Annotated in this window: 44 protein-coding genes, 1 tRNA gene and 3 pseudogenes; 16 read left to right on the plus strand and 32 right to left on the minus strand. The window is 37.4% G+C overall.

Annotated elements, in window-relative coordinates; translation table 11 throughout:
- Positions 1–24: 24 nt before the first annotated feature.
- The 7 genes and pseudogenes from lon to DCC35_RS21975 form a co-directional block, all read left to right on the plus strand.
- A pseudogene (lon, locus tag DCC35_RS00005) lies at positions 25–1,998 on the plus strand (endopeptidase La); the annotation flags it as partial.
- Entirely contained in the window at positions 1,964–2,608 is a 645-nt protein-coding gene (locus DCC35_RS00010) for a PorV/PorQ family protein (protein ID WP_137088847.1), read from the plus strand. The pseudogene lon and the gene DCC35_RS00010, both read left to right, overlap by 35 nt.
- 171 nt (positions 2,609–2,779) lie before the next feature.
- Entirely contained in the window at positions 2,780–2,974 is a 195-nt protein-coding gene (locus tag DCC35_RS00015) for a hypothetical protein (protein ID WP_137088848.1), read from the plus strand.
- Positions 2,975–2,981: 7 nt separating this feature from the next.
- Positions 2,982–4,130, plus strand: a complete 1,149-nt coding sequence (gene hslU / locus DCC35_RS00020) for an ATP-dependent protease ATPase subunit HslU (RefSeq protein ID WP_394347715.1) — start codon at positions 2,982–2,984, stop codon at positions 4,128–4,130.
- Between the two features lie 114 nt (positions 4,131–4,244).
- Entirely contained in the window at positions 4,245–4,388 is a 144-nt protein-coding gene (locus DCC35_RS21965; protein ID WP_394347716.1) for a hypothetical protein, read from the plus strand.
- 12 nt (positions 4,389–4,400) lie between these two features.
- Entirely contained in the window at positions 4,401–4,868 is a 468-nt protein-coding gene (locus tag DCC35_RS21970; protein ID WP_137088849.1) for a DUF4421 family protein, read from the plus strand.
- Positions 4,811–5,233, plus strand: coding sequence for a DUF4421 family protein (locus DCC35_RS21975; protein WP_394347749.1), 423 nt, complete (start codon positions 4,811–4,813; stop codon positions 5,231–5,233). The genes DCC35_RS21970 and DCC35_RS21975 overlap by 58 nt, the downstream gene beginning before the upstream one ends.
- Positions 5,234–5,415: 182 nt before the next feature.
- On the opposite strand, the gene DCC35_RS00035 is transcribed toward DCC35_RS21975, so the two are convergent.
- Positions 5,416–5,787 (minus strand): SixA phosphatase family protein, encoded by a 372-nt coding sequence (locus DCC35_RS00035; RefSeq protein ID WP_137088851.1) that lies wholly within the window; start codon positions 5,785–5,787, stop codon positions 5,416–5,418.
- A gap of 316 nt (positions 5,788–6,103) precedes the next feature.
- On the opposite strand from DCC35_RS00035, the gene DCC35_RS00040 reads away from it, so the two are divergent.
- On the plus strand, positions 6,104–6,784 hold the full coding sequence (locus DCC35_RS00040; RefSeq protein ID WP_137088852.1) for a metal-dependent hydrolase: 681 nt from the start codon (positions 6,104–6,106) through the stop codon (positions 6,782–6,784).
- Between the two features lie 34 nt (positions 6,785–6,818).
- On the opposite strand, the gene DCC35_RS21110 is transcribed toward DCC35_RS00040, so the two are convergent.
- The 8 genes from DCC35_RS21110 to carB all read right to left on the minus strand — a co-directional run bounded on the left by DCC35_RS21110 (position 6,819) and on the right by carB (position 16,727).
- Positions 6,819–6,977: a hypothetical protein gene (locus DCC35_RS21110; protein WP_246070101.1), complete on the minus strand. Its 159-nt coding sequence runs from the start codon at positions 6,975–6,977 to the stop codon at positions 6,819–6,821.
- Positions 6,962–8,002 carry a formimidoylglutamase gene (locus DCC35_RS00045; protein ID WP_246070103.1) on the minus strand — a complete coding sequence of 347 codons (1,041 nt, stop codon included), beginning with the start codon at positions 8,000–8,002 and terminating at the stop codon, positions 6,962–6,964. Before DCC35_RS00045 ends, DCC35_RS21110 begins: the two co-directional genes overlap by 16 nt.
- A gap of 81 nt (positions 8,003–8,083) precedes the next feature.
- Positions 8,084–9,391 carry an NADH:ubiquinone reductase (Na(+)-transporting) subunit F gene (gene nqrF, locus DCC35_RS00050; protein WP_137088853.1) on the minus strand — a complete coding sequence of 436 codons (1,308 nt, stop codon included), beginning with the start codon at positions 9,389–9,391 and terminating at the stop codon, positions 8,084–8,086.
- Between the two features lie 137 nt (positions 9,392–9,528).
- A complete protein-coding gene (locus DCC35_RS00055) occupies positions 9,529–10,506 on the minus strand; it encodes a radical SAM protein (protein WP_137088854.1) in 978 nt (325 codons plus the stop codon).
- A gap of 848 nt (positions 10,507–11,354) precedes the next feature.
- Positions 11,355–12,254, minus strand: a complete 900-nt coding sequence (accD, locus tag DCC35_RS00060) for an acetyl-CoA carboxylase, carboxyltransferase subunit beta (RefSeq protein ID WP_137088855.1) — start codon at positions 12,252–12,254, stop codon at positions 11,355–11,357.
- A 160-nt stretch (positions 12,255–12,414) separates the two neighbouring features.
- Positions 12,415–13,473 carry a class I fructose-bisphosphate aldolase gene (locus DCC35_RS00065; protein ID WP_137088856.1) on the minus strand — a complete coding sequence of 353 codons (1,059 nt, stop codon included), beginning with the start codon at positions 13,471–13,473 and terminating at the stop codon, positions 12,415–12,417.
- Positions 13,474–13,635: 162 nt separating this feature from the next.
- Positions 13,636–13,899 (minus strand): DUF4834 family protein, encoded by a 264-nt coding sequence (locus DCC35_RS00070; RefSeq protein ID WP_137088857.1) that lies wholly within the window; start codon positions 13,897–13,899, stop codon positions 13,636–13,638.
- An 11-nt stretch (positions 13,900–13,910) separates the two neighbouring features.
- Positions 13,911–16,727 carry a carbamoyl-phosphate synthase large subunit gene (gene carB, locus DCC35_RS00075; protein ID WP_137088858.1) on the minus strand — a complete coding sequence of 939 codons (2,817 nt, stop codon included), beginning with the start codon at positions 16,725–16,727 and terminating at the stop codon, positions 13,911–13,913.
- A gap of 176 nt (positions 16,728–16,903) precedes the next feature.
- Here carB and DCC35_RS00080 point away from each other — a divergent pair, with 176 nt between their 5' ends.
- Positions 16,904–17,371, plus strand: a complete 468-nt coding sequence (locus tag DCC35_RS00080; RefSeq protein ID WP_137088859.1) for a hypothetical protein — start codon at positions 16,904–16,906, stop codon at positions 17,369–17,371.
- Positions 17,372–17,551: 180 nt separating this feature from the next.
- Positions 17,552–17,965, plus strand: a complete 414-nt coding sequence (locus DCC35_RS00085) for a tellurite resistance TerB family protein (RefSeq protein WP_137088860.1) — start codon at positions 17,552–17,554, stop codon at positions 17,963–17,965.
- Positions 17,966–18,027: 62 nt separating this feature from the next.
- Here the strand turns inward: DCC35_RS00085 and DCC35_RS00090 are convergent.
- The 4 genes and pseudogenes from DCC35_RS00090 to DCC35_RS00105 all read right to left on the minus strand — a co-directional run bounded on the left by DCC35_RS00090 (position 18,028) and on the right by DCC35_RS00105 (position 26,269).
- Positions 18,028–20,267, minus strand: a pseudogene (locus tag DCC35_RS00090) (Tex family protein).
- 204 nt (positions 20,268–20,471) lie between these two features.
- Positions 20,472–21,872 (minus strand): dihydrolipoyl dehydrogenase, encoded by a 1,401-nt coding sequence (lpdA, locus tag DCC35_RS00095; protein WP_137088861.1) that lies wholly within the window; start codon positions 21,870–21,872, stop codon positions 20,472–20,474.
- Positions 21,873–21,902: 30 nt separating this feature from the next.
- Positions 21,903–23,504, minus strand: coding sequence for a 2-oxoglutarate dehydrogenase complex dihydrolipoyllysine-residue succinyltransferase (odhB, locus tag DCC35_RS00100; RefSeq protein ID WP_137088862.1), 1,602 nt, complete (start codon positions 23,502–23,504; stop codon positions 21,903–21,905).
- A 23-nt stretch (positions 23,505–23,527) separates the two neighbouring features.
- Positions 23,528–26,269 carry a 2-oxoglutarate dehydrogenase E1 component gene (locus tag DCC35_RS00105; RefSeq protein ID WP_137088863.1) on the minus strand — a complete coding sequence of 914 codons (2,742 nt, stop codon included), beginning with the start codon at positions 26,267–26,269 and terminating at the stop codon, positions 23,528–23,530.
- Positions 26,270–26,587: 318 nt separating this feature from the next.
- Between DCC35_RS00105 and DCC35_RS00110 the strand changes: the two genes are divergently transcribed.
- From DCC35_RS00110 to DCC35_RS00120, 3 genes are all read left to right on the plus strand, one after another.
- The gene (locus DCC35_RS00110; protein ID WP_137088864.1) at positions 26,588–27,196 is read left to right on the plus strand and encodes a 30S ribosomal protein S16; all 609 of its coding nucleotides are present in this window, start codon (positions 26,588–26,590) and stop codon (positions 27,194–27,196) included.
- Between the two features lie 12 nt (positions 27,197–27,208).
- Entirely contained in the window at positions 27,209–27,736 is a 528-nt protein-coding gene (gene rimM, locus DCC35_RS00115) for a ribosome maturation factor RimM (RefSeq protein ID WP_137088865.1), read from the plus strand.
- A 252-nt stretch (positions 27,737–27,988) separates the two neighbouring features.
- Entirely contained in the window at positions 27,989–29,002 is a 1,014-nt protein-coding gene (locus DCC35_RS00120; RefSeq protein WP_137088866.1) for a DUF4407 domain-containing protein, read from the plus strand.
- Positions 29,003–29,032: 30 nt separating this feature from the next.
- On the opposite strand, the gene DCC35_RS00125 is transcribed toward DCC35_RS00120, so the two are convergent.
- The 5 genes from DCC35_RS00125 to DCC35_RS00145 form a co-directional block, all read right to left on the minus strand.
- Positions 29,033–30,727, minus strand: a complete 1,695-nt coding sequence (locus DCC35_RS00125; RefSeq protein ID WP_137088867.1) for a TolB family protein — start codon at positions 30,725–30,727, stop codon at positions 29,033–29,035.
- 141 nt (positions 30,728–30,868) lie between these two features.
- Positions 30,869–31,624, minus strand: a complete 756-nt coding sequence (locus DCC35_RS00130) for a DUF6503 family protein (RefSeq protein WP_137088868.1) — start codon at positions 31,622–31,624, stop codon at positions 30,869–30,871.
- Positions 31,625–31,662: 38 nt separating this feature from the next.
- Positions 31,663–31,887, minus strand: coding sequence for an NAD(P)/FAD-dependent oxidoreductase (locus tag DCC35_RS00135; RefSeq protein ID WP_137088869.1), 225 nt, complete (start codon positions 31,885–31,887; stop codon positions 31,663–31,665).
- Positions 31,806–32,882 (minus strand): aminoacetone oxidase family FAD-binding enzyme, encoded by a 1,077-nt coding sequence (locus DCC35_RS00140; protein WP_175402664.1) that lies wholly within the window; start codon positions 32,880–32,882, stop codon positions 31,806–31,808. The genes DCC35_RS00135 and DCC35_RS00140 overlap by 82 nt, the downstream gene beginning before the upstream one ends.
- Positions 32,883–32,908: 26 nt before the next feature.
- Positions 32,909–32,983: transfer RNA gene (locus DCC35_RS00145), tRNA-Val, on the minus strand.
- 187 nt (positions 32,984–33,170) lie between these two features.
- Between DCC35_RS00145 and DCC35_RS00150 the strand changes: the two genes are divergently transcribed.
- On the plus strand, positions 33,171–33,629 hold the full coding sequence (locus DCC35_RS00150; protein WP_137088871.1) for a hypothetical protein: 459 nt from the start codon (positions 33,171–33,173) through the stop codon (positions 33,627–33,629).
- Positions 33,630–33,655: 26 nt separating this feature from the next.
- On the opposite strand, the gene DCC35_RS00155 is transcribed toward DCC35_RS00150, so the two are convergent.
- The 10 genes and pseudogenes from DCC35_RS00155 to DCC35_RS00200 all read right to left on the minus strand — a co-directional run bounded on the left by DCC35_RS00155 (position 33,656) and on the right by DCC35_RS00200 (position 44,699).
- Positions 33,656–34,042: a DUF3127 domain-containing protein gene (locus DCC35_RS00155; RefSeq protein ID WP_246070106.1), complete on the minus strand. Its 387-nt coding sequence runs from the start codon at positions 34,040–34,042 to the stop codon at positions 33,656–33,658.
- 148 nt (positions 34,043–34,190) lie between these two features.
- Positions 34,191–35,639 carry a lipase family protein gene (locus tag DCC35_RS00160; RefSeq protein ID WP_137088872.1) on the minus strand — a complete coding sequence of 483 codons (1,449 nt, stop codon included), beginning with the start codon at positions 35,637–35,639 and terminating at the stop codon, positions 34,191–34,193.
- Between the two features lie 172 nt (positions 35,640–35,811).
- Positions 35,812–37,440: a UxaA family hydrolase gene (locus tag DCC35_RS00165; RefSeq protein WP_137088873.1), complete on the minus strand. Its 1,629-nt coding sequence runs from the start codon at positions 37,438–37,440 to the stop codon at positions 35,812–35,814.
- Positions 37,415–38,878 (minus strand): tagaturonate reductase, encoded by a 1,464-nt coding sequence (locus tag DCC35_RS00170; RefSeq protein ID WP_137088874.1) that lies wholly within the window; start codon positions 38,876–38,878, stop codon positions 37,415–37,417. The genes DCC35_RS00165 and DCC35_RS00170 overlap by 26 nt, the downstream gene beginning before the upstream one ends.
- A 12-nt stretch (positions 38,879–38,890) precedes the next feature.
- A pseudogene (locus DCC35_RS00175) lies at positions 38,891–40,179 on the minus strand (TRAP transporter large permease).
- A complete protein-coding gene (locus DCC35_RS00180; RefSeq protein WP_137088875.1) occupies positions 40,169–40,642 on the minus strand; it encodes a TRAP transporter small permease in 474 nt (157 codons plus the stop codon). Before DCC35_RS00180 ends, DCC35_RS00175 begins: the two are co-directional and overlap by 11 nt.
- Positions 40,632–41,621, minus strand: coding sequence for a TRAP transporter substrate-binding protein (locus DCC35_RS00185; RefSeq protein ID WP_246070108.1), 990 nt, complete (start codon positions 41,619–41,621; stop codon positions 40,632–40,634). The genes DCC35_RS00180 and DCC35_RS00185 overlap by 11 nt, the downstream gene beginning before the upstream one ends.
- Complete coding sequence (gene uxaC / locus DCC35_RS00190; RefSeq protein WP_137088876.1) at positions 41,611–43,020, minus strand: glucuronate isomerase; 1,410 nt, start codon at positions 43,018–43,020, stop codon at positions 41,611–41,613. Before uxaC ends, DCC35_RS00185 begins: the two co-directional genes overlap by 11 nt.
- A 6-nt stretch (positions 43,021–43,026) precedes the next feature.
- The gene (locus tag DCC35_RS00195; RefSeq protein WP_137088877.1) at positions 43,027–43,680 is read right to left on the minus strand and encodes a beta/alpha barrel domain-containing protein; all 654 of its coding nucleotides are present in this window, start codon (positions 43,678–43,680) and stop codon (positions 43,027–43,029) included.
- Positions 43,680–44,699 carry a sugar kinase gene (locus DCC35_RS00200; RefSeq protein ID WP_137088878.1) on the minus strand — a complete coding sequence of 340 codons (1,020 nt, stop codon included), beginning with the start codon at positions 44,697–44,699 and terminating at the stop codon, positions 43,680–43,682. Before DCC35_RS00200 ends, DCC35_RS00195 begins: the two co-directional genes overlap by 1 nt.
- Before the next feature lie 136 nt (positions 44,700–44,835).
- Here DCC35_RS00200 and DCC35_RS00205 point away from each other — a divergent pair, with 136 nt between their 5' ends.
- Both DCC35_RS00205 and DCC35_RS00210 read left to right on the plus strand, forming a co-directional pair.
- A complete protein-coding gene (locus DCC35_RS00205) occupies positions 44,836–45,879 on the plus strand; it encodes a LacI family DNA-binding transcriptional regulator (protein ID WP_137088879.1) in 1,044 nt (347 codons plus the stop codon).
- Positions 45,872–50,047, plus strand: a complete 4,176-nt coding sequence (locus DCC35_RS00210) for a hybrid sensor histidine kinase/response regulator transcription factor (protein WP_137088880.1) — start codon at positions 45,872–45,874, stop codon at positions 50,045–50,047. The genes DCC35_RS00205 and DCC35_RS00210 overlap by 8 nt, the downstream gene beginning before the upstream one ends.
- 56 nt (positions 50,048–50,103) lie before the next feature.
- Here DCC35_RS00210 and DCC35_RS00215 read toward each other — a convergent pair whose 3' ends face one another.
- The 4 genes from DCC35_RS00215 to DCC35_RS00230 all read right to left on the minus strand — a co-directional run bounded on the left by DCC35_RS00215 (position 50,104) and on the right by DCC35_RS00230 (position 57,552).
- Positions 50,104–51,333 (minus strand): DUF4861 family protein, encoded by a 1,230-nt coding sequence (locus tag DCC35_RS00215; RefSeq protein ID WP_137088881.1) that lies wholly within the window; start codon positions 51,331–51,333, stop codon positions 50,104–50,106.
- A gap of 84 nt (positions 51,334–51,417) precedes the next feature.
- Complete coding sequence (locus DCC35_RS00220) at positions 51,418–52,674, minus strand: glycoside hydrolase family 88/105 protein (RefSeq protein WP_175402665.1); 1,257 nt, start codon at positions 52,672–52,674, stop codon at positions 51,418–51,420.
- Between the two features lie 121 nt (positions 52,675–52,795).
- Complete coding sequence (locus DCC35_RS00225; protein WP_137088882.1) at positions 52,796–54,424, minus strand: RagB/SusD family nutrient uptake outer membrane protein; 1,629 nt, start codon at positions 54,422–54,424, stop codon at positions 52,796–52,798.
- A gap of 11 nt (positions 54,425–54,435) precedes the next feature.
- Entirely contained in the window at positions 54,436–57,552 is a 3,117-nt protein-coding gene (locus DCC35_RS00230) for a SusC/RagA family TonB-linked outer membrane protein (protein WP_137088883.1), read from the minus strand.
- Between the last annotated feature and the right edge of the window lie 119 nt (positions 57,553–57,671).

A 57,671-nucleotide genomic window follows, 5' to 3' on the forward strand; every position in this document is an offset into this window, starting at 1 on the left:
CACTAATGAAAACCTTATTGCGCTGTACAATCTTTAAAAGATGCAGCTAATAAGATTCTCAAGTTGAACCCGGATATTCCACAGAAGCTCAAGTTGCTCTCGACAATATTGAAAGCACTAAATTTTTGACTCACTTCCTTGCTCTAACATCAATGCAGAGGTCGATGAGAAACAAAAATTACTTGAAATAAACGATGGTTTCAAAAGAGCTTCGCTACTGCTCGAATACATGACCCGCGACATCAAAATGCTTGAGATCAAGCAGGAGATTCAAAAGGTTCATGTGGACATTGATCAGCAGCAGCGGGATTATTACCTCCGTCAGCAGATCAGAATACTACAGGATGAGCTAGGAAATGAAGGCCCTGAGGCAGAGATTGAAGAATTAAGAAAGAGAGGGGAAAAGAAAAAGTGGCCAAAGGATGTCGCAGAACATTTTAACAAAGAACTAGACAAAGTATTAAGACTCATCCCAGGCAGCTGAATATCCGGTTTTAATAAATTACTGTGAACTCATGCTTGAATTACCTTGGAATGAGTACACAGAGATAATTTCGATCTTAAGAGAGCTAAAAAAATTCTTGACAAGGATCATTACGGACTGACCAAAGTAAAAGACAGAATCATAGAATACCTTGCTGTCCTCAAGCTTAAAAAGACATGAAGGCACCAATTCTTTGCCTTTATGGACCTCCGGGGGTTGGTAAAACATCTCTGGGTAAATCTGTTGCCAAGGCACTCAATAGACAATATGTTAGAATGTCTTTAGGAGGTGTTCATGACGAGGCGGAAATCAGAGGCCACCGAAAAACCTATGTCGGTGCTATGCCCGGTAAGGTAATCCAGAATATAAAAAGAGCTGAATCTTCAAATCCGGTTTTCATCCTTGATGAAATTGATAAGCTCGACTCTGGTCATCGGGGGATCCATCCTCGGCACTTCTGGAGGTTCTGGATCCGGAACAAAACAGTACATTCAGCGATAACTTCCTGGAGATAGATTACGATCTTTCGAAAGTGCTTTTTATAGCTACAGCAAATAGTCTGGAGTCTATACCTGCACCATTGAGGGATAGAATGGAGATCATTGAGATCACCGGATATACTCATGAGGAGAAAGTAGAGATCGCTAAAAACACCTTATTCCAAAGCAGCGAAAAGAACACGGACTTAAGGCTAAAGATGCATCTTTAAATAAAGCTGCACTTAATAAACTGATCAATGGTTATACTCGCGAATCAGGAGTAGAGGGCTGGAGCGTAAAATCGGTGCCGTAGTTAGAAATGTAGCCAAGTCCATTGCACTGGAAGGAGTATGAACCAAAAATCACTCCTGAAAAAATCATCGAGGTTCTCGGACCTGAAGTTTACGATCAGGAGCTTTATGAAAACAACAAATACGCCGGGTAGTTACCGGGTTAGCATGGACTCCGGTAGGTGGCGATATTTTATTTATCGAATCCAGCTTAAGCAAAGGTAAAGGAAAACTCACTTTATCAGGTCAATTAGGTGATGTGATGAAAGAATCAGCTGTTACAGCTCTTTCGTACCTAAAGTCTAATGCAGAGCATCTTAAAATTGATCACAGGCTTTTTAATGAATACGATCTTCATGTTCACGTTCCGGCTGGAGCCGTACCTAAAGATGGTCCTTCAGCAGGTATCACTATGCTCACCTCTCTGGCTTCAATTTACACACAGAGAAAAGTAAAAGATAAGCTCGCCATGACCGGTGAGATTACCTTAAGAGGTAAGGTACTTCCGGTTGGCGGAATAAAAGAAAAGATCCTTGCTGCAGGAAGAGCAGTATTAAGGAAATCATCATGTGTTCAAAAAACAAAAAGGATCTTAAAGACATAGAACCTGATTATATCAAGAATATTAAATTTCATTTTGTCGATACAGTTGATGAAGTGATCAAGATCGCTTTACTAAAATAAAGTTGAAGATCCGATGATCTTTTCATTTGATAAAAACCCAAATTCCAAGACGCAAATATGATCCTGAAAAGGCATCTGATACTATCATATTAACATTAATTTCATATACAGGGTTTGGTCAGCAAGTAGACCAAACCCAAATGCTTTTATTCCCTTCTTCAGCCAGGGATACAGGACTTGGTAGCCGAACCTTAACTACTACTGATGATGCAAGTGTATGGTTCAGGAATCCTTCGATGAACAATGACTCATCTCAGATCAGAATGGCTCACCTGACTTACGGTGATTACCTGGCTGACATAAAATATGGAACTCTTGCCTACGGACAGGAGATCAGTAAAGGCATTAAGGTCTGGGGAGGATTTCAGTTTCTGGATTACGGTAGTCTTGAAAGAACGACAAATACAGGAATAACAGATGGAGAATTTTCCTCTTCAGCATTTCGAATTTCTGCCGGAGCATCTCATAAAATCGGACTTTTTTCTCTCGGAATGAATATTAATTATGAGTCGTTCAATTTCGATGGATATTCAGAGGGCATAGCTTATCTTGATATCTCAGGAACATATTTTCATCCTGAAAAAGATCTAACTGCAGCATTGAGCATCCAGCAAATCGGTAAATTGGTAGTGATGCATTTGATAATGATGTCCCACTCAGAATATCAATAGGAACGACATTTAAACCAGAATTCGCTCCCTTTAGGTTCACATTACAAGCGTTTGATTTAAATATTAAAAGGCCGGAGGATTAGACCCGGAAGGTGAAGATTCCAGTCTGGATAAGGTTTCTATCATATAAGTGCCGGTGCTGAAATTCTTTTACATAAAAATTTCAACCTTATGGCAGGATATAATTTTAACAGAAGGCAACAATTAAGAACGGATCAGGGAAACGGAGGCGCTGGTCTTTCGTTAGGGTTTAATATGAACCTTAAAGGATTCATGCTTTCCTACTCGCATGGATTCTTTCATCAGGGAGGTGGTGTAAACTACCTTTCATTACAAAAAGATATTTCATCTATATTCAATAAATAAAATTAAGATGTCAAAAAAAGAAATTGCATTAACACCGAAGCAGATCGTAAAAGAACTGGATAAATATATTATCGGACAGTCAAGTGCTAAGAAAAATGTAGCTATTGCTCTTCGTAACCGATGGAGAAGGATGAATACTAAGTCAGAATTGAAAGAGGAAATAATGCCTAATAATATTCTGATGATCGGATCTACCGGAGTCGGTAAAACTGAGATCGCCCGTAGACTTGCCAAACTTGCCGATGCACCATTTGTAAAAGTTGAAGCCAGTAAGTTTACCGAAGTAGGTTACGTAGGACGCGATGTGGAAAGCATGGTCAGGGATCTTGTTGAACAGGCTATTCACATGGTTAAAGTTCAGAAAAAAGAAGAGGTAAGAGAAAAAGCAGAGGGTATTGTTGAAGAAATCATTTTGGATGCATTAATCCCACCAATAAAAAAGACTCCTGCAAGAACCGGATTTCAGTCTGCTAGTGAGACTAATTCATTTGAAAATGAGACAGCTCCTAAAACTGACGAGGAACTTAATGAAAAGACCAGGGAGCGATTCAGAGAAAAAATCCGAAACGGTGAGCTTGATGACAGAAAAATTGATATTGACATTAAAGCACCAAGCAATCCGGGAATAGGAATGATCGGTGGAGGAATGATCGACGAATCTTCAATGATTAACCTTCAGGATATGCTTTCTGGTATGATGCCAAAGAAATCCAAAAAAAGAAAAGTCACCATTGCAGATGCTAAAAAAATCCTATTGGATGAAGAAGCATCCAAGCTGATCGATTTTGAAGAAGTTAAAGAAGAGGCAGTTCAAAAAACGGAGAACACAGGGATAATATTTATTGATGAGATCGATAAAATTGCTGCATCTTCTAATAAGCAGGGAGCTGACGTTAGCCGTGAAGGAGTTCAGCGAGACCTCTTACCGATAGTAGAGGGAAGTTCGGTGACTACCAAGCATGGAGTGGTAAATACTGACCATATACTATTTATCTCTGCCGGAGCGTTTCATGTTAGCAAGCCCTCAGATCTTATTCCTGAATTACAGGGACGTTTTCCGATCAGGGTTGAACTGGATAATCTGACTGAAAGTGACTTCCTGAAAATATTATTAGAGCCAAAAAATGCTTTAACTAAACAATACGAGCGTTATTGATGCAGAGGAAGTTACTCTAGAGTTTACAGAAGAAGCACTTAAGCAAATTGCAACATAGCTTTTGAAGTGAATGCTGAAGTTGAAAATATCGGTGCGAGGAGACTCCATACAGTGATGAGTAAACTTTTAAATGACTTTTTATATGAAGTTCCGGACGAAATAGGACCAAATGCAAAACTGATCATTACTGATGATATGGTTAGTGAAAAGCTTGCCGGACTAGTTAAAAATAAGGATCTTAGTCGCTATATCTTATAGTAAAAACTATTCATGCGGCATTTATTAGTCGTTTTATTTTTAATTGGATTTTGCGGATACGCACAAGAAGAAACTGATACATTGTCATCAGACCGCTCAGATTATATTGAGCGGTTTGACGACTATTTATATGTAAAAGGTCTGCTTGGAAATCGCTCTCTGAATGTTACTCTTGCAACAGAGGACCAGCAGACCATCCAATATCGCCCCAATGGAAATGGATTGATCGGATTCGGAGGCTATGCCTTTGATTTAGCTTTCGAGGTAACTTTCAGGCTGCCGGAAAGAGAGGATGGAGATAACGCAAGGCTTTATGGCAATACTGACTACAGCGATTTTCAGGTTAATTTGTATGGCACCCAGTTTGGTGTTGATTTTTATTTACAAAATACCAGGGCTTTTACATTTCTAATGCCTCTCAGATCAACCAGAACTGGCAAAACGGTGACCCCCATCCCCAACGTTCAGATCTTTCTGTGAGAAATGTAAGCTTTACAGGATTCTGGATTGAGAATAGCGAAAAATTCTCTTTTAAATCAAGTTTTAACCAGACTGAGAGACAAAAAAAATCTGCGGGATCTTTTCTAATAGGATCTACAATGAGCGACATAAAAGTAGAGGCGGATTCCGCAATAAACACCATTCCTGACAACGATTTTAACCCAACTGTAAGATATTCAGGAGGTAAGTTTACAACTCTGACTGTAATGCCAGGGTATACCCATAATTTCATTTTGAAGCAATTATTTCTCAACACCACACTTGCCGCCGGCATAGGGCTTCAGTGGCAAAAATATCCTTTTGAAGGTAAGCAAGTCAGGAATACTCAGATAGAGCTGCATTAAATGGCCGTCTCTCGTTTGGATACAATGGTGACAAGGTATTTACCGGAACATCAATAGTTTTTTCAAAATGCCAATGCCAATACAAGAAATGTCAATTTAAATGTCAGTGCCTGGAATTTTAAATTGTTTCTGGGATACCGAATTAAAGAATTCGGGATTTTCAAAAAGGATCTAATGCCATTCTAAAGCTGGCGGATCTCTTTTCCTTTATTTTTGGGATAATCAAAAAATTCGAAACGGGCCTTACCAGGTGCTGCTTCTGACCAGTCTCTTATACTTAAAGCAACAACCAGCACCCCGGCTGTCGGTATGTTGTCGATATCCAGTCCCAGGCTATCTGCAACACTATTCAGTCCCGGATTATGACCAACAATCATTAAAACATTTTCCTTTCCATTTTTTCGAATTACCTCCCAGATTGTTGATGTTGAGGCATGATAAAGATCTTTTTCCCATTGTATGTCATTTTTATCAAACTCCATATTCTCACATGCTTTAATTGAGGTGGCTGCTGCCCTTGCTGCTGGGCTTGAAATAACTTGTCTGGGCACCATCCTAAAAGTCTTAATCGTTTTCCCATTTCAGGGCATCATTTTTACCCCTTTTGTTTAAAGGTCTGTCAAAATCATCCATATAAGGGTCTTCCAGGAAGATTTTGCATGTCGCATCAAAATGAGTGTTTTCATACGGAAGTATTTAATACTTAATTTATCAAATAAGTACCGTTTAAATAAGTCCGGATTCAAAATAGTTTCATATAAAATCATTAGATATAACCTGAAAAAGGTCTTTTTTTATTCACCTTGGATATCATAGATTAGGTCTTGGCATTTGATTATATTTAATAGGTAACCAAAAAAATCAATCTACATGAAAATCACATACTACGGTCAATCTTGTTTTATGATGGAAACAGCTGAGAAATCAGTATTATTTGATCCTTTCATCACTCCTAATGAACTTGCTAAAGACATTGATGTGTCATCTATCAATCCTGATTTCATTTTAATAAGTCATGGTCACCAGGACCACATTGCTGATGCAGTTGATATCGCCAAGCGATCAGGAGCAAAGGTGGTTTCCAACTTTGAAATCATATCGTGGCTCGAAGATCAGGGAATTGAAAATGGTCATCCGATGAATCACGGGGGAAACTGGGAATTTGAATTTGGCAAAGTGAAATATGTAAACGCCATTCATTCTTCAGTATTACCGGATGGTACCTATGGTGGAAATCCGGGAGGATTTATTGTCGAATCAGATGGTTACTCAATTTATTTTGCCGGAGATACTGCCCTCCATATGGATATGCAATTGATTCCTCAATTCACCAATCTGGATCTGGCCATCATGCCTATCGGAGATAACTTTACTATGGGAGTAGACGATGCAGTAGTAGCGTCAGATTTTGTGAAATGTGATAAAGTTCTGGGAGTCCACTATGACACATTCCCTTATATTGAAATAGATCACGATGAAGCAGTAAAAAAATTCAAAGAAGCAGGGAAAGAATTAATACTTCTTGATATCGGTTCTTCAATGGATATTTAAATATAAAAACCGGGATTTAAATCCCGGTTTTCTATTATAATCTTTTATTTACAGCCACGATCCATCTATCCGGAATCACTCCTTGCCCGGCTTGTTCGTAATCTTTATAGCTGCATGGGATAACACAGGTTTTGTTTATACCAATGTCCCATTTATTAATCTCCTCATCCTCTTTGGTTAACGGAACCTCCATCCACCAGCGATCTGTAAATTTACTCTTATAAAAACCATTTGGTCCGGTTCTCCCCCAATTGGCACTACAAACTTTAAATAATCATTTGTCTTAAAGTTTTGCTCCTCTTTTCGATTTATCACGCCTTCAATAAAATACCAGATCATCACAGCCGAAACCATTGCACTCTTCATATTTTTATCGTCTTCAGAAGGATCATAACCATAAAATCCGACACTACTTAGTTTTTCATTTAACCCAGCATACCAACAAACCTGGCATGCTTCCTCACCTGTCAGACCAAAAGGCTGAGCATTATTTACACCGGGAAAGTCTGCAGATTTAATTGCTGTCAGATCGAATGACATCATATCCGCTTCCCTGACTATTGGCTCGATCTCTTTAATGTCACTTCTTAAATACCCAAGTCGGAAAGTATCGAAATGCAACTTTTCAAGTGTATTCAATAATGTCTGATCAATCAAATAAGATTGATACCCCAGGAGAGTGAAGTTGAAAAGGTAATTTGGTTCATGAATTACTATATTTTGAATATGACGATGCTCAGAAGCCTGTTCTTTATCTCCGGACATATCTACAGTCCGATCTATCGCACAAACACTTATTAGTTTTTCCAGCCCCTCATAAGATTGATATTGACCATAATCAAGGTCATGACTCCCTCCTATAAAAACAGGAAGAATATTATTTTCTATTAAAACTCTGCCAACTTCACTAAGACGCTGGCTAGTTTCATCATAGGATTGGCCATTTCTAAGATTTCCAAGATCCATAATGCTATATGGGCCAGCTCCCTTTTTCAGGTTATACAGCTTCTTGCGAATTTCATCAGCGGCGGTTGCTATGCTACCAGAATTCTCAGCACCCCGGTTTTCTGTTAGCCCTATTAAGGCTATCGTACAATCATCAGGTAATTCAGCTTTTCCGTTATTAATGGTTAACTGAAAAAAGAATGAACTTCTGTCACTGATGTTTTCGTATAAAGATTCTGATACCGGATCAAAAAATAGACTGAGGTCTGTCATTATGAAACATTTTAATTTAGGCGTAAAATAAAAAAAGGAACTCCATATTTGAAGTTCCTTTAAATTTATTTTTTTGTGAGATTACCCTCCGAAGTCATCAAATCTGATATTTTCCTTCGGTACGCCCAACTCATCCAGCATCTTTAATACTGCTGCGTTCATCAAAGGAGGACCGCAAAGGTAATACTCAATTTCTTCAGGCTCAGGATGATCAGCCAGGTAATTATCATACAATACCTGGTGTATAAACCCTACATAACCATCTCCTTCGCTATCATGAAGATCTTTTTTGATTTTCCAGTTATCTTCTTCCATTGGTTCACTTAAGCCAATATAGAATTTAAAGTTAGGGAAATCATCTTCGATCTTTTCGAAGTGATCGAGATAGAAAAGCTCCCTTTTTGATCTACCTCCGTACCAGTAAGAAACTTTTCTGTCAGTTTTCTCAGTATGGAAGAGATGGAAGATATGAGATCTTAGTGGAGCCATACCAGCACCACCACCAATATAAATCATTTCAGCATCAGACTCATTGATAAAGAACTCACCATATGGTCCTGAAATAGTTACTTTATCACCAGGTACTCTTGAGAAAACATATGAAGAACAAATACCTGGATTCACATCCATCCATTTGTTGTTTTCTCGATCCCAAGGTGGAGTAGCGATACGGATGTTCAACATAATAATGTTTCCTTCCGCCGGGTGGTTAGCCATAGAATAAGCACGGAAAATCGGCTCATCATTTTTCATGACAAGATCCCATAAACCGAATTTATCCCAGTCACCTTTATACACATCGTCTTTGTGTCCAAGCTCAGGGTGAGGTGTAATATCCATATCTTTGAAGTCCACAGTAATTTCCGGAACATCGATCTGAATATATCCACCAGATTTAAAGTCAAGATTTTCTCCTTCTGGAAGCTTAACTTTAAATTCCTTAATAAATGTTGATACATTGTAATTGGAAACAACTTCGCACTCCCACTTCTTAATACCAAAGATTTCTTCAGGAACACGAATATGCATATCTTCCTTCACCTTAACCTGGCAGGAAAGTCTAACATTTTCTTTTTTCTCAGATCGAGAAAGGTGTCCTTCTTCAGTAGGAAGTACGTCTCCGCCACCATCTTCTACTACACATTTACACATGGCACAAGTACCTCCACCACCACATGCAGACGGTAAAAAGATCTTCTGAGATGATAATGTAGATAGAAGAGTTCCACCTGCTGAGGTTACGATCGGATTTTCCTCGTCACCATTTACGTAAATCTTAACATCACCTTGCTGCACTAATTTTGATTGTGCAAAAAGCAAAATCAGCACTAGTGCCGAGATTACTAGGGTAAATGCTACAATTGAAACAATAATTGTCGTTGAAAACATTTATCTGACTATTTTACTGATAATTTTTTCTTTAACTCTATTCAGGCCACAAATATATCATTAATTCTTTATTCCATGTAGTAGATAAATATGATTTTTACTACATAGCCTTATCAATATTCAAAAAGTTTAACTACTCAGGCAAAAAGTTGTTTCCAGGTACCCTTATAAAAGTTATATTTAAAGGTAGATCTGGCTGCTGTCAACCAGTATTTATTAAAGTTAACGGCAAAACTTGGCTGCATATAACAGTTAATTACACACCCTTCACATTCCGGTAATCGACCTTCCATCATCAAAACTTTTTGGATTTCTTCACTTTTATAGAGATCGTAAAGATTATTATCGATTGGCCATTTATCAATTGCAGAATGATAACAGGGACCAACTAATTCATTAAAAGGCGAAATTACAACAGTCGATGATCCCGCTTTACACACCGGATGATCAATATGATTCCCCCCGTTTAAACGTAAATCGAGAAAGGCCTCATTTATATAGATAAGTTTTTCTTTTCCCCAGCTTCTTAAAAATGATAACTGCTCTTTATTAAAAGTGGCACAATTAATATCATTATAATCAAATGCCGGGTTAAGGATCAATACCAACCCATTTGGTAAAGAAATATTATTATAGATCCTTTCAATTTCATTTAAATTTTCGGGAAAAACTGTCATCAATATATCCGGTCGCTCATTATTTTCCTTAGCTATTGAAATTGAATCGAGAATTTTATCGTAACAATTAACTCTTCTTGCCTGGTTATGCTTTTCCTTAGATTCGAAGTCAAGAGAAAAATGCAGCATATCAACTACTCCTTTTAATTCCGTATATTTTTTTGGATAAAGCAGCCCATTGGTAGTAAGAGTAGTTATAAAACCATAATGCTTAGCCAGAGATAGAAGTTCTCCAATCTCCCGATGAAGCAAAGGTTCTCCGCCTGTAAAATCGATTACTCTAACTCCCAGCTTTTTTAACGCTTTAAAATTGGATTCTGCGTCCTCTAATGAAATGTAAGGAGAAGGTTTTTCCCATATATCGCAAAAACTACAAGATGCATTACATCTATAGGTAACATAGTAATTGCATAATACCGGTTTTTTCCTTAGCAACATGAAAGTAAAATTAAAACAGAACCCTATAGGAAATCGGAATATGAAGACAAATTTTATTAACAATAGGGTTAAAACATTACATAATTATTCAGGAAAATTGATTTTAGGATAATAGGACAATATTAGTGTGAAATGATGTTTAAACAAATAAGCTTTCTTGTTTGTAAAATAAATGGTTAAGATTCACGAATTTACTTATCTTAACAATTCATACATTCATCGAAGAAATTTATCATTTCGTCAACCATCATGACAAAAAACTACTGTTTATTCAATTTTTTTGAACAATTGACAATTCAGAATAATCTTCTGAGTAAAAAGTATGCTTACAGAGTATTTTTTTTGAAAAAGTGTTTGGTTTAATAAATTTCTTACATTACTTTAGCAACATAGCAATCAACAATAGATGTGCTGTTTACGAACGGAGACAGTCATCTTTCAACTAAAACCAAACAGGATGTTAGGTTTAAACAAAAATTTTAAGACTAATATCCCTCTTATTTATTACCCACACACTATTTTGGCTCTTGGAACCCGTTTCGGGTAACGAAAAAGCCCCTCGCTCGAGGGGGCTTTTTTACTATTACTGTCTTAACCTACTTAAAACAAATTTGATATCTCAAGGGCTTGAATATCAATTCAAAACAACACTCAACTCGATCAAAATCTGAATTTAATTTGAAGGGAGGCGATCAGATTTATTAAAAAGATGGATCTTAGTGCATTATTTCTTCAGGCTCAATAAATAAAAAAACCGAAGAAGATAATCTCCTTCGGTTGGTAATTTTATATTTATAATTCGTCAATCTAATTTCGTGACGAAGTGTAGTAATAATTTTGCAGAAAAATCAGCTTGCACTTGCTTTCTTTTCTACCTTCTTAGTCTCCTTTTTTTCTTCCTTTTTTTCTTCACCGAGCATCTTGAGTAAAGTAACCAGGCGTCTTTTTAAATTCCTTCTGTCAACAATGAAATCCAAAAATCCATGCTCAAGAACAAACTCAGCACTTTGAAATCCTTTAGGAAGATCCTTTCCGATCGTTTCTCTAATAACCCTCGGGCCTGCAAAACCGATTAATGCACCCGGCTCAGCAATATTAAAATCACCAAGCATAGCAAAAGAAGCAGTAACACCACCAGTTGTAGGGTCAGTCAATAAAGAAATGAATGGAATTCCTGCTTTATCAAGCAAAGCTAATTTCGCTGATGTTTTACCCATTTGCATGAGGGAAAATCCGGCTTCCATCATTCTTGCTCCTCCAGATTTAGAGATCATCAGAAACGGAACCTTATTTTTCAATGAATAATCGATTGCCCGCGAAATCTTTTCACCTACTACCGATCCCATTGAGCCTCCAATAAAATTGAAGTCCATACAAGCAACACAAAGGTCCTGACCATCGATTTTTCCATGAGCTGTTCTTACAGCATCCTTCAAATCAGTCTTTGCCTGTGATTGTTTTATTCTTGATGGATAAGCTTTTGTATCCACGAAATCCAATGGATCCGCAGAAGTCATTTCGGGGTCCAATTCCGTAAATTTATTGTTATCAAAAAGTATTTCGAAATATTCCTCTGAGCCGATCCTGACATGGTATCCATCCTCAGGCGAAACATATGAATTACTTTTCAACTCTCTCATGTGGACAATTTTTCCACTTGGAGTTTTATACCAAATTCCGTCCGGGGCTTCTTTTTTAGCCTCGGTCGGGGTTCTTATTCCTTTATCTTTTCTTGTAAACCAAGCCATAGAGTTTCATTTTTGGGCTGTAAAATTACTATTTTTCAGCTGATCAATAATGCAATATTCGAAAATTCTGCAGAATATAAAAGCCCGGACTTATAAGATTGAAGATAAAAAAAGGCTGTACCACCACAGCACAGCCTCTGTATAACCTAAATAGACATTGTTATGCCAGCTCTATATCCTGAGCCAGATAAACATCTTGAATGTGGTGCAATAATTCAGTGCCTTCCTTCATTGGCCTCTGGAAAGCTTTTCTACCAGATATAAGTCCCATTCCTCCTGCTCTTTTATTAATAACAGCAGTCTTTACTGCCTCTGCAAGATCTGATGCTCCTGATGAAGCTCCCCCACTATTAATTAATCCAATTCTTCCCATGTAGCAATTTGCCACCTGGTATCTGGTAAGGTCAATTGGATGCTCACTACTCAGCTCTGAATAAACCTTATCATGAGTCTTCGCAAAATTTATAGTTTTAAATCCACCATTAGTTTCCGGTAGTTTTTGCTTTATGATATCTGCTTTTATTGTTACTCCCAGGTGATTAGCCTGCCCTGTCAGGTCAGCAGCAACATGATAGTCTGTTCCGTCTTTCTTAAAAGAGCTATTACGTGTGTAGCACCAAAGTATAGTTGCCATTCCTAATTCATGTGCTCTTTCGAATGCAGCAGCTACCTCTTGAATTTGCCTGTTTGATTCTTCACTACCAAAGTAAATAGTAGCTCCTACAGCTTTAGCACCAAGATTCCACGCTTCATCAACTGACCCGTACATCACCTGATCGAATGTATTCGGATAGGTCAGTAACTCGTTATGATTGATCTTCACGATAAATGGAATTTTATGAGCATATTTTCTACTCATTAAAGCTAACCCTCCAAAAGTAGTGGCAACAGCATTACAACCCCCTTCTATGGCTAGTTTGATTATATTTTCCGGATCAAAGTAGATTGGATTAGGTGCAAATGAAGCTCCTGCAGTATGTTCTATTCCCTGGTCAACCGGCAATATTGAAACATAACCAGTTCCGGCTAATCTTCCCGAATTATAAATAGATGCCAGGCTATTCAATACCTGGGCCGATCGATCTGACTGAGCAAAGATCCTGTCAATAAAGTCGGGACCAGGTAAATGCAATGATGATTTGTCTATTGTCTCACATTTATGAGATAATAACTTTTCAGCGTCTGAACCTAACAGGTCCTGTATTTTTTGTAGAGACATGAAGAGTTTGGGTTTTATTGTCTAATGGATGCAAATATATAAAAAAACACTTTTCAAGCCATTTCAAACGTTTGAATTTTTTTAATAATTGAGGGTTATTAAAAAAAAAAAGGCCAATAGCATACACTATTGGCCTTTAAATCCATGTATTTTAAAGTAATTTTACTTTACTTCTTCAAAATCAATGTACTCTCCATGTGCGGAACCAGTACTCTTTCTTTTAGGTTTTTCTTTAACGGGTACATAATCCACATTTAATTCGCCATCTCTTCGCTGACGATTTGCGTTACTGTAACCTCGCTGCTGCTGATTTTTGTATTGAGTTGCAGCCCTTCCTATTAAAACTCTAAAAAGAAATCCAAATAGCTTCGATAAGATATAATATACTACAAAAGCTATCAGTAAAAATTTAAAAACAATTCCCATATTAGTTTAAACTATTTACTTAAGTATAGGTTTCGTTCTCTGTAAATTTTTAAGAAATAATCGTCTTGAAGATTATCTATAAAATAGATCGCTTCTCCCGTAGATTTCATTTCCGGTCCTAATTCCTTATTAACATTAGGGAATTTCTCGAATGAGAACACCGGAACTTTTATAGCGTAACCTTTCTTAGTCGGATTAAAATCAAAGTCAGTTACTTTCTTTTCTCCCAGCATTACCTTGGTAGCATAATTTACATAAGGCTCATTGTATGCCTTACAGATAAATGGCACTGTACGCGATGCTCTTGGGTTTGCCTCGATAACATATACGGTGTCATCTTTAATAGCATACTGAATATTAATCAGTCCTTTTGTTTTCAATGCCTTAGCTATTGTTTCCGTGTGCTGTTCAATCTGTTCTATAATCAGGTCGCCGAGATTGTAAGGTGGCAGAACTGCATAAGAGTCTCCGGAATGAATTCCTGCAGGCTCAATATGCTGCATAATTCCGATTATATATACATTTTCACCGTCACAAATTGCATCAGCCTCTGCTTCGATCGCACCATCTAAGAAATGATCCAGTAATACTCTGTTATCAGGAATTTTATTATGAATATCAATGATATGATCTTCAAGCTCATCTTCATTGATAACAATCTTCATACTTTGCCCACCTAATACATACGATGGTCTTACCAGCAATGGAAATCCGATCTTTCTTGATAATTCGATACCTTGCTGAGCATCTTCAGCTACGCCAAATTCCGGATACGGAATATCATTTTCCTTTAATAATTCTGAGAAATGACCTCTGTCTTCAGCCAGATCAAGTGCTTCGTAACTTGTGCCCAGAATTTTGATTCCGTATCGATTAAGCTTCTCTGCTAGTTTTAATGCCGTTTGTCCTCCAAGCTGCACAATCACTCCGTATGGTTGTTCAAGCTGGATAATCTCATAAATGTGCTCCCAGAAAACCGGCTCAAAATAAAGTCTGTCAGCTGTATCAAAATCTGTAGAAACTGTTTCAGGATTACAGTTAATCATGATTGTTTCATAACCACATTCTTTAGCAGCCAAAACACCATGGACACATGAATAGTCAAATTCTATGCCCTGACCAATCCTGTTAGGCCCCGAACCAAGAACAATAACTTTCTTTTTATCGCTTTTAGGATCAACTTCGTTTTCATCTCCAAAAGTAGAGTAGTAATAAGGAGTCTTGGCTTCAAATTCAGCAGCACAGGTATCAACCATTTTGTAGATACGGTTAACTCCCATTTCTTTTCTCTTGGCTGCAACTTCGCTTTCAAGACATCCAAGTAAATGAGCTATCTGTCTGTCAGCATATCCCTTTTTCTTGGCAGTCATCATCAGAGCTCTCGGAAAAGAATCCAGCTCATACTGCTCAATTTCTCTCTCTAAAACGATCAGTTCCTCAATTTGCTGCAGGAACCACGGATCTATTTTGGTAAATTTAAATATCGTATCAAAAGACACTCCCAGTTTAAAAGCATCATAAATGTGGAACAGCCTGTTCCAGCTAGGAGTTTTTAAGCTTTCTAATAGAGGTTCTCTTTTCTTAAGCTCTCTGCCATCGGCTCCAAGACCATTTCTCCTGATCTCCAATGACTGACAGGCTTTTTGTAAGGCTTCCTGGAAATTTCTTCCTATACCCATTACTTCTCCTACCGACTTCATCTGAAGACCCAGGCGTCTGTCCGAACCTTCAAATTTGTCAAAGTTCCATCTAGGAATCTTTACAATCACATAATCAAGAGCAGGCTCAAAGTATGCGCTTGTTGTTTTAGTAATCTGGTTTTCAAGCTCATCAAGCGTATAACCTATCGCAAGCTTAGCAGCAACTTTTGCGATTGGATAACCTGTTGCTTTCGATGCTAATGCAGATGATCTTGAAACTCTTGGGTTGATCTCAATTGCAACGATATCATCGTCTTCCGGATTAACCGCAAACTGAACGTTACAACCTCCGGCAAAATCACCAATTCCATTCATCATACGGATGGCCATATCTCGCATTCTCTGATAAACAGAATCTGGCAGCGTCTGAGCAGGAGCAACAGTGATCGAATCACCTGTATGGATACCCATCGGATCGAAGTTCTCGATAGAACAGATTATAATCACATTACCAATACTATCTCTCAGGAGCTCAACCTCAAACTCTTTCCAGCCCAGAATACTTTTTTCGATAAGCACCTCATGGATTGGTGAAGAATGAAGACCGTGGGTCAGAGCCTTGTCAAATTCCTCTGCAGAGTGAACAAAACCTCCTCCGGAACCTCCCAAAGTGTAGGAAGGACGGATAACAAGTGGAAAACCTATTTCCTGAGCAATTTCTTTTCCTTCAAGAAAACTGGTGGCTGTTTCTCCCTGGCAGACATGAATGCCCATTTCGGTCATTTTTAGTCTGAAGGCTTCTCTGTCTTCAGTTGTAGCAATTGCCCCGAAGTCTACTCCAATGACTTTTACGCCATATTTTTCCCAGATACCTGCTTTTTCACAATCTTCGGCAAGGTTAAGTGCTGTCTGACCTCCCATTGTCGGCAGTACAGCATCAATCTTGTGGTTTTCAAGAATTTCTATTATTGACTTTTTTTCCAGTGGCCGCAAATACACGTTATCTGCAGTAACAGGGTCAGTCATGATCGTTGCTGGATTGGAATTTATCAGGGTCACTTCAATTCCTTCTTCTCTCAATGATCTTGAGGCTTGAGAACCAGAATAATCAAACTCACACGCCTGACCAATAACGATCGGGCCACTTCCAATAATTAAGACGGATTTAATACCGGGATCTTTTGGCATTTTTATATTTTGTTAGATGGAAAACATAAATTGCACAAAATTAGAACAACCAACTGTGAATAAAAAAAAGTGGAGTATAAATCTTAAAAATATTATTAATAATTTTACGTAATTTATTGACTTATACTTTCGATCATCCTTATACTTGTCAATATTTTTAAAACTAACTATTAAATATGAACAGTATACTCGATCAAAACAGTGGAGAAGCTTTGGCTTTGAATTCTATGGTAAAGGCTAATTTAACTGAAGCTTCTAAATGGGCTAGATTTCTTGGAATATTAGGTTTTATTGGTTCTGGTCTTACCCTCATTATGGGAATCTTTATGGGTGGCACTATGGGAACACTAGCAAGTATGGGTGGCGCAGACACTCAACTTCCGGGTTTTATGGGAGCTGGATTTTTTATTGTCTTTTATGTCATTTTCGCTATTATCAGTTTTATTCCTTCGTATTTCCTATTCACTTTTGGATCTAAAACAAAAGCTGGAATAGAAGCTGGAGTGAACACCGATTTTGAAAATGGACTTAAAAACCTAAAAAGGTTATTTAAATTTTATGGAATCATTGCTATTATATTCCTGGGTTTTTATGCTTTAATGTTTGTAATCGCAATATTTGGTGGTTTAGCATCAGCTTTTTAAAAAAACTAAAATATTTATCGATAAAAACGGGGAGTTAATCCCCGTTTTTTTTGTATTCCTATAATTAATAGGATTTATCGGTTACAAGATTGTCTTCTGAGGTATTTAAAAGTAAACAAACACAATATTTACTTTTTTAAAGATACTTTTTAAATTTAGTAACCCAATCATATTACCACTATGAACACCAGGAGCGAAAATTCAATTCTTATTAAACTTTATTATCTGACAGCCTCAGCAGATGGAAGAATAAGTGAGAATGAAAAAATATTCTTTAAAGCAATGTGTGAGCATGAGGAAATTTCTGAAGACGAAGTAGAATCAACTTTACCTTTGCTTATGTCCAGAGAAGAGGACGAGGTTATGAATGAATGTATCAAGGATCTTAAAACCAGATCTAAAAAGTTTCAGATCGAGGCAGTTGCCTGGATGGCAACAATTGCCAATAGTGACGGCTTTATGGCCCAGGAAGAATGGCAACTGATCTACAGACTTTACAATAAGGAATTCAGTCTTGATCTAAGTGAATTATTACTTATTCAGAAAAAGCACATGAAATACTGTTTAAAATTCAAATCAATGCACGCTGCATAAATTAGAATTAATTGGTTTATAGGTTAAAAACCCGATAGATTTATTCTACCGGGTTTTTTTATTTAGTTATTCCAGAGGCCTTTAAGTTTTTTCAGTTTAGAAGCCATATCACCCTCGGATTCTTCCTTTTTCTTTGCACTTTTCTTTCTTACAGGTTTTGTATTTTCATCTTTCATAGATAGAGATATCCTGTTCCTGTTAAAATCAACTTCCACTACTCTTACCTCAACCTTTTGCGAAACTTTCACCACTTCCGCAGGATCACTAACAAATTCATTGCTCAGTTCAGAAATATGAACCAGCCCATCCTGATGAACACCTACATCAACAAAGGCTCCGAATTTGGTAACATTTGTAACGATACCCGGAAGCACCATGCCAGGCTTAAGGTCTTCTACCTTATTCACTCCTTCATCAAAACTAAAGATCTCGAATTCAGCCCGAGGATCTCTTCCCGGCTTATCAAGTTCTTTCATTATATCATTTAAGGTTGGCAGACCTACTTCTTCGGTAACATATTTTTTAAGATCGATCTTAGCTCTAAGCGACTTATCTTTAATTAAGTCTTCAACAGAAGCTCCAAGATCTTCAGCCATTTTCTCTACGATCGGATAACTTTCCGGGTGTACAGAACTTGAGTCGAGAGGATGCTTACTATTTCTGACTCTTAAGAAACCTGCCGCTTGTTCAAATGCTTTATCGCCCATCAGCTTGACCTTCTTAAGGTCTTCGCGTCCATTAAAAGCCCCATTTTCGTTTCTGTATTCAACTATATTCTTCGCAAGTGTAGGACCTAATCCTGAAACATAGGTAAGCAATTGCTTAGAAGCTAAATTAACTTCCACTCCTACGGCATTCACACAACTTTCTACTACTGTATCAAGCCCTTTTTTAAGTGAAGATTGATCTACATCATGTTGATACTGTCCTACTCCGATTGATTTAGCATCGATTTTTACAAGCTCAGCTAACGGATCTTTCAATCTTCTACCGATTGATACTGCTCCTCTTACTGTCAGATCCTGATCAGGAAATTCTTCCCTGGCCACATCACTTGCTGAATATATTGAAGCCCCACTTTCATTTACTGAAATGACGGGGACCTCAAAAGGAAACTTGATGTTTTTACAAAAAGCTTCAGTTTCTCTTCCGGCTGTACCATTACCTATTGCAATGGCTTCCAGATTGTATTTTTGAATTAAAGCCATAACCACCGCTTCTGATTCAGTGATCTTTTTTGAGGCTCATTCGGGAATATAGTCGTGTTCTCAAGAAGCTTACCTTGTTTATCTAGTGCGACTACTTTACATCCTGTTCTGAATCCCGGATCAATAGCTAAAACTGCTTTTTCACCTAGCGGAGAGGCAAGTAGTAGTTCCTTCAGGTTTTCAGCAAAAACTTTAATTGCCTCTTCATCACTTCTTTTCTTAGACTCCATCCTCATCTCAGTCTCGATAGCAGGTTTTAAAAGTCTTTTGTAAGAATCTTCAATCGCTTTTTCAACCTCTTTTGCTGCTTCCGAATTACCTTCAAGAATCATTTTACTCACGAGACTGATGGCTTCATCCTTATCTACGGATATATCAAGCATGAGAAAAAGTTCTTTTTCACCTCTTCTCATTGCCAGAATCCTGTGAGATGGTGCTTTTGAAAGGGGCTCTTCCCACTCAAAATAATCTTTATATTTGGCTGCTTCTTCTTCTTTACCGGTAATCACTTTTGATTTGATGATCGCCTTATTCCTGAACATTGTCCTTAGAGCTTCACGAACATCAGCATTTTCATTTACCCATTCTGCAATAATGTCACGAGCTCCTTGTAAGGCTTCTTCAACACTTTTGACCTCTTTGTCTTTCTCATCTGAAAGATACTTTTCTGCCTCAGTGGTCACATCGAAAGATTCCTGGGTAAATAACTTTTTCGCAAGTGGCTCCAGACCTTTTTCCTTGGCTATTGTACCCTTTGTTCTCCTTTTTGGCTTGTATGGAAGATATAGGTCCTCCAGTTTAGACAACGTTTCAGCTTCTTCAATCGCTTTTTTGAGTTCCGGGGTAAGCTTGCCCTGGTCGTCGATTGATTTTAATACAGTCTCCCTTCTTTTATCCAGTTCTTTTAACTGAGTTAGTCGGTCGCTGATCGAAGAAATATTCACCTCATCAAGGCTACCGGTTCTCTCTTTTCTATATCTTGAAATGAAAGGAATCGTAGCTCCTTCCTCCAAAAGTTCAACAGTCGCTGTAACTCCTTTTATTGGTAAATTTAATTCTGAAGCTATTTTCAGAACATGCCTTTCAACACTCATATATTTAATTTTACTTTAAATCAGGACCTCAAAAGTATAGTATTTAATCAAAAGCAACCCGAACAGAAGCATTAAAATTTCAACAAAAAATCGCCTAAAAATTTGCATGAAGACATTGCCCTTCATTTCCTGCAAACCACTTTAGAAAACTAAAAAAGCCGGTGCATTTAGCACCGGCTCAATTATAAACAGTGTATTGTATTCTTAAATATGTATTGGTCTGTTTTCGGTAGCAGCCAGACAAGCCTCTTTAAATGCTTCCATATAAGTCGGGTGAGCATGAGACATTCTTGCAACATCTTCAGCCGAAGCGCGATATTCCATAGCAGTAACTCCTGCAGCGATCATATCCGCTGCTCTTGCGCCGATAATATGTACGCCGAGTATTTCATCCGTTTCTTTATGAGCAAGAACTTTAACTACACCATCGATGTCCATACTTGCACGTGCTCTACCTAACGCTTTAAAAGGAAAGTTACCAGTTTTTACAGGTACTTTGTCTTCTTTTAATTGTTGTTCTGTCTTACCGACAGAAGCAACTTCAGGCCAGGTATATACAACTCCCGGTATGAGATTATAATTAATATGTGGCTTTTGCCCTGCAATTACTTCCGCTACAAAAGTACCTTCTTCTTCCGCCTTATGAGCCAGCATTGCTCCCTTGACAACATCCCCGATGGCATAAATATTACCAACGCCGGTTTTCAAATTCTTATCAACTTCAACTCTACCTCTATCGTCAGTTTTTATGCCCACTTTATCCAGACCAAGACCTTCTGTGTAAGCATGACGACCAATTGACACAAGGCAATAATCACCTTTCAGCTCTACATTCTCTCCTTTAGGTGATTCAGCGACTATTTTCACTTCCTTACCTGTATTTTCTACTTCAGTTACCTTATGCTTAAGGAAGAATTCAAAGCCTAATTTCTTCAGAGACTTCTGAAGTTCTTTACCCATCGTTTTATCCATTGTAGGAATGATGCTGTCCATGTATTCTACTACCTGAACTTTTGCACCAAGACGTGCATAGACTGACCCTAACTCCAACCCAATAACTCCACCACCGATAATCACAAGATTCTTTGGAATCTCCTTCATCTTTAACGCTTCAGTGCTGGTAATTACTCTTTCTTTATCAAGTTTGATAAATGGAAGAGTACTTGGTTTGGAACCGGTTGCGATAATAATATTCTTACCCTTGATCTCCTTTGCATCTCCTTTCTCAGGAGCTACTTTGATCGTGTTTTTATCAACGAATGACCCAAGACCGGTATGTACATCAATTTTATTTTTCTTCATCAGATAATCGATACCACCAACTGTCTGTGATACCACATCATCCTTCCTTTTGATCATCTGCTTCAGATCAGGCTTTAGATTTGATAATTTAATACCGTGATCTTTAAAAGTTGTATCAGCATTGTGATAATGCTCTGATGAGTCTAAAAGTGCTTTGGAAGGGATACAACCTACATTAAGACATGTACCTCCAAGGCTATTATATTTCTCAACGATAGCGGTCTTCATTCCCAATTGTGCGCATCTAATTGCCGCCACATAACCACCGGGACCTGAACCAACTACGATTACATCATATTCCATTTTAAATATTGTTTTTCTTAATGAAAAAAATTAGATACCAAGCATCAATCTTGCAGGATCTTCAAGAAGTTCCTTAACTCGTACAAGGAAACTTACAGATTCCTTACCATCGATCACCCTGTGATCATATGATAATGCTACATACATCATTGGTCTTACAACTACCTCTCCGTTTTCAACCATTGCCCTTTCTACGATATTGTGCATACCGAGAATAGCTGACTGAGGAGCATTAATGATTGGAGTACTCATCATTGAACCAAAGATTCCTCCGTTGGTAATTGTAAATGTTCCGCCCTGCATTTCATCCATCGAAAGCTTACCATCACGCGCTTTTGTTGCTAACCTGATAATTTCAGATTCAATATCAGCAAACCCAAGCTGCTCAGCATTTCTTATCACAGGAACTACAAGTCCTTTTGGTGTTGATACTGCAATTGAAACATCACAGTAATCGTGATAGATCATCTCATCACCATCAATCTGTGCATTAACTGCCGGCCACTCAAGCAATGCCTGGCAAACAGCCTTAGTGAAGAAAGACATGAATCCTAATCCAACGCCATTCTTTTCTTTGAATTTTTCTTTGTATTTCTTTCTGAGATCCATGATTGGCTGCATGTTCACTTCGTTAAATGTAGTGAGCATAGCAGTTTCATTCTTCACAGAAACTAAACGCTTGGCAATTGTCTTACGCATACTGCTCATGCGCTTTCTCTCAGCATTTCTTTCTCCTTTAGATGCTGAAGCAGGTGCTTTGGATTCTTCTTTTTTAGATGAAGACTCCTTTTTGCCTTCCGACTTCTTAGCATTCTGAGCATCCTCTTTGGTGATTCTTCCACCAGGACCTGTTCCCTTAACTTCCTCAGGACTGATGCCTTTTTCAGCGAGAATTTTAGCTGCAGCTGGTGATGGATGACCTTTAGCATATCCATCCTCAGATTCAGACTCTTTTTTATCTGAAGATCCACTCTTTTCAGAAGATGAACTGTCAGAATCGTCTGAATCAGATGACTCACCTCCTTCGGTAACTTCGATCTTACAAATCAAATCACCAATCTCAAGAGTATCCCCTTCCTGTGCTTCAATTCTCAGGATTCCCTGTGCTTCAGCTGTTAATTCGAAAGTAGCTTTATCAGATTCGATCTCCGCGATCTCTTCATCCATTTCAACGAAATCACCATCTGACTTCAACCATGAACCCAAAGTCACTTCAGTGATCGATTCGCCAACAGTTGGAACATTCATTTCCACTACTTCTCCTGTTGACTTGGAACCAGATGATTTTTCTTTATCTTCTTTATCAGACTTGTCCTCAGAATCTTTCTTCTCTGACTTGCTGTCTTCTGAAGAGCTTTCAGAGGAATCAGAATCATTATCGGATGATCCACCCCCTTCACCTTCTTCAATTTCGCACAGCACATCACCTATATTTAATGTATCTCCTTCTTCAGCCTTGATCTTCAACGTTCCTTCTGCCTCAGCAGTCACTTCAAATGTTGCTTTGTCTGATTCAATTTCACAGATCGGCTCATCCATTTCTACATGGTCGCCGTCCTGCTTTAACCAGTTGCCGATAGTTACTTCATTAATTGATTCACCAACGGCAGGAATTTTCATTTCCAGACTCATAGATCTATAGTTTATTTTCTTTTTTATTTAAAAACAGCTTCAATAATTCGGTCTTGCTCTTCCTTGTGAACTTTTGGATATCCAGTAGCAGGAGAAGCACTTGGCTTTCTTGAAATCAACGTAAAGTCTTTTGCCTTACCCCAATTCATAAATAAAAAGCTATAGTAACCCATGTTCGCAGGTTCTTCCTGAGCCCACGCAAACTCCTTCGCTTTGGTATATTTTTTCTCGATCAGATTATTTACCTGAGCTTCCGGGAACGGATAAAGCTGTTCCACTCTGATAAGTGCTACATCATCAGATTTATTCTCTTTTCTGGCCTCTGTCAGGTCATAATAAAGTTTACCTGTACATAAAACAACCTTTCTTACTTTCTTTGGATCTACCTCCTTATCATCAAGTACTTCCCTGAATCGTCCTGAAGTAAATTCTTCTTTAGGAGATACAGCTTTAGGACTTCTCAACAATGATTTAGGAGACATCACTATTAAAGGCTTTCTAAATTGCCATGCAAGTTGTCTTCTTAAAGCATGGAAAAAGTTACTGGCCTCAGTAATGTTAACTACCTGCATATTATATTCTGCACAAAGCTGTAAGAATCTTTCCGGTCTGGCGTTCGAATGTTCTGGCCCCTGACCTTCATATCCATGAGGAAGTAATAAAACCAGGCCATTCATTCGTTGCCATTTTGTTTCAGACGGAGCTAAAAACTGGTCGATGATCACCTGAGCACCATTGGCAAAGTCACCAAACTGAGCTTCCCAAATAGTTAACGCACTTGGGTTGGCCATGGCATACCCAAATTCAAAGCCCATTACTGCAAATTCAGAAAGCAGAGAGTTGTAAATTTCGAATGAGCCCTGATCATCAGTCATGTGGTTAAGGCTATTAAAACCCTCGCCAGAATTTGCATCCCTAATGATGGCATGCCTGTGTGAAAATGTTCCACGCTGGACATCCTGACCTGTCAATCTAACCGTTCTGTTTTCAAGAAGAATAGAACCGTAGGCCATTAGCTCAGCACTTGCCCAACTAAACTCACCTGATTTAAAGAACTCTTCTTTTCGAATTTTCAGTGCCTTTTCGATCTGTTTTAAAGGCTTAAACCCTTCCGGAGTAAAAGTTAAAGCCTCTCCGATCTTTTTAATTGTATCTTCATCAATTCCTGTTTCAGGCGATTGTTCGAAATCTTTCGGTTTACTACGGCGAAGTTCCTTCCATTCCTTCTCCATCTGCTGATAATGGTAATCGAGAGGTTCTTCCTTCACCATATTCAGCCTGTCCTGAAGAAGACTTCTGAACTCCTTATCCATTGACTTCGCCAATTTTGCATCTACTTCACCACGTTCAACAAGCTTTTTGTTATATACCTCTCTTGGGTTTGCGTGCTTACTAATAATATTATAAAGAGATGGCTGAGTAAATTTCGGTTCATCACTTTCGTTGTGACCATGACGACGATAGCAAACCATATCGATAAAAATATCCTTATGCCATCTTTGTCTGTACTCTACAGCTAGCTTCACACAAAACACTACAGCTTCCGGATCGTCTCCATTTACATGTAGAACCGGAGCATCAATAACCTTTGCAACATCAGTTGAATAGATCGATGATCTGGCATCGTCAAAATCTGTAGTAAATCCTACCTGGTTATTAATAACAAAATGAATGGTACCACCTGTATGGTAACCTTCAAGTTGTGACATTTGAGTTACTTCATAAACAACACCTTGTCCGGCAATTGCAGCATCACCATGTATTAAGATAGGTAAAACCTTGTCGTGTTCCTTATTATATTGTCCATCGAGCTTCGCCCTGGCAAATCCTTCTACTACCGGATCCACAGCCTCCAGGTGTGATGGGTTAGGAGATAACTTTACGTTAACTTCTTTCCCATTTTCAGTTTGGATCTGGGATGAATAACCCATGTGATACTTCACATCACCATCCCCCATAGTTAAATCAGGTTCTGCCTGTCCTTCAAACTCGTTGAATATGTGTTCGTATGTCTTACCCATGATATTGGCAAGGACATTCAGACGGCCACGGTGGGCCATTCCTATTATCACCTCTTCAACTCCAAGGTCAGCAGAATAATGTATAATAGAATCAAGCGCAGGAATAGTTGTTTCTCCTCCTTCAAGAGAAAACCTTTTCTGACCCAAATATTTGGTATGCAGAAAATTCTCAAATACCACTGCTTGATTTAGTTTCCTTAGAATACGCTTTTTATCTTCAGTTGAAGGATCAAAATTGAGCGCATCTTTTTCACTTTTTTTCTTAAACCAGTCAAGTACTTCCGGCTCTCTGATATAAAGATATTCGAACCCGACATGTCCTTCATAAATATTTTTGAGTGCGGCTACTATATCTTTTAGTTTGGCTCTGCCAATCCCGATTTCTTCACCAGCGTCGAATTCTTTTTCAAGATCAGATTCAGATAAATTAAAATCCGGTAAATCAAGAATTGCTTTTCTATCCCTTCTTTCTCTTACGGGATTGGTTTTAGACCTGAGGTGCCCTCTTGAACGATAGGCATGAATGAGTGCTCTGACTCTGATTTCTTTGTCATCAAGAAGTCCTGCCTGAGCACCAGCTTTTGATCCTTGTCCGTTTTCTCCATATTGCTCCTGAGCGAATTCAAAACCTTCAAAAAATCGTTGCCAGGTTTTATCAACATTCTCAGGATCTTTTTTGTAATCAGCATACAACTCATCGATGTAAGATGAGTGTGCATTACTTAGGTATGAGTAGTTATCCATGTTCTATATTTGAATACTCGTTTCGATACAAAGGTATTTAATCTGGAAGATATATAAAAACCGCTTAAGCGGTTACGCGAATTTAACTGATATTCAACTTAAATGGTCGAAAACACAGTGAGGCATATCAATTTTATATCATGTTAAAATAAATAATTTCGTACTTCTAAACGATGTTAAATTACTTTTATTAAAAAATACTCTATATAAGATATAATTTTAACGGACTGGCTTTCAGGATTAATTAAAATAAAGTACTTTTGCGTTCCAATTAAAAAACGGATCGAGGGACGTGATCCTTCACAAACGTAACAATTTATGGCAGTAAAAATCAGATTACAAAGAGGTGGACGCAAGAAGCGCCCATTTTACAGCGTTATCATCGCTGACTCGAGAGCGCCGCGTGACGGTAAATTTATCGAGAAAATCGGTACGTACAACCCTACGACTGACCCTGCAACAATCGACATCGACAATGACAAAGCATTGGATTGGTTGTTAAAAGGAGCTCAGCCTACAGATACTGTACGTGCTATGCTATCTTACAGAGGGCTGATGTTTAAAAAACACCTTCAGATAGGAGTTAACAAGGGTGCAATCACTCAGGAAGAGGCAGATAAGAAATTTGAAGCCTGGATGAAAGAGAAAGAAGAGAGCATTTCTAAGAAAACTGATACTATCTCAGCTAAGAAAGAAGCAGAAGCAAAAGCAAGACTTGAAGCTGAAGCGAAAGTTAGCGCTGCTCGTGCAGAAGCAATCGCTGCTAAGCAAGCTGAGGCTGAAGCAGAAGCTAAAGCTGATGAAGAGGAAGAGGAAGCTGGCGAAGAAGCAACTGCTGAAGCAAGCGAAGAGTCTACCGAAGCATCTGCAGAAGAGACTCCTACTCCTGCATCAGAAGAAGAAAATCAGGATAAAAAAGAAGATTAATAGTTTCGGAGAATGGATATTAACTCTTGTTTTCAACTGGGTTACATAACCAGACTCCACGGAGTTCAGGGAGAATTACAGATCTTTATAGACTCCGATAATCCTGAAGAATATTCAGAAATGGAATCAGTATTCGTTGAAATAGACGGACAACTGGTTCCATTTTTTATTGAATCACTTTCTGTAAAAGGGAATAAAGGCATCATCGCCTTTGAAGATATTCAAACATTAGAAGAGGCAGAAAAAATGAAGGGCCATGGGCTTTATCTGCCTTTACAAGCATTACCAGAATTAACGGGTAATCAATTTTACTACCACGAAATAGTCGGATTTAAAATAATTGATGAAAATCAGGGCGAACTGGGGGTTGTTAACCATATAATAAATCATCCCGGACAAGACCTGATCGTTATGGATTTTAAAGACTCCGAGGTTTTAATCCCCGTTAACGATGTCATTCTCAAAGGTCTTGACCGGGATGAGAAAATTTTGAAAGTCGACCTTCCGGATGGATTACTCGACGTATATCTCAACGACTGACAATCATTACCGGAAATTCTGACCCACCAATCAACTTTCTTCACTTATAAGTTTAAAAAATAGGTTTAGGTTTAGGTTTAACGGGCCTGTATTTAATAGACACACAATGTGTATCAAAGGTTGGAAAGGGTTGTTCAACATTGAACATTTTTTTTAAACCACCTTTTTGTTACCTGTTGGAAAACAAGTATTTAAACATACTGGCACATATTCTGTACACAATAAAATACTTTTCGGAAAGTTATTTTTATTATGACAGACAACAAATCGAATTCTCCTGAGGAAAAGGAGAACAAAGAAAAGCCTATATCCGGTATCGAAAGATTCCTGATATGGTGTGCCGGCATACCTCCTGAGGCGATAAAGCCTTATAAAATGGAAAGGCTGAGATTTTCTGCATCAGGCTTACTCGTATTGCTTACCGCAATATTTGCAGTTCTCTCAGGTTCATACGCCCTGCACTTTGTATTTAATGAAGTTTATCCCGCCATAGCCATTGGTATTATATGGGGATTATTTATCCTGACAATTGACCGGTTGCTACTAATGGGACTCTATCGTTATAAAGGAAGGCATCTCTGGAAACAGGGGCTTCCACGACTGGCATTAGCTGCTGTAATTGCAATAACTGTAGCCAAACCGATGGAACTAAAATTATTTGCTGCTGAAATAGAAACAGAATCAGCAGTACTTAAAAGAGAAGTTATCAAAGAAAGAACAGCTGACATAGATAGTGCTTATGCAAAGTATGAAAATAGAATTGACAGTATTCTGGTTGCAGGTGACACAGAACTTAAAAGGCTGGAAAGTTTAAGAAATGAACTTCGCGAAGAAGCAAGAAGAGAAGCAGACGGAACAGGTGGTAGTGGTAAAGTTTCACCAGGCCCAATATATAGAATTAAAAAACAACAGGCAGATGAGGCTCAATCCGAACTGGAAGCATTCAGGTCAGATTTTGAAAGTACTAAAGACTCTCTAAATTCATACAGAGTAGCTCTCCAAAATCAAAAACAATCTGAGCTGGAAGATTATCTCAGCAACTTTCAATCGGGCTTGATTTTAAAATTCCAGGCACTTGAAGCTGTTTTGAAACGATATCCCGAGCAGAAATTAGTTCACTACTTTATTATACTTTTGTTTTTAGTGATTGAAACTGCTCCACTGACTATGAAGCTATTAATGCCAACCGGCCCATGGGAACATTTGATCAGAAATGAAGAGGAAGAAATAATTGAAAAAATTAATCTACGATATTCTACTGCATAAATAGAAAAGAGCACTTAAGGTGCTCTTTTTTTATTGTTGTACTTCATCATATCTTATCCTGACCCATACATCCTTATTATAGTCATCAGGATATTCAGTTTCATTATCTTCATCCACCGGAGCTACATTAACACTCCATATTTGCTCTGGAACGCCTCTTCCAAGGAAATAATCCCTGATCATCTGAGCCTGTTTTTCACGACGATCATTCGTATAAAAAGTATCTACATCTAATGTGTCGATCATTTTTTCAACCTGGAAATAGATCTTACTTGAATCAATCGCTACGCTATCATATAAATATTTGGACAACTCTTCAGGTCCGGTTATTTCCAAACTATCCATAACAACTGCAAGTCGTGATACCATAGTAGTATCCATTACCATTTCAGTCAGATCCGGATCAGATTGAATACTGTCCTTTTTAAAGTTAGCTAAGTGAACAGTCATATTCACTTTCCAGTTTCTATTTCCTTTCAGAGTTTTTATTATTCTCTGTAAGTCAAAAAAGGCTAAATCGTTTAGTGAGTCATATTCATTCTTGAAGCCCAGTCCATACAGCCAGTATTCTTTTCCTGGCTCAATAGGCTCAAGGGTAATTGCTTTTCGTTCTCTCAGACTATATGATAAGGTATCCAGCATCAATGGCCTTGCATAGATCATATACGAAGGATCGAATGAAGAAACAGAAAAGTCATATGTTTCTCCGCCGGTAACAAATAGCTCAAACAACCCTGAAGTAGGACCTGATCGATCATTAGTGATCAGTTTTCTGTCGCTTGCCCTGTATATTTGCACAAAGGCTTCCATTGGATTCCCGGTAGCCCCATCAACCACCCGTCCATCGACAAAAACGACAGAAGAAGGCTGAAATTCTTTTGGAAGCTTGGCCATCCAGATTTGAGGGTAATTATCTACTTTTTTTGTGAAATAAATAATATCTCCCTTACCCGGAACATCGGCAAACAAATCATCACCTGGTGTATTTATCGCATCAATATTAATTGGGGTCGTCCAGACACCGTCTTCATAACGGGTAATATAAAGATCCATTCCTCCCTTTCCACCTGGTCTGTCTGAGCTAAAAATCAAAGTTTTGTTATCAGACAATATTTTAGGATTCATCGTATTACCGATATTGATATGTTCCGGAAGTGGAGTCGGATCATGCCAATATGTCCCACCACGTCTTTGTGCCATCATTATCTGACAACCACTCCCTGAGGTGTTATCCATATCTTCACATCGCATAAAATACATAGTTCTGCCGTCCGGCGATAGGGAAGGACTTCCTTCATGCATTTCACTGTTGATTGGCTTACCAAGATTTCTGGGTTTCATCCAATAGCCACCTTGTTTATCGACTTCATACATGTCATAGCCACCAAAACCAGATCCTCTGGCAGAAGTAAAAAAAACAGATTCACCATCAAATGAGATGCTATATCCACCGATATAATTGAGGTTTTTTGTCGCATTGATTACATCAACAGGTTCAGCTTTGCTCCATCCTGAAGAAGTCTTTTCAGAATACATTACTTCAAGCTTTTGAGATGGCGAATAACTGGAGGTGAAAATCATAGCACTCCCGTCGCCTCTCAATGCAGGAGCCAAATGTCTTTGATTAGGAATATTGATATTTCTGGATACAGGTTTTTGGGGAACCTTCTGAGCCAGAATGATCAATTGAGAAAAAATAAATACAGCTATCGTCAGTAATCTCATCTATTAAATATCCCTGTTGGTTTTATCGTTTAATAACTAATACGATAAAAACCATACCAAAATTTACTACCACACAATATTTTTTTAAAGATATATAATTTATTTGTGCTGATAAAAAATCTATCTATATAAAAACCTACCTCAGTAAACTTCTACCTCAGGTTCTTCAGTTTTTATCACACTGACTAATTCAAGATCTCCATTAACGAACAATTCATCAACGTCCTGAACTTTAAGGCCAGCAACCATCGGTTTGTAATTTTTGTAATCTTGTATTACTACACCATTTATATTTCTTTTATTAAATGCTTCACGAAATCTCATACCCCCACCATCTGTATGGTATACGTAGGCTAAGTAATCAATTAAATCAGTATCCTTATTAACCCAGTAAACGAAAACATCTTCATGATCTTGCCCTCCACCATTTTCCTGGAACGAAATCTTTATTTTATAGTATTCATTTCCTTTAATAGTCATATCTCCAAGGTATTCTGCCACCACGGCATCATCTGAAAGTGACTGAGGAAGTGTCGCGAAATAAACTACTGCATTAAGACCGTTTTTATATTTAGAAACTTCGGTAGGACTTAATTCCAGCGTATCCCCCTGGTACAACCTTACAAATTTATCATTGGTCAATATATCCCTGTATACAGAATCCCCTTTTGAAATAAGCCTCTCATATTTAAACTGACCATTTATTTCTTCAACAGTATAGTGGCCATTTCTAAAAATAAATTTCAGTTTACCATTATCAAGGAATTGAGCGCCATGAGCTTCAATGGCGTTGTTTATAATCTTCGTCTCCCTGTTGGCTTCTTCGGTCTGATTCTTATGTCCGGTGCAGGAAATAAAAAGTCCTGCAAGTAAAAATGCTGTAAAAAATCGTTTCATCAATAAAGGTATTTGACTATTAATACGTCATGATATAACTATAGTTTTAACAAAATAGCTTCAGATGCTACATAGGCAGAACTCCAGGCAAATTGAAAATTAAACCCTCCGGTCACTGCATCAACGTCTAACACTTCTCCGCCCATAAAAAGATTCGGATGTTTTTTTGCTTCCATTGAATTTAAATCAATATCCGACAATGATATTCCTCCTGCAGTAACAAACTCTTCTTTAAACGTGGTTTTACCTGAAAAATGCACCATACATCTGAACAGGTTTTCAAACAATTTGTTTTTTGTTTTTTCGACCACTCTGTCAGAGGCCGACTTTCTTCTATCTGCGATATTTCCAGTAACTTTTCCATCAAACGCACGGGAATATCGGCAAACTTATAATTTTTGGAAAGCTTATTACGTTGTTCTTCAATACTTTGATTGAATTTTTCTGAAAAAATCTTTTCATCAAAAAACGGAGTCCAATTAATCAGCAAATCTCCTTTGTAATTTTTACTGTGAATCTCCCTGGCTCCCAAAGAAGATAACTTCAACGGTGCAGGACCACTAAATCCCCAATGCGTAATCAATACAGGTCCTGAAGCCTCTAATTTTGATCCGGCAAGCTTTACTGCCCCTTCTTTAACAGAAACCCCCATTAGATTTTTAAATCCGGAGGCAGGAGAATTAAAAGTAAATAATGATGGAACCGGTGGGACTATTTTAAAATTTAAATTATCAATGAATTTATATTGATCTGATTTTGATAAACCACCAGGAGCAAAAAAAACGGCTTTAGATCGATATTGAGAATCACCACACTTGACTTGCCATTGCTCATTTATATATTCTAACGCTTCTGCCTTTTGTTTTACCTTTATTTCAGCCCGAGTGGTTGCTTTTAAAAGTGTTTTGATAATAGTTTCTGATGAATCGGTGATCGGAAACATGCGTCCATCTGACTCTGTTTTAATTTTCACTCCTCTTTCCTCAAACCACTTCACTGTCGAACGGGTATCAAACCGATTAAACAATTTTCGCAATTTTTTCCCTCCCCTTGGGTAGGCATTGATCAGATCCTGAATAGAATCAACAGCATGCGTAACATTGCATCTTCCACCACCGGAAATTCTGACTTTATTTAAAACTTTGGGCGAACGCTCAAGGATAAGAATTTTAAGGTTTGGGTTACGATGTAAAAGATTGGCTGCACAGAAAAAGCCTGATGCTCCTCCACCAACAATTATAACATCGTAAACCGGCATGATCATTAAAGTTTTAGAAAAGAAAGTGGGATCTGAGGGATTCGAACCCACGACCTCTGCCCTGTCAAGGCAGCGCTCTAAACCAACTGAGCTAAGATCCCAAAGTGAGGCAAAAATACAGGTTTTTATTAAAAATGATAAGGTTATTAATAAAAATTCAAAATTTACTAAAACTTCAAATAGTTTATTCACTGAAAAATAAGGATTTATAGACTGAATAAAGATCAGGTTTCCAGTGAATTGTGTAAATTATTATAGTCAACAATTATTATTAAACCAGTCAGAAAAATGAAAACCATTCTACTACTTTTCTCAATTATTTGTATTACTACGACGATTAATGCTCAAAATGAAGCAGAAATTGTAATGGATATGTTTGAACTCGAAAAAAAGGCCGCAATAGCTGAATTTATGGGATTAACCGAAGGAAGAGCTACTCACTTCTGGGAAATTTACAATGATTACGAAAGTAAAAGGAAAAAGATTAGTAAAGAAAGAATCGATTTAATTAATGAATATGCAACGAATTATTCGTCTTTAACCGATGAGAAAATCGATAAAATGGTTAATGACATGATATCCATCCAGAAAGAAGAAATAGCCTTACGAGTTAAATATTACAAAAAAATAAAGAAAGAATTGGGTGGAACAGTGGCTGGTAAATTTTTCCAGGCCGAAGACGTTATTAATACGATGGTGAAAGCTTCAATATATGATGATTTACCTTTATTACCGGAAAAAAATTAAGGCAGTGAATTCACTGCCTTATATTATTAAAATGGTAGATCATCTTCCGGTGAATCAAATGGAGGCTCTTCTGTCGGCATCGGTGCCTGAGGAAAATCCGGTGGTGTAGCTCCACCTCCCTGAGGTCCCTGACCGGCATTTGCTGGCTGAATTCTCCATGCTTTAACGTCAGTATACCAGCGACCATTATACTCCCTGCTTTCTACATTAAAAGCAATATTTAAAACAGCCCCCTCATTTAAAACAGATTCGTCAATTTTATCTCCCCAGATAGAAACACAAACTTTCTTGGGAAATTTGTCTTCAATAGTTTCGACAATGACATCTTGTTTCTTCCAGGGCCCGTTCTTCCCTTGACCTTCTTGTAGTGGTAATTTTTGAACTAATTTAGCGTTGAATTCCAGATTTGCCATAATGATAAATAATAAAGTGCGGAAGCATTAATAGTCATAGATATTATAAGAACTTCCAGTATGAAAATATCTTCAAGGATACGAATTACATCACTATAATTCACTAAAAAAATGCCTTTTCTAATCGTTTACTATTGATAAATTTCTCTTACTCCCTTTCCAATACGAGGATATCATTTCCATTAGATGTGAGGAATATTTTGTCATTATCGAAATAATATCCATCAGTGATTTTAAGATTATTTAAAAATTTATCCTCCTGATCTCCGGGACATGCTTTTAAAGTCATTGGACCGTTCATTATAAACATTATCCGATCTCCATCAATCAGATATTCTCCTATAAAACTATTACATCCGGTATTTCCTTTAACCGCACGATTATCCCCTTCAATTGTCAAATAGGGAACTGGAAGTTCAGGTATAGAATCATTGCTGGTTGTAAATATTTTGCTTTCGACTATCCATCTTCCTTCCGGCAGTCCCGGGTTATTTTTATATAGCTCTTCAGGTAGTTCTTTTGCCAGAGTTAAATATGCCTGGTGAAAATGATGCTCAAAAACATCTTCAGATTTTTCGGGAAAGCTGTCCAAATAGGCTTTATGTGGTTCCATAATGATTGGCACACCCGCACGCATATAATTATTAGTTGAAAGATATTCCGGCACTTCAAGACCGGGAAGATTTTTCTCGACCATTTTATAAGTCATTTTACCAAGGTATTTTTCATAATTGCGTTGAGCTTTCAATGTTGGTTTATTGAGCTTATTGTATGCATGTTTTAAAAACCAGCGCTTTGGAATTGTCTGATCCTTGATCATCGCCTCTGCATTGACGAATGGGTTTGTGGGATTAAAATCCTTAAGCGTTTGTATTGAAATTGGCACTTCCGGCACCCAATCGTATGGATTTATTATGAGAAAAGCATACCCGCCTTGAGTAATATGCTCAAAATCATAGGCATAATATAAATTTCCTGGTTTAGGTGAGGCACTACAATAGGTTTTAAAATTAATTTCTTTATTCAGATCTCCGGATTCTTTTAAATAATGCAGGTGAGATGTGAGCAAATAAGCGATTGCTCCTCCCTGGCTGTGTCCCATGATCAAAAAGTCTTTTATACCGGCATCATATAGTGAATCTATTTTTGGAATGATCTCCTGCGAAAGATATCCAAGCCCAACAAGCCACCCGACATGAACGGCCGCATCTTTATCATCAGAAAGTTTATAATTGAATTTATCTTCTACACCTGTCAATGTTACCATCCCTTGAGCAGGAACCATCGCAGCATAAAAATTCTCAAGCCAGCTTTCCATTTTTTCGGTAGTTCCACGAATACTGATAACTGCCCTGCCTTGTTCATTGAGCCATAAATCCCAGCTATTATCGAGACCTAATTCACCAGACTGATAAATCATTTTATAATTATCTGGTTGAGGGTACTTCTTTTTGTAATCTGCTCTTTTTGTAGATTGAATAGAAATATACAAAAGATCAATGTATTCGGATTTTTCAAACCCGGGTGTGATGGGTTGGGAATAAAGAAAGGAGACACTTAATAAAGCAAGAACAAGGGACGATTTTAATTTAAACATATGGATTGGATGTTAATATTATAATTTACCAATTCCTGAAATTTTAATCATCCATTTAGCATTAAAAAAAGCCGGTTAAAATTGACCGGCTTTCTACTTTGTGCAGGGATCTTAACTTAATTAAACAAACCTAAGTGCACATCTATACACGTAAAAAACAACTATAATTCTATTATAAAGACACCCCTCTTTTCCATGGAATAAAATCTTCTTGTTGTAGTTCCATTGCTTTAGTCTTCTTATTACCACTCGCTACATCAATTATTAAATTGAGCAAGTCATCTCCCATTTCCTCAATGCTTTTTTCCCCTTCTATTACCGGACCAGTGTTGAAGTCAATAATATCAGGCATTTTCTCTGCAAGTTTTGAGTTGCTACTCACTTTAATTACAGGAGTAACAGGATTGCCTGTGGGTGTTCCCAGTCCTGTGGTAAATAAAATAATATTGGCACCTGATCCTGCCAGGCCGGTTGTCGATTCCACATCATTCCCAGGAGTACATAAAAGATTCAGACCTGGATTTTTAACATATTCCGTATAATCCAGAACATCTTTTACCGGCGAGTTGCCACCTTTTTTAGCAGCACCTGCAGACTTCATTGCATCTGTAATTAATCCATCTTTAATGTTTCCCGGAGACGGATTCATGTCAAACCCTGACCCGGAATCTTCAGCAGCTTTTTCATAGGTACGCATTAGATCTATGAATTTATCTACCATTTTATCATCATTCATTCTATCGATCAGTTCCTGTTCGACTCCACATAATTCAGGAAATTCCGATAATATGGCCTTCCCGCCTAATTCAGAAACCAAATCTGATACTCTACCAAGCGTTGGGTTCGCAGATATACCAGAAAAACCATCAGAACCTCCACATTCAAGTCCGATTGATAGTTTGCTAAGTGGAGCAGGCTTTCGCTCTATTTTATTGGCTTCAATCAACCCATCCAATGTTTGGGAGATAGCTTCTTTTAATAATTCCTCTTCTGTGCCAATTTCCTGCTGATCTAAAATGATCAAAGGTTTATTAAAATCTGGATTAACAGATTTTAAACTATCTTTAAATAGCTTTATCTGTGCATTTTGACACCCAAGGCTGAGTACTGTTGCGCCAGCTACATTTGGATTATTAATGTAACCTGACAGCAGCCTGCACAAGATCTCAGAATCCTGCCTTATACCACCACAACCTCCTTGATGGGTCAGAAACTTAACACCATCTATATTTTCAAAAACAGGTTTTTCAGTTGTTACCTGGGTAATTATAGTATCTTGTTCAGATCCATTTTGACCTTCTAAAAGATCATTTAAAAAACTCACATATTTATTTTCTTTTTCGTAGCCCAACACCCTGTAAAATGCAGTTTTCAATATTTCAATATTTCTATTTTCACAAAACACCAATGGAAAAACCAGCCAGTAATTAGCAGTACCTACCTGCCCGTCTTCTCTATGATATCCCTTGAAAGTTCGGCTCTCCCAATCGCTGACATCAGGCGCCTGATAATTAATTTCGGCACCCGATTTACCGGTATATTCGGAGGCACTATGTGCTATATTATTTACTGTTAACGCATCTCCTTCTTTGATATCTTCTTTAGCAGTTCCTACCAAAACACCATACATATACACCTTATCTCCTTTTTGTAAATCAGTTAAGGCAAATTTGTGCTTGGCCTGAACATTATTAAGCAAAGTATATTTTTTACCGTTGACTATGACTTCTGATCCTTTAGAAAGATCCGTCAGACATACTGCTATATTATCAGTTTCATTTATTGTTATTGCTTGTAACATAGTCTAATTTTTTAATCGTATTTTGAACTCCATTGTGGTTTATTGCTTCTAAAGATTTCTTTACAGAAGCGACCAATTGTTCATTATTCAGAAGTGATCGCCCCCAGAAGTCTTCGTTTCCTAAAACCAATTCAACGAGTTTATCAGAGTCTATCTGGGGATCGATTTCGACGAAATATTCCAGCACTGCTTTATCATCATTCAGTAATTCGTGTTTGCCATGTGTGCCATCCAAATAAAACTTAATGAGTCCTGCGAATCCAAGACATAATAATTGTGGAGCTTCATTTTTTCTTTCGATAAAATCTAAGATCACTGGCAAAACTCTAACCTTAAATTTGGATACAGAATTAAGAGCAATAGATTTTAATTCATGTCGGATAAATGGGTTTTGAAACCTTTCAATAACACTATTAGCAAACTCTTCTAATTCGGTTTGTGGAAGGTCTATTGTTGGTATAATTTCTTCGAACATAACATTCTTTACAAACCGACCCATATATTTATCTTCTACAGTCTCTTTTACAGTTTCTAAACCATATAAGAGCCCAGTGGGAACCATCGTAGTATGAGATCCATTTAAAATTCTCACCTTTCTGGTTCGATATGGGGTAAGATTATCAACAAACTTTACATTCAGATCAGTATTTTCAGCAGGAAAAAACTGCTTTAACTTTTCAGGACCTTCAATTACCCATAAATGAAAACTCTCTGAAGCAACAACTAAATTATCTTCATAATCAATTTCCTGTTGAATGTTATTGATCTCCTCGCGTGGAAAACCTGGAACAATTCTGTCGACTAGCGTATTTCCGAAATAAATGGAATCATTTATCCATTCTTTAAATTGCATAGAAAGGCCCCATAAACTAATATAATTTTCTATCGCACTCTTAAGTTTATCTCCATTGCGATCAATTAGTTCACAAGGGATAACAGCCAATTCTTTATTACTTAAATCAGCTAGTGCTTCATATCTAGAATGAAGGAACTGTGTTAATTTCCCCGGAAAGGTTTTGGCCAATTCACCTTCACCAGGCAGATCATCATCATTAAAAACTATTCCCGCTTCAGTTGTATTAGAAATAATGACCTCAAGATCTTCTTCTTTGGCTAATTCGTAAAAGGCCTTCTGATTATCAAATGGATTTATACATTGCTGAATACAGCTTATTAAATTCGTTTCATCGATAACGTTGCCTCCGGATAATCCACGCATTTTATGATGGTAAAGTCCATCCTGAGCATTTAGCATGTCTACCATGCCATGTTCAATTGGCTGAACCACTGCAACTCCAGCATTATACCCTGCTGTATCATTCAATTTCTGTATCATCCAATCAGCAAAAGCCCGAAGAAAATTCCCTTCACCAAACTGAACTATTTTTACAGGTAGTTGCTCTTCAATATTTGCAGTAGATCTATTTAATTTTTTCATGGCTATAATTTTTTATTCGAATAAATCAGGAAGCCAGAGGCTCAATTCCGGCACATATGTTATTAATAGAAGAACCAGGATCATCACGATATAAAGTGGTATCAGGGGTTTTAATACCTTTTCAATAGTTGTTTTTGCAACACCGACCCCTATAAACAACACCGAACCAACCGGAGGAGTGGCCAAACCGATACAAAGGTTCATTACCATGATAATCCCAAAATGGATCGGGTCCATACCGATGCTTTTTACTACTGGTAAAAAAATCGGCGTGAATATCAATACTGCCGGAGTCATATCCATAAATATCCCAACAAACAAAAGGATCAAATTAATAGTCAGTAAGATCACAATTTTGTTTTCACTCAGCCCCAGCAGCAGATCACTAATAGTTTGAGGTATATCGGCATAAGACATCACCCAGGACATACTCATTGAAGTTCCAATCAAAAGCATAACGATCGCGGTTGTGGCAACAGAATTAAGGAAAATCGACCTGAGTTTTTCCATTGACAATTCTTTATAAATTAGGGCAAGCACCAATGTATAAAGAACAGCAATCCCGGAAGCTTCAGTTGCAGTAAATATTCCGGAAACAATTCCTCCTATAACAACCACAAGGAGAAATAAGCTTGGAAGTGCATCAAAGAATGTAACTATCATCTCCTTAAAAGGTACTCTGTCTCCAGTGGGATATTTCTTTTTCTTGGCCCATATTCCTGCAGCAATCATTAGTACCAGTCCAGTAATAATTCCTGGTATGTAACCGGCAAGAAACAACGCTGCAATAGAAGCGCCTCCACTTGCCAGAGAGTATACAATCAATACATTTGATGGGGGATGACCAGTCCGGTTGTTGAAGAAGTAATATTTATTGCAGCTCCAAACTCCTTGGAATAACCTTCCTTTTCCATTCTGGGTCCCAAAATACTTCCCATTGCTGATGCCGCTGCAGCTGCAGAACCTGAAATTGCTCCAAAAAGCATTGCAGCTACAATATTGACATAAGCCAAACCACCAGGCAGTGACCCAACAAGTGCTTTGGCAAATCTGATCAATCGATTAGCAATTCCTCCCTGATTCATAACCTGACCTGCAAGAATAAAGAATGGTATAGCTAATAGGGCAAAACTATCAAGACCAGTAGCCATCCGTTGAGCAATAGTCGTAAAGGAGGGGATCGGTGTAATTGATACAAGCATCGTCACAAGACTGGCCAAACCAATACTCCATCCAACGGGTACACCCATTGCCAGCAATAAAAGAAATACTAAAACCAGAACAAGAATCTCAACTAACATGTTTACCTCCTCTCAGTTCCAGAATTTCTACAACTTTGTAATAGATTACGACCAACCCACTCAATGGCAAAACAATATAAACCCATGCTAAAGGTATGCCCAGGGCAGGACTGTTCTGGCCAAGAATGCTTGTGATATAGACAAGGCGAGTACCGCCTATTATAAAGACTGTAATCGCAAAAATGATTATTAGTAAATTAATTACTACCTGAAGTTTATTTCTGTTGTCTTCCTTTAAGGAATCCGGAAACAAAGTAATAGCCAGGTGCATTTTCTGTCCGGCGGCATAAGCTGCACCTAATACTCCAATCCATATAAGACAATATCTTGATAGCTCTTCGGTAACCGAACTGGGAGCATTTAAAATATATCTTGAAAACACCTGCCATAGAACAGCAATCAACATCAATGCTAATATGCCTATGAGGAAATTACTTAATATTTTATCTATTTTAGTTTTCATTTCTCAAGCTTTCTATGCGATTAATTAAATCGGCCATTGTATTGTCTTTCTTATATTCATCATACATATCATCAACTTTAGCCTTAAATTCAGATTTGTCAGGGTAGATTATTTCAACCCCAGCCTCCTGTACTACACGAAGTGCTTCCTCTTCTGCTTCTTTCCAGATCTTTCTTTGATATTCGGTTGACTCTTCTGCCGCTTCCATCAGCCATTGTTTTTCTTGATCATCAAGAGATTTCCATACTATAGTCGACATGATTAGCACATCTGGTAGCATAGTATGCTCATCAATTGTGTAAAATTTACATACTTCATAATGTCTGGAAAATTGGAAACTTGGTGGATTATTTTCAGCTCCATCAACAATTCCTTGTTGTAGAGCAGTATATAATTCACCCCAGGAAATTGGTGTTGGCGAGCCTCCAAGAGCTCTGACCATATCCATGGCTGAAGCACTTTCCATAACCCTGACTTTTAATCCCTTTAAATCTTCAGGTTCCTTGACAGGCCTGGTTTTTGTATAAAAACTTCGACTACCGGCATCGTAAAATGTCAGTCCTTTTAGCCAGAAATCTTCACTTTCAGAAAGAAGCTCCTGACCTACTTCTCCATCCAGAACTCTGAATGCATGATCTCTGTCCTGGAAAAGAAATGGTAAACCAAAAATCTTCATTCCCGGAGCAAAATTTTCAAGAGTTCCCGAAGATACTTTAGTCATTCCGAGACTTCCTATCTGAAGAAGCTCTACTAGTTCTCTTTCGGATCCAAGTTGCTGTCCCGGGTATATTTTAATAGTTAGTTTTCCGCCGGATTTTTCTTTCAGGCGTTCTGCCATATAAACCATCCCTTTGTGAACCGGATGACTAGTATCCAAAGCATGGCCTAATTTAATTTCCCGTATATCACCAGTTCGGTCGCAGCCTGTAAAAAATACAAAGGCTAGAATTAGGGCAATATTTAAAACTCTATTTTTCAAACCCGAAGTATTTTTCAGCATTTCCATAACAAATATCTTTTACGATCCCACCTATCCAGTCGTAGTCAATCGGCAACTCCCCATTTTGCATATCGGTTCCGATCAGATTACAAAGTGTTCTTCTGAAATACTCATGTCTTGGATAAGAAAGAAAACTTCTGGAATCAGTCAGCATACCTACAAACTGACTTAATATACCCATATTTGACAGCGCATTGATCTGTTTTTCCATACCATCTTTTTGATCGAGAAACCACCAGGCAGAACCAAATTGCATTTTACCTGGCACTGATCCATCCTGAAAGTTTCCAGTCATAGTAGCAAAAACTTCATTATCAGCCGGGTTCAAATTATATATAATGGTTTTCGGTAGGGAATTAGCCTGATCAAGTTTGTTGAACAATTTAGACATTGCAACAGCCTGTGAAAAGTCACCGATTGAATCCACACCAACATCAGGTCCCAGGTTATCTAATAATCGCTGGTTGTTATTTCTTAATGCACCAAGATGAAATTGTTGAGTCCAGTTCCTGGCATGATACATTATTCCTAATTGATATAGAATATATGATTTATAGGAAGAGATTTCATCATTGTTCAAGGAACCATTTCCATCAATAATTTTATGGAAGGTTTTTGAAACTGCAGATTCATCAAAATCATCTGAATCAATATAATTGAGACCATGGTCGGAAAGCCTGCAGCCCTGATCATGGAAATAATCAACTCTTTTTTGGAGAGCGTCTATCAGATTTTTTAATGATGAAATATCGATACCACTAACATGAGACAACTTAGAGATATATCCTCTAAGAAAAACTGTATCTTCTGCCTTTAAAATATTGTCAGGCCTGAAAGTCGGATAAACCTTAACTTCATATCCTTCCTTTGCCATCTGCTTATGATATTCAAGGTTATCCGTTGGATCATCAGTTGTACAAATTACCCTGACATTCATTTTTTTCGGAATCCCTCTTGCAGAAAATTCCTTTGTTGCAAGTAGTTCATTACAGCGATCGTATATAGATTCTGCTGATTCCTCATTTAAATATTCATCAATTCCGAAATATCTATTCAGTTCTAAATGAGTCCAATGAAATAAAGGATTTCGAATAGTCATAGGCACAGTCTTAGCCCACCACATAAATTTTTCCTTATCAGAAGCTGATCCTGTAATAAACTTTTCGTCAACGCCCATTGTACGCATAGCACGCCATTTATAATGATCTCCCTTAAGCCAAATTTGAGTTAGATTTTCAAACTGATGATCCTCTCCCAATTCCTCAGGAGGCAAATGACAATGGTAGTCTATTATTGGCTCATCTTTCGCGAATTCATGATACAAACGCTGAGCTGGTTCATTCTGTAATAAAAAATTTTCTTGTATTATTGTTCCCATTAGTTTTTAATTCAAGTCCTTAATTAATTCGACTGCAGTAGACATATCCTTTTCTACAGCTTTCCAGTTTTTATTTTTAATGTTACTCTTATCAAAAAGCTGAGACCCCATTCCTACACAGAACACACCAGCATTAAACCATTCTGAAAGATTTTCTTTTGTGGGCTTTACACCTCCTGTTGGCATAATATCGACACCAGGCATGACACTTTTTACAGCTTTAACAAAGTCAAAACCTAATACATTCCCTGGAAATACCTTAATCAGGTCAGCGCCAATTTTAGCTGCCTGGACAACTTCAGTAACAGTACCGCAACCGGGTGTCCAGGATATTTGAGATCGTTTACATTGCTCAGCAGTATCTTTATCCAAAATCGGAGCAACAATAAAATCTACTTTGATATCGATAAACTTAAGAGCATCTTCCTGGCTCATAATTGTCCCGATTCCTAAGGCCATGTCAGGGTATTCATTTCTATTATCTATTAATGCTTTCATAACATCAACAGCCTCTTTACCACGATTAGTAAACTCAAAAGCCCTGATTCCAGCATTATAAGCTGCCTTTACTATCTCCACAGCAACCACCTCATCTGAATGATAAAACACAGGTATAAGTTGAGTCTGGGCGATCTTATTTTTTAATGAGGCTGTATCCATTATCTGTTAATTTTTGATTTTTCTCCTTTTACAATCGCTTCAAGTTCGTTGAGATCGGCGATCAAAAAGTCCCCTGGTACTGAATGTTTTAATGCTGAAGCTGCAACACCTAGTTCAACTGTATCAGATAATTTCTGATTGTTAGAGAGATTGTGAATTATCGCGGCAGTCATAGCATCACCAGCACCTACCCGGTCTACAATATTTTTTACATTTATACCCTTTGACAAATACCCTTCACTTTTATCATTTCCATAAAGGGTCACCATATTTTCGGAAGCATCTATTGTTCTTCTTATAGGAATGAATATCTGAGTTAAATTAGGATATGCAGAAAATAACTCTTTAGCCATCCGATCATAGCCATCCTGATTAATTTCTTCAGTTATATAATCGACATCGATACCAAGCATTTTTTTTGTCGCCTCTTCATTTGTTATAAGAATCTTAGATTTAGAAACTAAATCAGGACAAATTTTTGTTGGGTCCTCGCCCCATTTCCAGAGATTTGCTCGATAATTTAAATCGACAGATACATTAATATTCTTCTCAGAAGCATGTTTAAGCGCATCTGAAAGTGATGAAAAAGCGTTTTTTGATAATGCAGGAGTGATTCCTGACCAATGAAACCAATTTGAATGTTGTAAAACATTGTTCCAGTTCCAGATACTCGGCTCTACTAATGAAAATACACTATCATTTCTGTCATAAACAACTCTTCCTCCCCTCAGTCCAACACCCAGTTCGAGAAAATATAATCCTAATCTCCCCGAATTATATTGTACCTTATCTATATTGACCTTTAAACCTGTTAACTTTTGACTAACCATCTTTCCAAGATCATTGTCTGGCAGGCAACTTAATAAAATAGGTTTATGACCCCACTGACCTAAGGCAACGGCAACATTTGCTTCTGCTCCTCCTACATTGAGCTCAAGTTTATCTGCCTGACTTAAACGCTGATATCCGGGAGGGCTTAATCTGAGTAATAATTCTCCAAATGTTGTGATTTGTGCCATAATATGAGTTTTGAGCCTGGTGGCGGTAAATCTTTCTTATTATTTTTCAGATTTTGAAAAAAATTTACCGTGTACGTTAACGGTCTTATACAAATTTATTATATTAACGGTAAATTGCAAGAAGAAATCCGTTTAAATGAAAAAAAAAGTAACAATAAAGGACATCGCTAAAGAAGCTGGAGTTTCGATCGGAACGGTTGACAGAGTATTGCATAACAGAGGTGATGTCGCTGCTAAAACAAAGGAAAAGATCCTTAAAATCGCTGAAAAGCACGATTACTCGACTAATATTTTTGCCCGGAATCTTAAACTAAGTAAAGAATATCTTATTTGTACCGTGCTTCCGGGTGGAAACCAATATTGGGAACTACAACATTTTGGTTTTAAAAGAGCTTCGGAAGAATTTAAGAATCAGGGAATCAGACTAAAGTCTTTTGAATATAACGCTAAAGAAGTTAATGGTTATCTCAAATCATTAAAAGATGCTATAGATTCAAAACCGAGTGCGATTGCCCTTGTTCCGGTTGCACATCCTTCTACTTATGAATTGTTAGAAAAAATTGAAAAGGCGGGAATACCATACGTTTTTGTAGATACTCAATTACCGGAAGCTTCACCATTGAGTTTTATTGGTCAGGATTCGTTTATGAGTGGACAGCTCGCCGCAAAACTATTATGCTATGGACGATCTGAAAAAGTACAAAACATTTACATACTTTATCAAAACTCAAATCTTCATAATAAAGCAATTACTGATCGAATCGAAGGGTTTGAATCATTCATAGAAGAAAATGCAAAGGATAAAAACACCATTAATAAAGTCAACCTGGATACGGAAGAAGATTTCGAAAGGGTATATAAAGAAATGACTGAACATGAAGAAGTTCACATATTTATACCTAATTCGAAGGCATTTCAGTTTGCAGAGTTCATTAATAAAAAAAATGATGTAAAATATCGCCTTTTAGGTTATGACCTTACTGAGAAAAATGCCGCCAATATTTACTCCGGATCGATCGATTTTATCATTAACCCCAAACCTCAATTACAAGGATTTTTAAGTATTCAAACTCTTCATAAACATCTGATTTTAAATCAGAAAGTCGCAAAAAAACAGTTTATGCCACTTGACATTGTGACAAAAGAAAACTTAACTTATTACGGACAGGAACATGTCTAGTTACCACCATATCAAAAAGGTATTCTTTATACCTACCATTTTCCAATCAATAATTCTTTTGATTTTATTGACGTATTTACCTGCATTTTCTCAAAATACGTATTCGCCAGTAATAACTGATCCTATCCAAGAAAATTGGAGGTATGTAAATTTTGACGAATTAAATGGAAAAGGGGTTCGTTGCCTAACATCGCTTAATAAAGGAGAGGAAGTCTGGTTTGGCCTGGATTCTGGAGCGGTACAATACGACGGCTATAACTGGAAATATTTTAAGATTAAAGATGGTTTACCTGGCACACCTGTTCAAAAAATATCTGCATCGCCTAAGGATGAAATTGTGGCAGCTACACAAGGAGGACTTGCCAGATATAATAAGGATAAATGGAATACAATATTTCAACTTAAACATACAAGCTTAGAGTTTACTTCAATTGAGCATCTTAAAAGTGGAAATATTGCCTGTGGGTCTAATAAGGGCTTATTTCTGGTTACAGAAGAAAAAATATATCTGTTCACAACCGTTGAAAAATGGAATTCACTCAAAGAAGATAAATCTATATTCGATTTTGTTCCAGTACCAGAAACACTTTTACCTCAAGGTGTTTTCAATAATTTTCACGATGTCTTAGAATTAAGTTCAGGACAATTATGGCTGGCAACAACTTTTCTTTTAGAGGATGAAAAAGGAGATGTATTAACTGTTTCCGAGTCCGAAATCATTTCCGGAGAAATAAATAATTACAACCGACTAAGCAATTACTACAGTCTTGATTTCGGGTATGAACAACAATTTTTTCAACAGGATAACGGTGCTGTCTGGATTATAAATAAGTCTAATAAAATTCCAGCAGCAAGGTTTTTAAACGGAAAATGGGAATACATAAGTTACGGGGAAAAATTCGGAGATGACGAATATTCGGAATCAATCGTCCAAACTTCAGATGGTAAGATATGGATAGCCGGCATCGGTAATCTCTATAGCCTCGATAAAAATAATAACTGGAAAAAATATAGTTTTCAAACTTCAAATATTCCTCAGGGACACATTGGTTTACATACGGGCGACAATCTTGATCTTTGGATTTTCGGAAAGCAATCAACAGTTACGATGGTTGATCTTTCTTTCAACAAATGGATAACATATGAGGGATTAAATTTTCAAGGTCAATCCTCAGATGGAACAAAATGGTTTTTGAGTTTTGAGGGAAATGTCATCAGTAATAATCAGCAAGCATGGATAATTCACAATGATGAAAATTCATTAATGGATGACCCTGTTAGCCTGTTTATCACTTCTGAAGATAAAGTATGGGCAGTTGGAAGTCAAAAAAATAAAGCTACAGCAGGCTATCTTTCGAATGGTGTTTGGCGAAACTTTATTCTTGACTCCTTATCCTGGGGTGTTGATTACAGAGCATTCACTGAAGCTTCCGATGGCTCAGTCTGGGTGGGAGCAAGCCCTGATGTTTTTCTTGAGAAAGGACAACACGGTGGTCTGGCACAGATAATCAGGCCATATGGCAAAAATCCGGAGATCATTTATCATAAAGCCAGAACAAATGGACTTCAACAATTAAATGCTTATGGAATTACTCAAACGGCAGATAAAAGAATCTGGATTGGAGGATCTGCCCTAAACTATTTCAACGGCCATAAATGGAACCATTTAAACAATCCTAAATTAAATAACTTTGTCAACACTCTGACATATTCAGAAAATCATGGATTATTAGTAGGCTCACGTCAACATGGACTTTTTATCCATCATAATGATACTTGGGAGAATTACCATGTTGGAAATGGATTGTTAAGTAATACTATTATCAGTATTGCAGCCGACAATAATTCAAAAGAAATTTGGGTAGCCACCGACAAAGATTTCAGTTATTTCAATGGTAATTCATGGATCAATAAAATATTCCCTGAAGCTTTAACTTTTACTCACGAAGGTGGAAAAATTCATATTACAGAGGAAAATGATTTATGGATAAGCAGATCATTCAGAACCTGGAAAAGAAGATCTTATACAGGAATGCAACCTGGTGAAATCATTAAAAATAATTTCCTGACTCATCGGTTCAGACGGGATACAATTGCTCCGGAAACATATATAATATCTTACAGTAAAGAAGTTGATAAAGCAGGCATAACTTCAATATTCTGGAATGGCAGACACTATTTTAATAGGGAAGACCCTGAGGACCTTTACTTTTCTTATAAAATCAATGATAATACCTGGTCTGATTTCAGCCATGAAACTAACCATACTTTTACTGAGCTTTCAGATGGAGATTATACTTTTATGGTGAGAGCAATGGATAGTGATGGTAATATTGATCCCACACCGGAAATAATCAATTTCACTGTGGCTCCTCCTATCTGGAAGCAGGCATGGTTCATATTACTTATTCTTACTTTCCTGATTATTGTAGGATTCTATCAGTATCAAATCACTAAAAAGCGAAAACATCTTTTAGAGCTTAATAATTCACTTACCAATGCTAACTATGATTTAGAAATTCAGAATAACGAAATTGAAAGACAAAGAGACAGTTTAAGTGAACTGATTAAAAAGAACAACGAACTTGCCCTGGCTAAGCTAAAGTTTTTTACAAATATCACCCATGAATTCAGAACTCCTTTAAGCCTTATTTTAGGACCCGTTGAACAACTGTTATCTAATAAGCCGGACAATAAAAAACTATCAAATTCATATAATTTAATTAAAAAAAATGCTCTCAGGCTACATAGATTAATAAACCAGCTTTTAGAGATCAGAAGGATCGAAACAGGAACCCTGCAATTGAACTTGAAAAAGGCTGATATCGTTGTATTCTTAAAAGAAATAAAAATGCTTTTCAAGCCTAAAGCGCAGGGAGACGGAATTGCGCTTTCTTTTAAATCAGAATTTTCTTCTCTGGAAATATATTTTGATCCGGACAAAATAGAAAAAATTATATTTAACCTCCTATCAAATGCCTTTAAACACACATTAAAAGGCGGTAAAATTTCATTGGAAATATTAAAACCAGATCCAGGTCAGAAAAATTTTATCAAAATTAAAGTAAGTGACAGCGGACAGGGAATCGATTCAGGAATTAAAGAATTAATCTTTGAAAGGTTTACGGTTGGCGATAGTGTATCGACAGAAGAAATTGAAGAAAGCAGTGGCATTGGTTTATCATACATTAAAGATTTGATAGAATTTCATAAGGGTACTATAACCGTAGAAAGTAAAAAAGGAATAGGCACTGAATTTATTGCTCAGATTCCGGTTGATCTTAAACCTGAAACCAGTTCTGAAGAATCTACTTTCAAGCTTGATAAAACAATTGATGCTAAAATAATGGCTACTAAGTCATTACTATCTTATAACATCGAAACTGAGCCGTTAGATGGTAAAGTAGTATTGATCGTTGAAGATCATAAAGATATGAGATTCTTTATTGCCAATCTTTTAGAAAATGAATATCGCGTTTTAACAGCTGCTGATGGTTCAGAGGGTTTGCAAGTACTGCAAGAAGAGTATGTTGATCTGATCATCAGTGATGTCATGATGCCGGAAATAGATGGTATCACATTTTGTAATAACGTGAAATCAGATCCCGCAACCAGCCATATTCCGGTGATTCTCCTTACCGCCCTGGCAGTTGATGAAAAAAGAATTGATGGGTATGAATCCGGAGCTGATTCTTATTTGGTTAAACCTTTCAATCCTGAGTTATTAAAAGCAAGAGTTAAAAACCTAATAGAGGCTCAGGAAGAACTCAAAAAACGCTTCTCAGAAGATCTGAGATTTAAACCTAAGGATGTTATTGTAAGTTCTTTTGATGAAGAGTTTCTGGACAAACTGGCTTCATTAATGGAAAAGAATATAGCAGAATCTGATTTTGATATAGCCAGTCTATGTGAAATGATGGGAATGAGCCATATGCATTTTATTAGAAAGGTAAAGCAGTTGACTGGTAAAAAGCCCAAAGATCTTTTAAAGTCATTCAGACTTTCAAGAGCAAAACAATTACTGGAACAAAACAAAATCAATGTATCAGAAGTAGGCTACATGGTAGGATATGATGTACCAAACTCATTCACCAGGGCATTTAAAAACGAATTCGGGATATCTCCTTCTCAATTTGCACAGAATCATTCTAACGAAATTGACATTTAAGGAAATACCCCGAAAACAAACCCAATAAACAATAACCTAACCTATTACGATGCGCCTTATTCCATTGTTACTACAACAGGATTATTAAGCATTTTAACTTTTTCGTCCAGATATTTTATGAATTGATCTTTATTCTTAATTCCTTCACTTTCCTGTTCCCAGGCACCGAGAAAATAATATTTAACCTTTTCAGATGGTTTAAACTCGATCAAATGATCATAATTCCCATCTACCATTTGGTTTACATCCGCAGTATTATAAATGATAGCAAGACCAAGATTATCATCGGCAAGGCTTTGCTTGCCATAAGTAGCTATGTAAGCCCAACCATTCGAACCAACAAGCGACTCAATCTTTTCTGCTGCTTCATTCTTAACAATTCCCGTACAAAAACTTTGCAAAGGTGTATCAAAAGTAAGGGTATGATCCACTGCCCTCGAATCAGAATTGATTGACATCAGGGAATTAACAGTTGTTTTCTCTTCACCAGTATCCCAGCCATAGTAAGTGGTTGAAATTGAAGAAACCAGCCCCTTATTTTTCGATATTTCACAAGTCACCGAATCAGTCTGCTGAAAATGAACGACACTATCTCCGATCAAATAACCAATTGAGCCAATGCCCAATGATTTACCGGCTTTTAAAATATCCATTCCCCAATCTGCAGGTTCATGATAAGAGTCAAACCCATCTTGTCCGATCTCTTGTAAAACCAGCGTATCTACTTTTTTACCAAAAATATCTACGGCATTTCTCCAATCCAGGTAGAACCTGTAGCCTACTTTCTCACTTTCAAGACCCGGACCTTCATACCGAATAAACCAGGAGTGATCGGTATGTTCATCAGGTACCGATATTTGACTGACATTTTTAAATACCCCTCCTTCATACTCTCGGTCTTTCCACTCACCTCCCACTTTATGTGATATTTCGGCTTGAGTCATCTCCTGACCTTCGTAATTTTCAGTGTCAGAAAGATTTATCGTTTTTGTTTCTTGAGGCGCCAGACTAACTTTCAGAAATAATTTGTCTGGAGTTCCATCATTATCATTATCAACTGCTTCGATGATACCATTTTCCACCTGCCTAATTCCAGGGGTAAATTGGGATTTATCAACATCTGTAAGCTCTACTATTTCTGTCCTATCAAGCCTGGTGGGATTCTTAATTTTAACCACCAGGCTCTTTTCTTCTTGATTATCGCTGGTCTCACTACCGCAAGAAAAAAGCAGCATCGAACCAACAACTATTAAAAAGAAATATTTCGTTCTTATAAAATTTACCATCGTTTTCTAATTAAAACTTAATTATACAATTACGATTAAGTACCTAAGCTAAAATATTTGCTTAGTCAGAATACAACTTTACTATCACTCTTTTAAGGCGATCATGGAAGAATCATCACTGATTTCTTGCTCATACAGTAAGGCTGCCATAATAAAAGGCCCTACACCTTTCGGGTCATTAGGTCTGATGGGCTCATTTACATAATATTCGAAAGAGGCATCTCTGTAAGGATCACCCCCTAACCCTGCTACTCCGCATATCTGGGTGAGATTTAATAATCCATTTTCACCTTTTTCAACAAATTCGTTCACTAAACCATGATATGCCTTATTGGCAATCGGTTCATATTCCTCTCCGATATACCCGTTTTTCAGTGACTTAATGAGGAAATATGTAAACATACTAGAACAAGATGCCTCAAGGTAATTCCCTTCTTTATCACCCTTATCAAGGATTTGATACCACACTCCAGTTTCCTCATCCTGGTACATTTTTATCCCCACTGCTACTTTCTGTAATATTTTCAATATGTTTTCCCTTTCAGGATGATCTTCCGGATAGAAATCCAATACATCTACTAAAGCCATTGCAAACCATCCCATTGCTCTACCCCAAAAATGAGGAGAAACACCGGTTTTTGGATCAGCCCATTTTTGCTTTCGGCTTTCATCCCAACCATGATGATATAGTTTCATTTCTTCATTATATGTGTATTTATCAACAAGTTTGATCTGAAGCGCCACATCATCAAATAATGCAGGCTCATCAAAAACTTTTGCATATTGAGCCAGAAATGGAGATCCCATATAAAGCCCATCTAACCACATTTGATGAGGATAAATTTTCTTATGCCAGAATCCTCCCTCAGCAGTACGCGGTTGATCAACCATCTGACTTCTCAGTAATTGAATTGCTTTCAGATATCTTGAATTTTCTGTGTCCTTGTATAGTTCGATTAGAAATTTACCAGGATTAACCCGGTCAATATTAAAATCTTGCTTGTTATAAGTTTTAATTGTTCCATCCTCACGAACCATCGAATCAGCATATGACTTTGCGTAATTGAAATATTTTTCATTACCGGTTTCATCATAAACTTTAAGCATTGCTGAACAAATTAGCCCATTAGTATACTCCCATTTTGGCTTTTCCCTAAAATCAAGAAGCCTGGGGTCGGGATTTCGTTCTATCTCTGAATCAGCCATTGCAATCGCAAGTGGTTTTGAACTGACTCCTTCAGCTTCAGCCTTCTCTTCTTTCTGGCTATCTCCTTCACGATCCATACCCTTTGAACAGGCAATCATCATAAAGGCTAAAAACCAGTATTTATATTTTATCATTATTTCATCGTTAGAAATGCATTTGCTTATAATTTCAATAGTATGCTTTCAAACAATTTCGAAAGCTTTATATAACGGACCAGGATATACCTGGCCCGTATGAAATCAACATCCCCTCTTATTATTCATAAGCAGGATTTTGTGCAAAATTCTGATTTTGATTTAAGTCAATAGCATTTTGTGGAATTGGTCTTAGTATTTTCTGAAGACCATTACTTCCATCAAAATTTGACACCTCTATTAATGGATTGTACATTGAAGCACGTTCAACTAATTTACCTGTTCGCTTTAGGTCGAACCATCTTTTATACTCGCCCATTAGTTCACGAGCTCTTTCATCAAGGATATAATCCAGATCAAATTCCGCAAGAGTGGCATCTGCTACCCCCGCACGTCTTCGAACTTCATTAAGACGCTCGAGACCGGTACCCGCTGCTCCGGCACCAAGATATGCCTCTGCTGCAACAAGGTATGTTTCAGCTAATCTGGAAACGATGAAATCTCTTGCACTTACTCTATCCTCAGATCCACCAGCTACGAATTGTGATTCAGGATCGTCAAACTTTTTAATTACGATAGTATTAAAATTACCTGAAATATCAGCTCCTTCGGGATCGTGTTCACCAAATGGATGGTACTCAGCTTCTGGGTGAGCAGCCACATAGGCAGCCCTATCTTCTGCAGTAAACCATTGTGGTTCATAAAAGTGTCTGACTTCAAGAGTACTTCTATCTTCTACCTCAAAATAATCATAGTAGCGACCATAAATCTCTGTCATGAAAGTACCTTCCCAACGCTCATCGCCTTCCTCAAATAAACTTAAAGCAAATCGGGTCGGGCACAAATTATATGATTTATAAGGTGCATCACCCGCTACTTCTGACCCTCCAAGGTATGAACCAAAGAAATTTTGTTGCTGATGACCAAGAGTTGTTGGACTAATACCAATCGACTCTCGATTAAACTGAACAGAAAAAATTACTTCTTCATTCAATTCATTGCCAGGTGTCCATAATTCCTCGTAGCTCAAGTTCAGTTGTTGACCTCCGATAACATTATCAGCATATTGAGCAGCTTTGGAAAAATCATCAGATGGTCCAAATGACTCATAGGCTCTTGTTAAATGTACTTGTGAAAGTAGATTTTCAACAGCTCTATGGTTAACCCGCCCAACAAAAGCACCTGTACTAACAAGATTAAGTGCTTCTTCGAGTTCTGAAATAATGAAACTATATACTTCCTCTGCTGTATTACGTTCAAATTGTAAAACAACATCATCAATTTTCTCGGTTACCAAACTTACTCCACCATAAGTTTGAACGAGTAAGAAATACGCATTGGCTCTCATAAACTTCACTTCACCCACATACTGAGGGATTAATTCAGTTTGTTCTGTTATATCAGCATAATATAGCGCTGCATTAGCTTGCTGGATTGCCTGATACGCTCTAACATATAGAAATTCAACTTCGGGCTCAGCACTTGATAATTGACTATACTGACTTAATCCAGGAGGTTCCGGATTACGTCCCTCCATATATAAGTCGGTACCGGACATAAATAGCCATGGATCTTGTCCATAAATTTCTCTTAACAAGGCATAATTTGCATTTATTAATGCTTCATATCCTTCCTCAGTGACATAAAACTCTTCAGCTGTCACATTGGATTTGTTCTCTTCTTCCAGGTAGTCTTCACATGATGTGAATGACAATGTTGCTATTATTGTAAGTATGAATAATTTTTTCATGATTTTTCGGATTAAAATTTAAGACTAAGTCCTAATTGAGTTGTAACGCTTCCAACCCGACCTACATTTAATGAGGCATCTGCCCATTCAGGATCCCATCCTTCATATTCAGTAAATACAAATGGATTTAAGACATTCACGTAAACCCGTAAATTTTTTACACCCATTCTATCTAAAGCAGATTGTGGCAGGGAATAACCCAATGATATATTATTCACTTTCACATAAGAAGCATCCCTGTAATATCCTACCCCATCATTTCTCCAGTAAGTACCCATGTTTCTTGGTTGTGGATAGTTATTTGAAGCCTGGGACGGAACACCTACATTATTTTCTGGTACATACCAGTCAATATCAAGTTTTTGACGACCTCTATCCCGAGTATTTGTGAAATTCTCATGGAAATTACTATAAGCTAAAACACCTTGAACAGCAGTGATTGTAAATGTGAAATCAAAATTTAATACGTTCAGCCTGGATATCAATCCTCCATTCCAATCAGGAAATATAGAACCTAAGATTTTACGATCACCATTGGCAGTAATTCTACCATCATTATTGAGGTCCTGTACTTTAGCCTGACCTTCTGTTTGATTATATGACTCTGCTTCATCTGTTTCATTTGCCTGCCAGATACCATCAAAAACATAATTATAATGTACATCTACTGGTTCACCAGGAAACCATCCATTACCTATATCAGGCACTTCTGACTGTCCATAAATAGATTCCAGAGTATTAGTGTTCTTAGTAAAAGTCAAAGTGGTTTCCCATCGGATTTTATCCGTTTCAACGTTCACTGTTCTTAACATTATTTCAACACCTGAATTTCTAATCTCAGCAGAATTTGCTCTGATTTCACTGTAACCAGTTTCATATGGAAGAGTCTGAGTTAACAATACATCCTTAGACAATCTATTGTAATAATCAATTGAACCATTAACACGGTAATTAAATAAACTATAATCCAATCCAATATTGATCTCATTGGTTCTTTCCCATGTTAAATTTTTGTTTGCTAAAGAACCAGGGATCCAACCATTAGCAATGGTACCTCCAAAATTGTAAAATGTTTGCTGATCCAGTCTATTGATTGAAGAATATGGATCTACATTATAATTACCTGTGGAACCATAACTAACTCTCAATTTCAAATCAGAAATTGAATTTAAGTCGCGAATGAAATCTTCATTACTCATTCTCCATGCCACTGCAGCTGATGGAAAAGACTCCCATTCATTTCCTACTCCTAATCGGGAAGAGCCATCCCAACGATTAGTAACTGTTAACAAATACTTATCCTTATAACCATAATTTACTCTCAGAGCATAAGATAATAACTGGCTTTGTTCAAAGTAGCTACCCACATTATATGTTGAAGGCAATCCTGATCCGATATTGTAATAATCAGTTTCAAAAGGCTGAAATCTGGAAGACAAGGAAGAGGTCTCAGTTCTATCTACAAAAACACTTTGAAGAGCCATTGCATTAATAGAATGGTCACCAAAATCTTTATTGAAATTTAACTGATTATCCCAACTGTAATTAAAATTCTGAAAGTTATCCATTCCTGATAATGGTAAACCTCCATTACTAGCTCCATCTTCAGTTAACGCTCCAGAAAAATATCCTCTTCTATAGGATTGAAGGCTGGCAGAAAATTGAGTTCTAAAACTCAAATAATCTAAAATATCGTAATTAAGGTATAAATTACCTAGTACATTCCATTGACGTTGTTCATCACTGGTATTATTGATTTCTATAAGAGGGTTCCATGTACTTGTCTTATTAATCACAAAATCACCGGTAACAGGATCTGTCAACTTTCCAGGTTGTGGGAATAACTCCCCAACGATCTCATTGTAATTTTCATCTATTGCCCATGGACTTAAAAATGGGTTTAAACGAAAAGCATCTCTCATGGCAGTTGCATTACCTCGCTCAAGTTCATTTAAAGAGACTGTCAGATTAGAACCAAGCTTTAACTTATCACTCATCTGCTGGTCAATACTTGATCGTAGCGTAAATTTATCTAAGCCCTCATTTTGAATATTCCCAGTTTCATTTTGATAACCAATACCAACAGAGTAAGCTGACTTTCCGTTTCTGTGAGAAATTGCAAGATTGTAATTAGACTGCTGACCTTGTTGAAGAACTGCGTCATACCAATCAAAACCATCAAGATTTTCAAATCGAGTACGTAATACAGCATTAGAACCTTCAGAGGCAACTCTATCATAATATTCTTCAGGAGTTAAATCTTCAAGATCACTTGTGGTAGCAAGATAAGCTGACATATGATAATAACGCCATTTTTCATAACTCATCATTTCCGGTAGTCTTGCGGGATCTTTGAATCCATAAAAGGCATCAAAAGAAACTGTCGTTCCTGATGGGATATTTTTCCCTCCTTTGGTTTGAATAATGACAACACCATTTGAACCTCGAGAACCATAAATAGCTGCGGAGGAAGCATCTTTTAAGATGTCCATACTCGCAATATCCTGAGGATTAAGAAAATCTATATTATCAACAATCGCTCCGTCAACAACAAATAGGGGTGAAACATCCCCATCCAAGGTTCCCTGACCACGAATATCGATCTGGAATCCATCTCCTACTCTACCTGTAGAGTTACTTACCTGTACACCAGCAACACTACCTTGTAATGCTTGTGCAGGACTGGTGGTTCCTCTTTCCTGAAGAACTTGTTCATCAATTCCGGTAATTGCTCCGGTAACATCCTTACGCTTTTGAGTACCGTATCCAACTACTACTATCTCATCAAGTGCTGCAATATCTTCTTCAAGATTAACATCAATTGTTGATCTTCCATTTATAGAAATGGTCTTACTTTGATATCCGATAAAACTGAAAACCAAATTCTCGGCATCAAGTGGTACATTAAGTGAATAATTCCCATCAGCATCGGTTACAGTACCGTTATTCGTCCCTTCTATAAGGACTGATGCCCCAGGAAGACCGAAACCCTCCGGATCGGTAACCTGACCTGAGATCTCTCTCTCCTGGGAGTAGGCTGTTGCACTTAATAATATTAGTGCAAACACTCCCAAAATTAGCTTTCTACTCAACAGAGCAAAGCCCGAATTCTGTAGTTTTATTTTCATGATAATACTTTAGTTGGGTTAGACATTTTTAATAATCAAACACTCATCGATCACTTGTGAATTATTTGATTACTGAAATATCTGCAATCGTTTTCGAAATCAGTATTCAATTTTTAACA

Origin of the sequence: Mangrovivirga cuniculi, from assembly GCF_005166025.1 — a bacterium.
Classification (GTDB): domain Bacteria; phylum Bacteroidota; class Bacteroidia; order Cytophagales; family Cyclobacteriaceae; genus Mangrovivirga; species Mangrovivirga cuniculi.

Excerpts from the sequence above, each read along its gene's own strand:
- DCC35_RS00035 (WP_137088851.1), bottom strand. The coding sequence starts at position 5,787 with ATGGTGCCCAGACAAGTTATTTCAAGCCCAGCAGCAAGGGCAGCAGCC.
- DCC35_RS00220 (WP_175402665.1), bottom strand. The coding sequence starts at position 52,674 with ATGATAAAATATAAATACTGGTTTTTAGCCTTTATGATGATTGCCTGT.
- DCC35_RS00160 (WP_137088872.1), bottom strand. The coding sequence starts at position 35,639 with ATGTTTAAATTAAAATCGTCCCTTGTTCTTGCTTTATTAAGTGTCTCC.
- DCC35_RS00080 (WP_137088859.1), top strand. The coding sequence starts at position 16,904 with ATGAACAGTATACTCGATCAAAACAGTGGAGAAGCTTTGGCTTTGAAT.
- rimM (WP_137088865.1), top strand. The coding sequence starts at position 27,209 with ATGGATATTAACTCTTGTTTTCAACTGGGTTACATAACCAGACTCCAC.
- DCC35_RS00055 (WP_137088854.1), bottom strand. The coding sequence starts at position 10,506 with ATGTTGCTAAGGAAAAAACCGGTATTATGCAATTACTATGTTACCTAT.
- DCC35_RS00155 (WP_246070106.1), bottom strand. The coding sequence starts at position 34,042 with ATGGCAAATCTGGAATTCAACGCTAAATTAGTTCAAAAATTACCACTA.
- DCC35_RS00065 (WP_137088856.1), bottom strand. The coding sequence starts at position 13,473 with ATGTCTCTACAAAAAATACAGGACCTGTTAGGTTCAGACGCTGAAAAG.
- DCC35_RS00140 (WP_175402664.1), bottom strand. The coding sequence starts at position 32,882 with ATGCCGGTTTACGATGTTATAATTGTTGGTGGAGGAGCATCAGGCTTT.
- DCC35_RS21965 (WP_394347716.1), top strand. The coding sequence starts at position 4,245 with ATGAGTAAACTTTTAAATGACTTTTTATATGAAGTTCCGGACGAAATA.
- DCC35_RS00070 (WP_137088857.1), bottom strand. The coding sequence starts at position 13,899 with ATGGGAATTGTTTTTAAATTTTTACTGATAGCTTTTGTAGTATATTAT.
- odhB (WP_137088862.1), bottom strand. The coding sequence starts at position 23,504 with ATGAGTCTGGAAATGAAAATTCCTGCCGTTGGTGAATCAATTAATGAA.
- uxaC (WP_137088876.1), bottom strand. The coding sequence starts at position 43,020 with ATGGGAACAATAATACAAGAAAATTTTTTATTACAGAATGAACCAGCT.
- DCC35_RS00045 (WP_246070103.1), bottom strand. The coding sequence starts at position 8,002 with ATGACAGACCTCAGTCTATTTTTTGATCCGGTATCAGAATCTTTATAC.
- DCC35_RS00205 (WP_137088879.1), top strand. The coding sequence starts at position 44,836 with ATGAAAAAAAAAGTAACAATAAAGGACATCGCTAAAGAAGCTGGAGTT.
- DCC35_RS00110 (WP_137088864.1), top strand. The coding sequence starts at position 26,588 with ATGGCAGTAAAAATCAGATTACAAAGAGGTGGACGCAAGAAGCGCCCA.
- nqrF (WP_137088853.1), bottom strand. The coding sequence starts at position 9,391 with ATGTTTTCAACGACAATTATTGTTTCAATTGTAGCATTTACCCTAGTA.
- DCC35_RS00195 (WP_137088877.1), bottom strand. The coding sequence starts at position 43,680 with ATGGATACAGCCTCATTAAAAAATAAGATCGCCCAGACTCAACTTATA.
- DCC35_RS00125 (WP_137088867.1), bottom strand. The coding sequence starts at position 30,727 with ATGAGATTACTGACGATAGCTGTATTTATTTTTTCTCAATTGATCATT.
- DCC35_RS00230 (WP_137088883.1), bottom strand. The coding sequence starts at position 57,552 with ATGAAAATAAAACTACAGAATTCGGGCTTTGCTCTGTTGAGTAGAAAG.
- DCC35_RS00170 (WP_137088874.1), bottom strand. The coding sequence starts at position 38,878 with ATGAAAAAATTAAATAGATCTACTGCAAATATTGAAGAGCAACTACCT.
- carB (WP_137088858.1), bottom strand. The coding sequence starts at position 16,727 with ATGCCAAAAGATCCCGGTATTAAATCCGTCTTAATTATTGGAAGTGGC.
- DCC35_RS21110 (WP_246070101.1), bottom strand. The coding sequence starts at position 6,977 with ATGGAGGTTCCGTTAACCAAAGAGGATGAGGAGATTAATAAATGGGAC.
- DCC35_RS00120 (WP_137088866.1), top strand. The coding sequence starts at position 27,989 with ATGACAGACAACAAATCGAATTCTCCTGAGGAAAAGGAGAACAAAGAA.
- DCC35_RS00180 (WP_137088875.1), bottom strand. The coding sequence starts at position 40,642 with ATGAAAACTAAAATAGATAAAATATTAAGTAATTTCCTCATAGGCATA.
- DCC35_RS00130 (WP_137088868.1), bottom strand. The coding sequence starts at position 31,624 with ATGAAACGATTTTTTACAGCATTTTTACTTGCAGGACTTTTTATTTCC.
- DCC35_RS00210 (WP_137088880.1), top strand. The coding sequence starts at position 45,872 with ATGTCTAGTTACCACCATATCAAAAAGGTATTCTTTATACCTACCATT.
- DCC35_RS00200 (WP_137088878.1), bottom strand. The coding sequence starts at position 44,699 with ATGGCACAAATCACAACATTTGGAGAATTATTACTCAGATTAAGCCCT.
- DCC35_RS00040 (WP_137088852.1), top strand. The coding sequence starts at position 6,104 with ATGAAAATCACATACTACGGTCAATCTTGTTTTATGATGGAAACAGCT.
- lpdA (WP_137088861.1), bottom strand. The coding sequence starts at position 21,872 with ATGGAATATGATGTAATCGTAGTTGGTTCAGGTCCCGGTGGTTATGTG.
- DCC35_RS00165 (WP_137088873.1), bottom strand. The coding sequence starts at position 37,440 with ATGTTACAAGCAATAACAATAAATGAAACTGATAATATAGCAGTATGT.
- DCC35_RS00215 (WP_137088881.1), bottom strand. The coding sequence starts at position 51,333 with ATGGTAAATTTTATAAGAACGAAATATTTCTTTTTAATAGTTGTTGGT.
- DCC35_RS00085 (WP_137088860.1), top strand. The coding sequence starts at position 17,552 with ATGAACACCAGGAGCGAAAATTCAATTCTTATTAAACTTTATTATCTG.
- hslU (WP_394347715.1), top strand. The coding sequence starts at position 2,982 with ATGTCAAAAAAAGAAATTGCATTAACACCGAAGCAGATCGTAAAAGAA.
- DCC35_RS00105 (WP_137088863.1), bottom strand. The coding sequence starts at position 26,269 with ATGGATAACTACTCATACCTAAGTAATGCACACTCATCTTACATCGAT.
- DCC35_RS00015 (WP_137088848.1), top strand. The coding sequence starts at position 2,780 with ATGGCAGGATATAATTTTAACAGAAGGCAACAATTAAGAACGGATCAG.
- DCC35_RS00135 (WP_137088869.1), bottom strand. The coding sequence starts at position 31,887 with ATGGTGCATTTTTCAGGTAAAACCACGTTTAAAGAAGAGTTTGTTACT.
- DCC35_RS21970 (WP_137088849.1), top strand. The coding sequence starts at position 4,401 with ATGCGGCATTTATTAGTCGTTTTATTTTTAATTGGATTTTGCGGATAC.
- DCC35_RS00150 (WP_137088871.1), top strand. The coding sequence starts at position 33,171 with ATGAAAACCATTCTACTACTTTTCTCAATTATTTGTATTACTACGACG.
- accD (WP_137088855.1), bottom strand. The coding sequence starts at position 12,254 with ATGGCTTGGTTTACAAGAAAAGATAAAGGAATAAGAACCCCGACCGAG.
- DCC35_RS00225 (WP_137088882.1), bottom strand. The coding sequence starts at position 54,424 with ATGAAAAAATTATTCATACTTACAATAATAGCAACATTGTCATTCACA.